Below are 55,665 nucleotides of genomic sequence, written 5' to 3' on the forward strand. Positions count from 1 at the left end.
ACCGCCGCCGTCGCAGTCCTGGCGGCCGGCCTGCTCACCGCGACGGCCGCCTGCGGCGGCGGCTCGCACAAGAAGGCGGACGGCGCGTCCGGCACCCCGGGGAGCAAGGGCAAGGTCCAACTGACCTTCTGGGACTGGGATCCCAACATGGACAAGGTCGTCGCCAAGTGGAACACCGCCCATCCCGACATCCACGTCAAGCTGTCCAACCCGGCCGGCGGTGACCAGCTGGTCGCCAAGATGATCACCGCCCACGAGGCGAAGAACGGCCCGGACATCGCCAAGGTCGAGTACCAGTCGCTGCCGGCCCTGGTCTCCAAGGGCGTCGTCCGGGACATCACCGACTACACCAAGGACACCGTCAAGAAGTACGACGCCACCACCTTGAAGAACACCGTCTTCCAGGACAAGGTCTACGGCGTCCCGCAGGACACCGCGCCGCTGATGCTGTTCTACCGGGCCGACCTGTTCAAGAAGTACGGCCTGTCGGTGCCCACCACCTGGGACGCCTACGAGGCCGACGCCAAGACGCTGCGGGCCAAGGCGCCCAAGGCGCCCAAGGCGTATCTGACCAACTTCGACGCCGCCGACCCCGGCTGGTTCACCGGCCTCGCCCAGCAGGCGGGCGCCGCCTGGTGGTCCACCAGCGGCGACAGCTGGAAGGTGGACATCGCCGGCGACGCGACCCGCAAGGTGGCCGGCTACTGGCAGAAGCTGGTGGACGAGGGTGTGATCGCCAAGAACCCCTCGTTCTCGCCGGAGTGGAACAAGCAGATGAACGACGGCACCCTGCTCACCTGGATCTCCGGTGCCTGGGCGCCGGCCCAGCTCGGCGGGATCGCGCCCGGCACCAAGGGCAAGTGGGCCGTGGCGCCGCTGCCCGCCTGGACACAAGGCGACCCGGCGACCGGCATCTGGGGCGGCTCCGCCACCACCGTCACCAGCGACTCCAAGCACCCGGCCGAGGCGGCTGAGTTCGCGTCCTGGCTGAACACCGACGACGCGGCGGTCACCGAGCAGGTCAAGCAGATCAACGTCTATCCGGCCGCGCTGCCCGGCCGTTCGCTGCCAATTCTCAAGGCGCCGCCGGCCTTCTTCCCCAACCAGCCGGACTTCTACGACCAGGTCAAGAAGGTCGCCCCGGCCGCGCGCAGCTTCCCGATGTGGGGGCCGAACGTCACCGTCACCTTCACCGGCTACACCGACGGCTTCAGCAAGGCGCTCCAGTCCGGCGGCTCCTTCACCGGCGCGCTGACGACGATGCAGAACGACAGCGTCGCGGACATGAAGAAGCTCGGATTCACGGTCGGCTGATGACACGCTCCTCGACCAACGCGCGCCGGACCAGCCGGTTCCCGTACCTGCTGGTCCTGCCCGCCGTCCTGCTCTTCGCCGCCTTCGTGGCCGCCCCGGGCGTCTACGCCGGGGTGCTCAGCCTCCAGCGCCGCAAGGTCAACGGCGGCCTGCTGGGCGGCGGAACCCACACCGTGTGGGCCGGCCTGGCCAACTACCGTGATGTGCTCGGCGACTCGGAGCTGTGGTCGGGCGTGCTGCGGATGCTCGCGCTCGGCGCGATCACCGTGCCCGCCACCGTCCTGCTCGCCCTGCTCTTCGCCGTCCTGCTCGACCTGGAGCGCACCCGGCTCAAGCGGGTCACCCGGCTGACGATCTTCCTGCCGTACGCGGTGCCCGGCGTGATCGCCTCGCTGATGTGGGGCTTCCTCTACCTGCCGGCCACCAGCCCGATCGGCGGCGACCGGGTGGACTTCTTCGGCCAGGCCGCCGTCTTCTTCTCGGTCGCCAACGTCGCCGTGTGGGGAGCGGTCGGCTTCAACATGATCGTCATCTACACCGCGCTGCGCGCGCTGCCCGCCGAACTCCAGGAGTCCGCCCGGCTGGACGGCGCGAGCGAGTGGCAGATCGTGCTGCGGATCAAGGTGCCGCTGGTGCTGCCCGCGGTGGTCATGTGCGCGCTGTTCACGGTGCTCGCCGCCCTCCAGGTGTTCAACGAGCCCAACACCCTCAAACCGCTGTCCAACGCGGTGTCCTCGACCTGGGTCCCGCTGATGAAGATCTACGACGACGCGTTCGGCAACTCCGACATCTACTCCGCCGCCGCCACCTCCGTGGTGCTGGCCGTCGCGGCGCTCACCGTGTCGTTCCTGACGGCGCGGCTCATCCAGTCCCGGGTCAAGCAGGAGGCCAAGTGACCACCCTGACCGACACCCCGGCGCCGCCGCGCGGCCGGGCGGTCCCGGCACCGGGCCGCCGCCGGCGGATCGCGCTGCTGCCCACCGCCGCACTCGTGCTGGGCGCGGTCTACTGCGTGGTGCCGGCGCTGTGGATCCTGATCGCGGCCACCAAGTCCCGTACCAAGCTCTTCTCCACCGACACCTACGTGCCCTCGCTCGACCTGGGCATCGCGCACAACATCAGGGACCTGTCGGACTACCAGGGCGGCATCTTCTGGAGGTGGATGCTCAACAGCTTCTTCTACGCGGCCGTCGGCGGCGTGCTCGCCTCGTTCGTCTCCGCCGCCACCGGCTACGCGCTGGCCAAATACGCCTTCCGGGGCCGCGCCGCGCTGTTCAACACCATCCTGGCCGGGGTGCTGCTGCCGCAGATCGTGCTGGCGGTGCCGCAGTACCTGCTGCTGTCCAAGGTCGGCATGACCGACAGCCTGGTCGGCGTGCTGCTGCCGCAGCTGTTCAACCCGTACGGCATCTACCTGTGCAAGATCTACGCCGAGTCCGCGGTGCCCGACTCGCTGCTGGAGGCAGGCAGGATCGACGGCGCGGGGGAGGGCCGGCTGTTCTTCTCGGTGGGCCTGCGGCTGATGGGGCCCGGCCTGGTGACGGTCTTCCTGCTGCAGTTCATCGCCATCTGGAACAACTTCCTGCTGCCGTACGTGATGCTCACCAGCGACGACAAGTTCCCGCTCACCGTGGGCCTGTACAGCCTGCTGCGGCACGGCGCCGCCGAGGCGTCGCTGTACTCGCTGGTGATCACCGGCACGCTGCTCTCGGTGCTGCCGGTGATCGCGCTGTTCCTGTCGTTGCAGCGGTTCTGGCGGATCGACCTGGTGACGGGAGCGCTCAAGTAGCCCGGCGGACGCGGGACACGGACGGGGCCCCGGCCGCGAAACGGCGGTGAAACGGGCGGGTGGGCGCGCTGCCCGCCGGAGTGATCCGGCACAGTGGACGCCATGCTGACCGAGGTCCCGTCTCCGGACGACCCCCATGTGCGCCACATGCGCCGGATGTTTCTCGCCGTCGTCACCGGGAGCTTCGTGTTCCTGATCCCGTGGATCGGCTACCTCTCGGTGAGTCTGCCGACCCACCGGGAGGTCGACATGTGGCGCTACGCCTGGGTCGGCTTCGACGGAGCGCTGATCGCCGTCATCGGCATCACCGCGCTCTGCGCCTGGCGGCGGCTCCAGCTGTTCATCCCGTGGGCGATCGTGGCGGCCACCCTGCTGTGCTGCGACGCCTGGTTCGACATCGTCCTGGACTGGAACAGCGACGAGCTGACCGGAGCGGTGCTGACCGCCGCGCTGGCCGAACTGCCGCTGGCCGCGCTGCTGCTGTACGTGGCCAGGAAGATGATCCGGCTGACGGTGATCGTCTCCTGGCGCCGCTCCGGCCGGGAGGGGCCGGTGCCCTCCCTCTCCCGGATGTCGCTGATCACCCTGACCGCGGACGAGGCGCGCGAGCAGGACCGCGAGCGGGACCGCGAGCGGGACGAGGAGCGGCAGCAGCACCAGCGGGACGGCCGGCGCCCGTAGGCCCGGCGGGCGGCCCGCGGCCGACACGGCGTCATGCGGCCGTAAGAGGCTGGTGCCGGGCCGCCGAACTCCGTAAGATCTTGCCGCAAGTTGCAGCGCGCGTTGCCGTGCCCGGATCGTGACGGAGAGCACCGATGACCCTCGCCCGAACCGCCCCCGACGACGACCGGTCCGTGGCGGCGGGAGCAGCGCCGTACGACGTCCTGGTGGTCGGCGGCACCGGCATCGACACCATCGTGCTGGTGGACGAGCTCCAGGTGCCGGAGGGCGACGCCGTCCTGGTCCCGCCGATCCGCGACTACGTGGCCCACACCGGGAACGGGGTCGCGCTCGGCTTCCACGCGCTGGGCCTGGCCACCAAGTTCATCGACTTCCTCGGCGACGACCAGCAGGGCCGGCTCATCCTGGACCGCTACGCCGCCACCGGGCTCGACTTCAGCCACCTGCCGGCGCCGGCCGGCACCCCGCGCAGCGTCAACCTGGTGGACCGGCACGGCCGCCGCTTCTCCTTCTACGACGGCCGGCACCCGCTGGACCTCCGGCTGCCCCGGGACTTCTACCTGCCCTTCGTCGACCGCGCCCGGCATGTGCACATCTCCAGGTCGGGGCACGCACAGGGGGTGTTCGAGGACGCCGTACGGGCCGGCCGCAGCGTCTCCACCGACCTGCACAACTGGGACGGCGCCGACCCGTCGGCGCACCCGTGGGCCTACGGCGCCGACCTGGTCTTCCTCAGCGCCGCCGACACGGGGGAGCGGATCGCCGAGGTGATGCGGGACATCATCGCGAACGGCCGGGCTTCGCTGGTGGTGGCCACCGACGGCGCCGCCGGCTGCCACGTCCTGGAGCGAGGCGAGGACCGGGTACGGCACTTCCCCGCGGTCGTCCCCGAACGGCCGGTGGTGGACAGCAACGGCGCGGGCGACGCCTTCCTGACCGCCTTCCTGCACGCCCGGTTCGCCGGCCGTGACCTGGAGGCGTGTGTCCTGGCCGGCTCGGTCTCCGGCGCCTTCGCCTGCGGCAGCCCGGGTACGCACGAGGAGCTGATCAGCGCGCCCGAGCTGGCCGCGGCCGTGGCCCGCGCCCGTCACGCGGGCGCGGACCAGGACGGCGACGGCGCCCCCGCCGTCGCCACCATGGCGTAGCGAACGCTGTCGCTACGACGCCTCGATCCGGCGGACCGCGGTGTCCAGGGCGGCGTCCTGCGAGGTGTAGACCTCGCAGACCGGGTCGCCGGTCGGGGTGCGGGTGTGGTCGATCTCCCACAGGCTCAGCTCGGTGCCGTCGAGCAGCAGGAACGCGTGCTCGTACAGCGACCAGGAGACCTGCCGGCCGGCCACGACCGCGCTGCGCCGGGTGATGATGGTGATGTCGTGGGCTATCGCCGCGCGCAGCCTGATCCGCACCGGCCAGCCGGGCGCCCCGGCGTTCGCGGCCCGGCGCAGCAGCCGTCTGGCGTGCTCGGCGGAGTCGCCCTCGGTGTACGCGCGGCGGAAGGCGGCGGGGGCCGGGACAAGCGGCGCGTCCTCGCCCCGCGGGCCGCCCTGGCCGAACGGCGGCAGGAAGTCCGCGGCCGGCAGCTCGGCGCCGACCGGGCCGCCGAACGCCGTGTCCACCGCCCACTCGGCCGCCGCCAGGTCCTCCCGGCTGCTGAACACCGAGCGGCGGGTCGCCCCGCCGGGTTCGGTGTCGTGCTCCAGCTCCCACAGCATCCGCACGCTGCCGTCCGGCAGCAGGAAGCTGTGCCGGAACGTCCGCCGGTTCATCGGCCGCGGCGGCCCCTTGGTGTGCCGGCACGACTGCAGGCCGCAGTAGTGCATCAACGCCGAGCGCAGCTCGGCGAGTTCGGCCGCCGCCAGGTCGCCGTTGCCGACCCGGTCGAGCAGTCTGCTCAGCTGTTCCGCCGGCCGGCCTCCCGACCGCCCCGGTTCCGCAGTGCCCACGGGTTCCACGTCCATCCGGACCTCCCGGCTCCGCCTGACCTACCCCGCGGCGACTCAGGGTAGTAGCGCGGTAGCCGTTCGCGCCCATGAACGACGAGAATTGCCGGCGTACGACTTTTCCGCGCGCCCCCGCTCAGGACGGACCGGCGGCCGGCCAGTGCGCCCGGCCGAGGCTGATCACCCGCATCCGCAACGTGGCCGCGTACACGATCCGCCGGTGCGCGGCCGGATCGCCGGCCGGCGCTTCGAGGAACGCCGCCGCGGTCATCACCATGTGGTCGACGTACAGCTCGGCGAGTACCCGCAGGTCCTCGCGGCTCCAGCCGGCCGAGGCCGGCTGGGCCGCCAGCCCGGCCGCCACCTCGTCGGCGAAGCGCCGCAGTTCGGCCGCGATGGCCTCGCGGACCGCGCGCACCCCGCCGTGCCGCTCGCGGGCGATGAAGCGCACGTCGGGACGGTGCTCGTCGACGTACCGCGCGATGATCGCCACCGTGCGGTCGATGAGCTCGTCGGAGTCCGAGCCGTCGGCGAGTACGGCGGTGACGACGGCGTGCAGGCTGCCCAGCGCCTCGCCGACCAGGGCGACGCCGAGGCCGGCCATGTCGGGGAAGTGCCGGTAGAAGGCGGCCGGCGACACCCCCACCTCGCGGGTCAGTTCCCGCAGCCCCAGGCTGCTGAGGTTCTGCTGTTCGAGCAGCCGCAGGCCCGCGTCCAGCAGCGCCTGGCGGGTCTGCTGCTTCTGCGCCTGGCGGATCCCGGGGGTGTGACTCATGTCATTCAGTAAACAACCGTTCTCCGGACTTGGCCATCGCTGCCGCGTTGTAGACTCGTCAGTCAGTGAACAAGTGTTATCCGAAATTCGATCCGGAGGTGCATCGGACATGAGCCTCGTCGTACTCCTGCTGGGCATGGGCGTGCTGATGGGCGCCGCCGCCCACACCTCGCTCGCCGTGTTCACCGCGGCCGCCGTCGCCATCGTGCTCTGGCTGGCCGGATTCGCGGTCCGCGAGCGCGTCGCCCGGCACCGCGGCTGACCCGCCGGCGCCCGGTCACCACCACAGCCCACGGAGGGAATCCCGTGAACACCGCAACCCACCCGGTCGTGCGCAGCCGTACCCCTGCGGGGACCCGGGACGCCGACGGTATGGCCGTCGCGTCCTTCCTGCTCGGGCTGCCCGGCCTGCTCGTGCTCAACCTGGTGCTCGGCCCGGCCGCCATCGTGCTCGCGCTGGTGGCGCTGTCCCGCGGCACCCGCCGCAGGACCCGCGCGCTGATCGGACTCGCCCTGGGGATCGCCGACCTGGTGGTCCTGGTGGCGCTGACCGTGGCCGACCACGGAGTGATCTGGTCCTTCTCCTGACCGCCTTGCCCCCGGCGGCCGTGCAAGCGGCGGCGGCCCGGCCGTGACCTACCGGCCGGGCCGCCGCCGCGCTTGGCAACCGCCGCTCAGCTCAGGTCGATCGCCGGGTAGAGCGGGAAGCCCGCCAGCAGATCGGCCGAGCGCTTGGCGACCTGCTCGGCCACCGCCGCGTCCAGCAGGTGGTGCGCCTTGGACAGGCCGCCGCTGGGCGCGGTCGCCGCGGTGGTGGCGCCGAGCACCGTGTCGATCAGCCCGGCGATCTCGTCCATCTCGGCGGCGCCGAGGCCGCGGGTGGTCAGCGCGGGGGTGCCGATCCTGATCCCCGAGGTGTACCAGGCGCCGTTCGGGTCCTGCGGGACGGAGTTGCGGTTGGTGACGATGCCCGCGTCCAGCAGCGCCGACTCCGCCTGCCGGCCGGTCAGCCCGTAACCGGAGACGTCGATCAGCACCAGGTGGTTGTCGGTGCCGCCGGTCACCAGCTTCGCGCCCCGGCGCAGCAACCCCTCGGCCAGCGAGCGGGAGTTGTCCACGATGGCCTGCGCGTACGTGGCGAACCCCGGCTGCGACGCCTCGGCCAGCGCCACCGCCTTCGCCGCCATCACGTGCGGCAGCGGGCCGCCGAGCACCATCGGGCAGCCGCGGTCGACGTGCTCGGCCAGCGAGTCGTCGCACAGCACCATGCCGCCGCGCGGCCCGCGCAGCGACTTGTGCGTGGTGGTGGTGACGATGTTCGCGTGCGGCACCGGGTCGAAGTCGCCGGTCAGTACCTTGCCCGCGACGAGGCCGGCGAAATGCGCCATGTCCACCATCAAGGTGGCGCCCACCTCGTCGGCGATCTCGCGCATCAGCCGGAAGTTCACCAGCCGCGGGTAGGCCGAGTAGCCGGCCACGATGATCAGCGGCCGGAACTCGCGGGCGGTGGCGCGCAGCGCGTCGTAGTCGAGCAGCCCGGTGGCCGGGTCGGTGCCGTAGCTGCGCTGCTCGAACATCTTGCCGGAGATGTTCGGACGGAAGCCGTGCGTGAGGTGGCCGCCCGCGTCCAGCGACATGCCCAGCATCCGCTGGTTGCCGAACGCCTGCCGCAGCCGCGCCCAGTCCTGCTCCGACAGGTCGTTGACCTGCCGCACGCCCGCCTCGGCCAGCGCCGGGCTCTCCACCCGCTGCGAGAGCACCGCCCAGAAGGCGACCAGGTTCGCGTCGATGCCGGAGTGCGGCTGTACGTAGGCGTGGGCGGCGCCGAAGACGTTGCGGGCGTGCTTGGCGGCCAGCGACTCGACGGTGTCCACGTTGCGGCAGCCGGCGTAGAAGCGGCGGCCGATGGTCCCCTCGGCGTACTTGTCGCTGAACCAGTTGCCCATGGCCAGCAGTACGGCGGGGGAGGCGTAGTTCTCGCTGGCGATCAGTTTCAGCATCTCGCGCTGATCGGCCAGCTCGCCCGCGATGGCGTCGGCGACCTGCGGTTCGACGGCCCTGATCACATCGAGGGCGCTGCGGAATGCGACGGATTCAGTGCTGTACGGCTCGCCCATGGCGGTCCTCCGGTCGGAAGAAGGGGACGGCCCAGGCGCACGGCTCTCACTCGACACGAGCCGCTCCCCGATGGTGAACCCCATCCCAGCGCGCCAGTCACGACTCCCGGCGACCCTATCAACCCCCGGCATCACCAGGTTTTTAGGGGCGCGGGGAACTGCGCGACCAGCCACCACCGGTGGCGCGCCTTACCACCGGCTCGAAGGGGCTGGTCCTGTTGTTTCCCGGCCACCGGCCGGTGAGTGGTTGCTCGCGCAGTTCCCCGCGCCCCTGCGGGGCGCATCCTGGCCGGGGGCCGCGCCCGGTGCGCCGGGTGTTTGGATGGGGGGCCGGGGCCCGGACGGACCCCCGCCGGCGAGAGGAGCCTCATGCGTGACGGCACGCCACCCGTAAGAACCCACGTCGCCGACGGGACCGGCGTGATCGAGCTGGACCGCCCGGCCGCCCTCAACGCCCTGGACCTCCCCATGGTCCAGCTGATCACCAAGGCCCTCGCCGCCTGGCGAGCCGACCCCGCCGTCCGCTCCGTGATCATCCGCAGCACCTCCCCGAAAGCGTTCTGCTCGGGCGGCGACATCCTCGCCATGCGCTCCGCCGGCCTCGACGGCGACGACACCGCCGTCCACACCTACTTCTCCTCCGAGTACGCCCTCAACGCGCTGATCGCCCGCTACCCCAAGCCCTACACCGCCCTCATCGACGGCTACGCGATGGGCGGCGGCCTCGGCATCTCGGTGCACGGCTCGGCCCGGGTGGTCACCGAGCGCGCCTCGCTCGCCATGCCGGAGACGGCCATCGGCTTCTTCCCCGACATCGGCGCGAGCTGGTTCCTGCCCCGGCTGCCGGGCGCGGTCGGCTGGTACCTGGGGCTGACCGGCGCGCGGATCTCGGGCGCCGCGGCCGTCGAGTGCGGGCTCGCCACCCACTACGTGCCGGCCGCCGACCTGCCCGCGCTGGAGGCGGCCCTGCTCGACCCGGCCGCCGGCACCGAACCGGCCGCCGTCCTGGCGGAGTTCGCCGCCGACGCCCCGGTGTCCGAGCTGGCGGCCCACCGCGCCGCCATCGCGCGCTGCTTCTCGGCCCCCGACCTGGCCGCCGTACGGGACCGGCTGGCCGCGGAGATCCGTGACGCGGCCACCGACGGCGCCCGCGACTGGGCGGCCGAGACCCTCGCTGTCATCGACCGCGCCTCCCCGCACAGCCTGGCGATCACCTTCGACCTGCTCGCGTCCGGCGCGACCAAGGGGCTTGAGGAGTGCCTGGCCGCCGAACTCAGCCTCGCCCGCCGTACCGCCCGCACCCCCGACTTCGCCGAGGGCGTCCGCGCCGCTCTGGTGGACAAGGACCGCCGGCCGGTCTGGGCGCCGGTCGGCTAGATCGTCTCATCACTATGTGAGACGCGGGTGTCACGATATGGACGGCCGCCGTAACGTGATCACCCGACCCGCCCGGTGGCGGCGGGCGCCGACGACGGAACGGAGCGCGGCCATGCCTCGGGAATGGGACGCCAGGACGTACGACTCGCTGCCACTGCCGCACCTCGGCTGGGGCCGGCGCACGCTGGAGCGGCTGCCGCTGCGCGGCGACGAGCGGGTGCTCGACGCGGGCTGCGGCACCGGCCGGGACACCGAGGGCCTGCTCGCGCTGCTGCCCGCCGGGCAGGTGGTGGCCCTGGACGGCTCCGTCCGCATGCTGGACCAGCTGCGCGAACGGCTGGCCGGCCGGCTGGACCGGGTCGAGGTCGTGCACGCCGACCTGACCGAGCCGCTGCCGTTCGACGGCGAGGTGGACGCCGTCTTCAGCGTGGCCGCCTTCCACTGGATCGAGGACCACACCGCGCTGTTCGGCTCGCTGGCCGGCCGGATGCGGCCCGGCGCCCGGCTGGTCACCGAGTGCGGCGGCGCCGGCAACATCGCGGCCGTCAACACGGCGGTGGCCGAGGTGCTCGGCCGCACCGACGATGCCTGGGAGTTCGCCGGCGTCGAGGACACCAGGAGCCGGCTGGCCGGGGCCGGGTTCACCGGCATCGAGGTGCGGCTGCGCCCCGACCCGGCCCGCTTCGAGCCCGGCGAGCAGATCGAGGCGTTCCTCGCCACCGTCGTACTCGGCGCGTACCTGGACGAGATGGCGGACCAGGACCGCGAGCCGTTCGTCCGGGCGGTGGCCGGGCGGCTGGCCGAGCCGGTGGTGGACTACGTGCGCCTGGAGATCTCGGCGACCCGCTGATCCACGGCGGTGGCAGGTGGCCGGCGGCCGGCGGGAGCCCTTCCCGCCGGCCGCCGGCCCCGTCATCGGTCTGGACCAATACGCCGCAGGTCATCGGCCCAACGGCCGCCACCGCAACCGTGTTTCACGGTGTTTCAGCTCCACGGTCCCTGTCGGATGCCTTGACGCCCCTCGTACCCGCTAGTTAAATCACGACGCGAACTAAGTCGTGAAACAAGGTGTGAAACAACCGTGCGGACCCCTCGCCGCACATCGACCGTGTCAGGGCCATGCCATCGTAGAAAGGCAACCGGACCCATGAGCACTACAACCCGTCCCCACGCGGGCAGACTCAGCGTGAGACGCGCCGCCATCGGGGTGCTCGCCGCCGCAGCCGCGGCCCTCACCCCCGTGCTGGCCCTTCCCACCACCGCGCACGCCGCAGGCGAGAGCGTGCAGGTCTACCTGACCACCACCAACGACTCCGGCGGACGCAACGTCACGCAGGGCCTCCAGGCGCAGACCCCGGTCACCTTCGGTTCCGGAACCGGCGGTTCCGGCCAGCAGATCACCGTGGACGAGAACACCAAGTACCAGCAGTTCACCGGCGGCGGCGCCTCGTTCACCGACACCGCGGCCTGGCTGCTGAACTCCAGCGGCGCGCTGTCGGCGGCCACCCGCAACTCCGTCATGCAGAAGCTGTTCGACCCGGTCAACGGCATCGGGCTCGACTTCCTGCGCAACCCGATGGGCGCCTCCGACCTGGCCCGCGGCAACTACACGTACGACGACATGCCGGCCGGCCAGACCGACCCGACGCTCGCGCACTTCTCCATCGCCCACGACCAGGCGGACGTGCTGCCGCTGACCAAGCAGGCCAAGCAGCTCAACCCCGACGTCACGGTGATGGCGACCCCGTGGACGCCGCCGCCGTGGATGAAGGACAACGGCAGCTACGTACAGGGCTGGCTCCAGTCGCAGTACTACGCGGCCTACGCCCAGTACTTCGTGAAGTACATCCAGGCGTACCAGGCGGCCGGCGTGCCGATCAACTACATCTCGGTGCAGAACGAGCCGACCGTCGGCGGCGACTACCCGGGCGCCAACTGGAACGGCTCCGGTCTGGCGTACTTCACCAAGACCAACCTGCTGCCCGCGCTGCACGCGGCCGGCCTGTCCACCAAGGTCCTCGCGCTGGACTGGAACTGGGACAGCTACGGCAGCTTCGCCGCCCCGACGGTGGACGACGCGTCGATCCGCAACGACCCGAACTTCGGCGGCGTGGCCTGGCACGGCTACGAGGGCGACGTGGGCGAGCAGACCACGATCCACAACCAGTACCCGAGCCTGCCGGCCTTCGACACCGAGCACTCCGGCGGCACCTGGATCGGCAACCAGCAGAAGGAGGACATGGAGAACCTGATCAACTACACCCGCAACTACGGGCAGAGCTGGGTCAAGTGGAGCCTGGCCGTCGACCAGAACATGGGCCCGCACAACGGCGGTTGCGGCACCTGCACCGGACTGGTCACCGTGCACAACGGTGACGGCCGCAGCGGACAGGTCGACTACACCATCGAGTACTACACGATGGGCCACCTGACGAAGTTCGTGAAGCCGGGCGCCACCCGGATCGCCTCCACCGACAACTCCACGGTGCGCAACGTCGCCTGGCGCAACCCCGACGGCTCCAAGGCGCTGATCGCCTACAACGAGTCCGGCTCCGCGCAGACCGTGCGGGTCAACTGGGGCAACGAGAACTTCTCGTACAGCCTGCCCGGCGGCGCGTCGGCCACCTTCACCTGGGCCGGCACCCAGGGCACCGGCAGCAACCCCGGCGGCGGCGGCCACACCGGCCAGATCACCGGCTTCGGCGGCAAGTGCGCCGACGTGGCCGGCGCCAACAGCGCCAACGGCACCGCGGTCGACCTCTACGACTGCAACGGCACCGGCGCCCAGCAGTGGACCGCCTCGGGCAGCACCTTCCAGGCCCTGGGCAAGTGCCTCGACGTGGCCGCGGCCGGCACCGCCAACGGCAGCCAGGTGCAGCTGTACGACTGCAACGGCACCGGCTCGCAGGTGTGGACGCACGGCAGCAACAACACCCTGGTCAACCCGCAGTCGGGCAAGTGCCTCGACGCGACCGGCAACAGCTCGGCCAACGGCACCCGATTGCAGATCTGGACCTGCGCGGGCGGCCCCAACCAGCAGTGGACCACGCCGGCGGCCTGACCCGCCGGCCCCCCGATCGACCGGACGCCGGACCTCTCACCGCCGCCCGGTCACGCTGAAGGAAGAGAGCCGCCGGCCCGCACACACCCTGTGTGCGGGCCGGCGGCTCGCCATGTGTTCGCCCGGAGTTCGGCAGGCCGACGGCCCGGCCCTGTTACGCCGCCCGCCGCTCCGTCCTACGGTGATTACCGCGCGCGTTGACCCGGACGGCCCTGCGCCCGGTGGTCCGCCGGGCCTGCCGCCGCCTACGCTGGACAAACCGTTCCGAGCCCGTCGTTTCCGCCACGCTGAGTCCCCCTCTGGTGTCCCCCTCCGGCGGCCCGCCCGCCGTATGCACGTGACGAGGAGTCCCCGTGTCCATCGCCCGCAACGAGGGTGCCGGCTGGCAGCGCAATTCGGTGCGTTCGATGGCCGTCCTGCTGCCCGTGCTCGGGCTGGCCGCCCTGGCCGCGAGCAAGTGGCCGATGATCGACTCCAGTGCCGGGCGGCTCGGTTCGGCCGACGGCCGGTGGATGGCGGTGGCCGGCTTCGCCGCGGTCATGACCTGGGTGTCCTCCTCCATCGCGCAGCAGGGCGCGGTGCTCGAGTCGCTGCCCCCGTGCCGGCTGCTCGCGACCCAGTTCGCGGCCTCCGCGGCCAACCACCTGCTGCCCGCGGGAGTCGGCGGCAACGCGGTCAACCTGCGCTTCCTGATCCGCCGCGGCCTGCCGCCGGCCCGGGCGGTGACCGCCCTCGCGGTACGGGCCACGGCCGCGGTGATCGGCCGGCTGGTGCTGCTGGCCGCCGTGCTGCTGCTCTTCCCCGGCGCCCTGCACCTGAGCCGGCTGATGCCGCACCGGCTGGCGCTGCCGGCCCATCCGGTGCTGCTGGCCGCCCTGGCGGTCACCGCCTTCGCCGGCGCGGTGCTGCTGTCGTCCAAGTACGCGGGCCGGGCCCGGGACCGGGCGCGCTCGTTCCTGGCCTCGATGGCGCACGACGTGCGGGCGCTGCACCGCGACCGGGCGCGGGTCGCCGCGCTGTGGGGCGGCTCGCTGGCGTTCCCGGCCGCGCACGCCGCGGTGGTGGTCGCGGTCGCCCGCGCGGTGCACGCCTCGGTGCCGGTCAGCGGGGTGCTGGTGGCGTACCTGTTCGCGAGCACCGCGGCCGGCTGGCTGCCGACCCCGGCCGGGATCGGCTCGCTGGACGCGGCGCTGGCGCTGACCCTGGTCACCGCGGGTGCCTCCGGGGTCGCCGCCACCTCCGCGGTGCTCGGCTACCGGCTGGTCACGGTCTGGCTGCCGCTCGTTCCCGGGGTCATGGTGTTGGCGGTGCTGGTGAGGCGGCGCCAACTTTAAGGTACAGACCTTTGCCGGAACTCTTGACGGCCGTCATCGCCGCCATTTAAATCACGTCCTGAACTAAGACATGAGCTAAGACGTGATCGAAGGCCCGGCCCAAGTCCGCCGGATCCGGTGCGCCTCCCCGCGTCCACCGGATTCCCGGTGCTCCGCTGTGCCTTCGCTCCTGTCAGGAGCATGACTACTCCATGACTACTACCTGACGCCCCGACCGAGGAGTCCGGCATGTCGGCATCACCCCCCACACCCAGGATCCGACGCGTACGCCCCCTGGCCCTGCTCGCCGCCGCCGCCATGCTGCTGTTCGGCTGGCTCCAGCAGAGCGCCTTCGCCCACCCGGTGAGCACCCCCGCCGCCGCCCCGGCGGCGGCCACCGCCACCTTCACCGACGACTTCAACGGCCCCGCGGGCAGCGCCGTGGACAGCTCCAAATGGGGCTACGAGACCGGCGACAACGTCAACAACCACGAGCGCGAGTACTACACCAGCGGCACCCACAACGCCGCGCTCGACGGCCAGGGCGACCTGGTGATCACCGCCCGCAAGGAGAACCCGGCCAACTACCAGTGCTGGTACGGCACCTGCCAGTACACCTCGGCCAGGCTCTCCACGCCGGGCAAGTTCAGCCAGGCGTACGGCCACTTCGAGACGCGGATGAAGCTGCCGCGCGGCCAGGGCATGTGGCCCGCGTTCTGGATGCTCGGCGGCGGCAACTGGCCGACCGACGGCGAGATCGACATCATGGAGAACGTCGGCTTCGAACCCGGCAGCGTGCACGGCACCATCCACGGCCCCGGCTACTCCGGCGCCAACGGCATCGGCGCCGGCTACAACCTCCCGAACGGGCAGAGCTTCTCCGACGCCTTCCACACCTTCGCCGTGGACTGGGCGCCCAACTCCATCAAGTGGTCCGTCGACGGCAACGTCTACGAGACCCGCACCCCGGCCGACCTGAACGGCAACCGCTGGGTGTACGACCACCCGTTCTACCTGATCATGAACCTCGCGGTGGGCGGCTACTGGCCCGGCGACCCGGACGGCAGCACCAGCTTCCCGCAGCAGCTCGTCGTGGACTACGTGCACGTCACCACCAGCGACACCTCGGGCGGCACCACGGGCGGCAGCGGCGGCGGCCCCGGCCACGCCATCACCGGCCTGGCCGGCAAGTGCATAGACGTGGCGGGCGCGAGCAGCGCCAACGGCGCCCCCGTCCAGCTCTACGACTGCAACGGCACCACCGCCCAGTCCTGGACGGTCGGCACCGACGGCACGATCCGCGCGCTCGGCAAGTGCCTGGACGTGACCGCGGCCGGCACCGCCGATGGCAGCAAGGTGCAGCTCTACGACTGCAACGGCACCAACGCGCAGAAATGGAGCGTCAGTTCGGCACACGACATCGTCAACACCGGTGCGAACAAGTGCCTCGACGCCACCGGCAACAGCTCCGCCAACGGCACCAGGCTGCAGATCTGGACCTGCTCCGGGGGCGCCAACCAGAAGTGGACGGTGACCGGCTGATGAGAAGAGCAGCGACCCTCCTCGCCACCGCGGCCCTGGCCGGCGGCGCGTTCGGCACCTTCGCCGCCACCCAGGCGTCCGGCGCCGACGCGTCCGGCGCGATCACCGGCTTCGGAGGCAAGTGCGTCGACGTGGCCGCCGCGAGCAGCGCCAACGGCACCGCGGTCCAGCTCTACGACTGCAACGGCACCGGCGCCCAGTCCTGGACCGTGAGCTCCGACGGCTCGCTGCGCGCCCTGGGCAAGTGCCTGGACGTGGCCGCGGCCGGCACCGCCGACGGCAGCAAGGTGCAGCTCTACGACTGCAACGGCACCAACGCGCAGAAGTGGAGCAGCTCGGGCGGCGCGCTGGTCAACGCCGGTTCGGGCAAGTGCCTGGACGCGACCGGCAACAGCTCCGCGAACGGCACCCGCCTGCAGATCTGGGCCTGCGCCGGATCCGCCAACCAGAAGTGGACGCTGCCCGGCGGCGGCACCACCACTCCGCCGCCCGCCGGCGGCGTGCAGGCCGTGGCCCCGTACCTCTACAACGGCTGGGGCAACCCGCCCGACCCGACCACGATCATGAACGCCACCGGCGTGAAGTGGTTCACCCTGGCCTTCGTCCTCAGCAACGGCACCTGCAACCCGCAGTGGGACGGCGGCCGGGCGCTCACCGGCGGCGTGGACCAGAGCACCATCAACAAGGTCAGGGCGGCCGGCGGCGACGTCGTCCCGTCCTTCGGCGGCTACAGCGGCAACAAGCTGGAGGAGTCCTGCACCAGCGCGAGCGCGCTGGCCGGCGCCTACCAGAAGGTGATCAGCGCCTACGGGCTCAAGGCCATCGACATCGACATCGAGGCCAGCGCCTACAGCAACGGCACCGTCCAGCAGCGCACCGTCGACGCGCTCAAGACCGTCAAGGCCAACAACCCCGGCATCGCCGTCTACGTCACCATCGGCACCGGCCAGAGCGGCCCCGACACCGGCCTGATCAACAAGGCGGCGGCCTCAGGGCTGACCGTCGACGCGTGGACGATCATGCCGTTCGACTTCGGCGGCGCGGGCCAGAACATGGGCAACCTCACCGTGCAGGCCGCCGAGGGGCTCAAGAACGGCCTGAAGAACGCCTACGGCTACAGCGACGACCAGGCGTACCGGCACAGCGGCATCTCGTCGATGAACGGCATCACCGACAACAACGAGACCGTCACCGTCGCCGACTTCCGCACCATCCTGGCCTACGCGCAGGCACACCACCTGGCCCGGCTGACCTTCTGGTCGGCCAACCGGGACCGGCCGTGCCCGGGCGGCTACCCCAACGACGACACCTGCTCGGGCGTCTCACAGCAGGCCTGGGACTTCACCCGCACCTTCGCGCAGTACGGCGGGTAGGACCCCGGCGTTGGCTCTCCGCTCCCCGGCCGTGTAGGCATGGTCTCCGCGATGCACCATGCGACGGCCGGGGAGCGGAGGCATGTTCCGATGACGGTTCCGACGACGGAGACCACGCAGGCGGCGGGCGGCGGGCGGATCCTGGTGGTGGACGACGACGCCGCGATCCGCCGGTCGCTCGGCCGCGCCCTGCGGCTGCGCGGCTTCGCCGTCACCGAGGCGGACGGCGGCGCCGCCGCGCTCGACCTGCTCGGCCGCACCCCGCCCGACGCCCTGGTACTGGACATATCGATGCCCGACATCGACGGCATCGAGGTCTGCCGCACCCTGCGCGAGGGCGGCAGCGACCTGCCGGTGCTGGTGCTCTCCGCGCTCGACGAGGTCGCCGACCGGGTCGCGGGACTCCAGGCCGGCGCCGACGACTACCTGGTCAAACCGTTCGCCCTGGAAGAGCTGGTGCTGCGGCTGCACGCCCTGCTGCGCCGCCGCCCGCCGCGCCCCGACGGCCGGCTGCGCGCCTGCGGCCTGGTCCTCGACCCGGCCGCCCGCACCGCCACCAGGGACGGCGAGCGCCTGGACCTCACCCGGCGCGAGTTCGAACTCCTGGAGACCCTGGCCCGCAACGCGGGCCTGGTGCTGAGCCGCGACCAATTGCTCGACCGGGTCTGGGGCTACGACTTCGAGGTGCGCACCGACGCCGTGGACACCTTCGTCAGCTACCTGCGGCGCAAGCTGGAGGCCGGCGGGCGGCCCCGGATCCTGCACACGGTGCGCGGGGTCGGCTTCGTCCTGCGGGCGGACGAGAGGGGCCCGGAATGAGGCTGTCCACCCGGATCGCGCTGGCCGTCGGGGTGCTGGTGCCGCTGCTCGTGCTCGGCTCCGGCTGGATCATGGTCCGGCTGGTCGGCCACGACGTGCACTCCCAGGCGGACGCCCACCTGCGGGAACGGGCCGCCGCCGTACTGCCCGACGCCCGCAACCTGCTGCGGGCGATGGCCAACGAACGGCCGCCGAGCGTGGAGCAGGCCAGGCAGCGCAAGGTGTTCAGCACCGCCCTCGACGTGGGCATCCGGGTCACGGGCCCCGAGGGCACCGTCGCCGGCGGCCCGCAGCCCGACCAGGCGCAGCCGCTGCCCGCGCCCGGCGACGCGGCGAGCCCGGTCACCATCCGGGCGTCGGGCACCAGCTGGCGGGTGCTCGCCGTGCCGTTCACGGTGGCGCGGCCCACCGCGAAGGGCACCCTGTGGCTGTTCTCCACCGACGCGGCCGGCCAGGCGCAGATCAGCCAGGTGCGCCGCCGGGTGCTGACCGTGGCGCTGCTCACCGCGCCGGTCGCCGCCGCGGCCGGCTGGCTGGCCGCCACCCGACTGGCCCGGCCGCTGCTGCTGCTGCAGCGCAGGGCCGGCGGCATCGATCCGCGGACCAGCGCGGCCAGGCTCGACCACGTGCCCACCCGGGTCACCGAGGTGGACGAGCTGGCCGGCACCCTGCAGACCGTGCTGGCCCGCTACGACGAGCAGGCCGCCAGGACCGGCGAGGCGCTGGCCACCGCCCGCTCCTTCTCCGCCGCCGCCTCCCACGAACTGCGCACCCCGCTGATGAGCATGCGGATCAACCTCGACGTGCTGGACGGCACCCCGGCGCCCGACCCGGCAGAACGCGCCGAGATCGTCGCCGACCTGCGGGCCGAGCACACCCGGCTGCTGGACCTGCTGGTGATGCTGCGGGCGCTGGCCCAGGGCGACCTGGTGGAGGCCGACGCCTTCGGCCCGGTCGACCTGGCCGACGTGCTGGACGCCGCCGCGGCCGACCTGCGCCGGGCCCGCCCGTCCGCGGCGGTCACCGTGGACGCCGAACCCGGCACGCCGGTGCACGGCTGGCTGCCCGGGCTGCGCTCGGCGGTGGACAACCTGCTGGTCAACGCGGCCGTGCACGGCGCCGGGCCGGACGGCGCCGCGCTGATCGAGGTACGGCTGCTGCCCGGCGGCGAACCCGGTGCTCCGGTGCTCGTGCTGACCGTCGACGACCACGGGCGGGGGATCGCACCGGAGGACCGGCAGGAGGTCTTCCAGCGGTTCCGGCGGCGGCCCGACAGCCCCGGCTCCGGGCTGGGCCTGGCGCTGGTCGGTCAGCAGATCGCGCTGCACGGCGGGCGGATCAGCGCGGGGGCGCGGCCGGACGGGCCGGGCGCGCGGTTCACCGTCGTCCTCCCGGCCGGGACCGGGCCGCACGCCATGCCCCGGCAGCGCGGCTGGCTGGCGACCGCCTCGGCGGAGCCGGCCGGTGGCGCTTTCGGCGGGGCTCGGGGCGGTGTTTCGGGGGGTGCCCCGGGTGGTGCTCTCGGTGGGGCGGCGGATCACGCCCGCGGGCCACAAGGTTTCCACAAAGACGGTTCCTAACCTCCGGCTTGAACGGCCCGGCCGCGCCTTCCGTGCGCGGCCGGCAGCCAGAAGACGCCGAGGAGGACTCCCCATGCGCACCACCCGTACGGCGATCGCGGCCGGCGCCGCGCTCGCCGCGCTGCTCACCGCGGCCGGCACCGCCGTGGCCGACACCGGCACCGGCAGCACGCCCTCCGGCACGCCGTCCGCGGCCCCGTCGGCCGGCGCCAAGGCCAAGAAGGCCCCCACCGGGGACGGCGCACGCGCGCTGTGCAAGCGCGTGCCCAAGATCGACACCCGGATCAACCGGGAGCTGAAGCGCCTGAACGGCCCGGCGACCGAGCGCGGTTCGGTCGCCCGGCTGGAGAAGCGGGTCGCCAACTCCAAGACCGCGGGCGACACCGCGATCACCACCTACCTCAACAACCGGCTGACCTTCCGCAAGTCGCTGCTGCCCACCCTCAACCAGCGCGCCGGCGACCTGGCCGGCGTCCGCACCTGGTGCGCGGCCAACGACAACGGCAAGCAGAGCGGCGGGAAGGCGAAGTGACCCGCCGGATCCGCGCGGCGGCGCTGCTGCCGGCGGCCCTGCTGGCCGCCGCGCTGACCGCGGGCTGCGCCCACTCCGGCGGTTCGGCCGCCCCGGCCGCCCCCAGCTCGGCCACCACCGGCGCCGCGCCCGCCCCGGATCCGTCCGAACTGGCGCACATGCAGAAGCTCGTGGACGGCGCGGAATCCGCGGTGGCCACGGCGGAGTCGGACGCGGCGCACGACAAGTAGCCGCCTCCGGGGCCGCTGGGCGCGGGGCTACTTCGCGTCCACGTAGCACTCCACCACGTGGGTCTCCAGCGGGAACGGCACCGCGGTACCGCCGAACACCAGCCGGCGGGCCTCGTCCCCGGCCGCGGTGACCGCCGCCTCCACGGCGGCGGCCAGCTCGGCCGGGGTGTGCACGATCACCTCGTCGTGCTGGAAGAACACCAGCCGCGGCTGCGGGCCGATCACCGTCAGCCGGCGGCGCAGCGCGGCGAGCATCGCCAGCGCCCAGTCGGCGGCGCTGGCCTGGATCACGAAGTTGCGGGTGAACCGGCCCCAGGAGCGGGCCGCCCTGCGGTCGGGCGAGCCGCCGTCGGCCAGGTCGGCGGTCTCGTCGAGGAAGCTCTGCCCGGACGGCGTGGGCGAGGTGCGGCCGAGCCGGGAGCGTACGACACCGCCCGCCTCGCCGGTGCGGGCCGCGGACTCCACCAGGGCCAGCGCGGTCGGGAACCGGCGGCGCATCACCGCGAGCAACTGCCCCGCCTCGCCGCTGGTCTGCCCGTACATCGCCGCCAGCAGCGCGATCTTGGCCCGCGGCCGGTCGCCGCCGAAGGCGTCGCGGGCCAGCGCCGCGTAGAGGTCGCCGCCGGCCGCCGCCCTGGCGAGGCCGGCATCCTCCGACATCGCGGCCAGCACCCGCGGTTCGAGCTGCCCGGCGTCGGCGACCACCAGCCGGTGGCCGGGGTCGGCGACCACCGCGGCACGCAGCAGCCGGGGGATCTGCAGCGCCCCGCCGCCCCGGGTGGCCCAGCGCCCCGACACCACCCCGCCGACCACGTACTCCGGCCGGAACCTGCCCTCGCGCACCCACGCCTCCCGCCACGCCCAGCCGTGCGCCGCGTGGATCCGGGACAGCTCCTTGTAGCGCAGCAGCAGCGCCGCCGCCGGGTGCTCGACCTCCCGCAGCTCGTGCGAGCGGGTCGAGCTGAGCTGGACGCCCACCCGGGCGAAGGCGGGCAGCACCTGGGCGGGGGAGTCGGGGTTGAAGCGGCGGCCCAGCGCCTCCTGGATGGCGCCGGCCAGCTCGCTCAGCAGCGCGGGCCGGGCGCCGCCGGCCGGCCGCGGGCCGAGCAGCCCGGTCAGCAGCTCGTCGTGCACCTTCGCGCTCCACGGCAGCCCGTCCCGGCCCATCTCCACCGCCGCCAGCGCCCCGGCCGACTCCGCGGCGAACATCAGCCGCAGCCGGTCGGGGTGTTCGGCGGCGGCGATCCGCCGCTGCTGCTCGGCGTGCACCGCGATCAGCGCGGTGAGCGGATCGACGTCCTGCGGCAGGTGGTGCCGGTCGGCGGCGAAGAGCACCGGCTGGTCGTCGGCCCCCGGCTGCGGCGAGTCGGCCGGCTCCGGCAGGTCGTGCAGCCGCGCCCAGGCGCCGCCGAGCGAGCGCGGCCTGCCGTGCCTGCCCTCCATGCCGAGCAGCAGCGACTCGGTGAGCCGCACGTCATGGCAGCGGGCCGGCCGCACCGCGCCGCGGTCGAGCAGCGGCGGATACACCTCGTCGGTGGCCGCCCACACCCAGCGCGGCGGCGGGCCGGCCGGCGCTCCCGTGCCCGCCGCGGTCTCGCGGCGGGTCAGCTCGGCGGCCAGGTCGGGCACGGCCGTCACCGGGCCGGCCGGGGCGCCGTCCTCGGCGAGCGGACACAGCCGGCCGCCCGATCCCACCGGATCGGGGACGACGGCGACGCGCACGGCGCTGACGGTTGTATCCACCATGCGAGCCTAGGTCCGACCACTGACAGCGGGCCGTGACGGCGCCGGTCCGGCGCTCGCCGCACGGCAAACGGCCCGGACGCGCCGCTGACGTGCGGTGCGTCCGGGCCGGACGTGATGAGGGGGGTGGGGGAAGCCGGCTGAGGGTCAGGAACCCTGCTGGGCCTCCTCGACGGACTTGCGCACCTCGTTCATGTCGAGGGCGCGCGCCTGGGCGATGACGTCCTCGAGCGCCGTCTCCGGCAGGGCGCCGGGCTGCGCGAACACGGCCACCTTGTCGCGCACGATCATCAGTGTCGGGATCGACTGGATCTGGAACGCGGCGGCCAGCTCCGGCTGCGCCTCGGTGTCCACCTTCGCGAACACCAGATCCTCGTGCTTCCCCGACGACTTGTCGTAGACCGGTGCGAACATCTTGCACGGCCCGCACCAGTCGGCCCAGAAGTCGATGAGGACGAAGTCGTTCGTAGACACGACCTCGTCGAAGTTCTCCTTGGTCAGCTCCACAGTGCTCATGCCCCCCACAACGGGTGGCACCGCGCGGAAATTCCTGCCCCGGACAGTCCGCCGTTCACTCATACGAGTGGTGCCCGCGCCGGGTGCAGTGGCGTCACGCACCCCGGCCTCGTTGGTCGGCACATGGCAGCGATGCAGTGGAACCCGCAAGAGGGCGGCGACGCCGGCGACGGCGCCGCCGAAGAGAGCCGGCCCTGGCGCCCCGTTCGGGGCGGAACGGTTCTGCAGACCCCCGACGCGCCGGTCTACGCGGCCCTGGCCGACCAGTGGCGGTCGGCCGGCCGGATGGTCCCCGGGCAGGCCGACTCCGAGTGGTCGGAACTGGTCGGGCGGATCCCGCGCCTCACCTCGGTCTGACGGCGGGCGGCCCGCCGCGGGCCGGCCGCCGCCGAGGCCAGGGCGGCAGCCGGGGCGGTCACGGCCGGGCTCAGGGCAGCGGCCGGGGCGGTCACGGCCGGGCTCAGGGCAGCGGCCGGGGCGGTCGCGGCCGGGCTCAGGGCAGCGGCCGGGGCGGTCGCGGGCCGTCGTAGCTGCCGCTGGGGCGCATCCGCATCGCCGGCTCGGCGTACTCCTCCAGGGCGTGCGCGATCCAGCCCGCCGTCCTGGCCACCGAGAAGACCGTCTCACCGGCCTCCGCCGGCATTCCCGAGGACACCGACAGCACGGCGAGTGCCAGGTCCACGTTGGCATGGAGCGGGCGGTGCCCGGCCGCGGTGTCCGCCACGTCGCGGGCGGCGGCCAGCGCGTCCGCCGCGGCGGGCACCTCGGCAAGCCGTGCGAACAGCAGCCGGGCCCGGGGGTCCTCGCCGCGGTACAGCAGGTGGCCGAGGCCCGGGAGGTGGCGCCCCGCGCGGAGGTACTCCGCGACCACCGGTCCGGCGCCGCCGCGTTCGAGTACCTCGGTGAGCAGCCGGTGCGCCAGCGCGCTGGCCTGCCCGTGCAGCGGCCCCTCCAGCGCGCCGAGCCCGGCCGACACCACGGCGTAGGGGTGCGCGCGGGCCGAGGCGGCCACCCGTACGGCCATCGTGGAGGCGGCCAGGTCGTGGTCGATGAGCAGCGCGAGGGCCGTGTCGAGCGCCCGCAGCGACGGCTCGTCCGGCCGCCGACCGGTCAGCCCCGACCACAGCCGCCGGCTGAGCCGGGCGGAGTCCGGCTGCGGCGGGCCGATCCGCGGCAGCGCGTCGACCAGGACGGGGATCAGGTTGCGGGCGGTGCCGAGCACCGCGTCCCTCGACAGGTCGAAGCGCAGCGGGTCGGCCACGGCCGCCGCGATCAGCGCCACCCTGATCCGGTCCATCGGCCCGCTGCCGGCCGGCAGCGATCCGGCCGCCCTGCGGGCCGCGGCGAGCGGCTGCTCCGGCGCCGTGAGCCGGAAGCCGCGGCGCAGTTCCCCGGTCCACAGCCACTCGGCGACCTCCTCGTAGGAGTAAGTGGCCGCCAGCGCGGTCGCGTCCACGCCGCGGAAGTAGTAGCGGTCGCCTTCGATCAACGTGATGCCGGTCCGGATCCGGCTCCAGCCGCCCCCGGCGGTGTCCGAGCCGTCCCCGGTGGCCGGGCCCGCGGGCGTGCCGGGCGCTGCGGGCGCGGGACGACCGCGGCGGGCCAGCGCCGCGACCTCGCCGGGGTCGAAGGTGCTGCCGCGCCCGCCCGCCGCCCGGCGGCTGCCGAGCAGGCCGCGGCTGACGTACGCGTACACCGTCTCCGGCTTGACGCCGAGCCGCCGGGCCGCCTCGCGGGTGCTGATCCGGCCGCCGTCCGCAGAGGCCGCCGCCGCTGGTTGAGCTGTCATGACCTCACCGTATCTGGATCTGCTCGCTCTATATGTTGATTGAATCAATGTTGACAGCGATGGAATCAATCATAGACAGTCAAGTCAATACCCAGGGAGGAAAACCGATGCCCACCACCGAGCAGAACGCCCCGATCGAGGTACCCCGCGGTCTCAAGGGCGTGGTCGTCACCGACACATCCATCGGCGATGTCCGCGGGCTGGAAGGCTTCTACCACTACCGCGAGTACAGCGCGGTGGAGCTGGCCGAACGCCGCACATTCGAGGACGTCTGGCACCTGATGTTCCACGGCGCGCTGCCGGGTCCGGCCGAGCGCGCCGAGTTCACCGCCCGCACCGCGGCGCTGCGGCGGCTGCCCGCCGACGTCATCGACGCGCTGCCCGCCATCGCCCGCTCCACCGCGCTGTCGGGACCGCTGTCCGGGCTGCGTACGGCGCTGTCGCTGGCCGGCGCCTCGGCCGGCTTCCGGCCGCTGTACGACATCGACGGGCCGGCCCGCGCCGCCGACGCGCTGGCCGCCTGCGCCGCGGTGCCCACGCTGGTCACCGCGCTGCACCGGCTCGGCCGCGGCCTGGAGCCGGTTTCGCCGCGGGACGACCTGCCGCACGCGGCCAACTACCTGTACATGCTCACCGGCGAGGAGCCCGACCCGGCGAGCGCCCGCGCGGTCGAGCAGTACCTGATCTCCACGGTGGACCACGGCTTCAACGCGTCCACCTTCACCGCGCGGGTGATCGCCTCCACCGGCGCCGACCTCGCGGCCTGCCTGGTCGGCGCGATCGGCGCGCTGTCCGGACCGCTGCACGGCGGGGCGCCGAGCCGCGCGCTCGACACCCTGGACGCGATCGGCAGCCCCGACCGCATTGACGACTGGCTGCGCGAACGCATCCTGGCCGGCGACCGGATCATGGGCTTCGGCCACCCGGTCTACCGCACGGAGGACCCGCGCTCGCGGCTGCTCAAGGGCATCGCCCGCGGTTTCGGCGGCGACCTGGTGGACTTCGCGGTGCAGGTCGAGGCGCGCGCCGAGGCGATACTCGCCGAGCTCAAGCCGGGCCGCGAACTGCACATCAACGTGGAGTTCTTCGCCGGTGTGGTGATGGAGCTGTGCGGGCTGCCCCGGGAGATGTTCACCCCCACCTTCGCCGTGGCCCGGGTGGTCGGCTGGAGCGCCAACATCCTGGAGCAGGCGGAGGACAGCAAGATCATCCGTCCGCTGGCCCGCTATGCCGGCCCGCCGCCGCCCCGGCCGGTGCCCGAGGGCTGAGGTTCCGGCCCGCGGCAGGAGAACCCGGGCAGGAGCCGCGAGGCATACCTACCAGTCGGTAGTATCCGGGGAGCGGGCCGGCGGACGCCGGCCGGCCCCCAGCCCGCGGAGGAGCCGAAACAGTGCGCGCGATCCAGATCACCGAGTTCGGCGGCCCCGAGGTGCTGCGCGAGACCCAGCTGCCCGACCCGGTGCCCGGCCCCGGGCAGCTGCTGCTCGACGTGGACTCCGCGGGCGTCAACTACGCCGACACGCACACCGTCGAGGACTCCTACCTGTCCGCCTCGACGCTGCCGATGGTCCCCGGCGCCGAGGTCGTCGGCCGCACCGCCGACGGCCGCCGGGTCGTCGCGCTGACCGACGGCGGCGGCTACGCCGAGCGCGCCCTCGCCCAGGAGTACCTGGCGCACGACGTGCCCGACGGCGTCACCGACACCCAGGCGCTCTCGCTGATCGTCCAGGGGCTGACCGCCTGGCACCTGCTGCGCACCTCGGCGCGGCTCGCGCCCGGCGAGAGCGTGGTGGTGCACGCGGCGGCGGGCGGCACCGGATCGCTGGCCGTCCAGCTCGCCAAGGCGTTCGGCGCCGGACGGGTGATCGCCACCGCCTCGACCAAGGAGAAGCGCGACCTGGCGCTCGGACTCGGCGCCGACGCGGCGGTGGACGCCGCCCCCGAAGACCTCAAGGAGCGGCTGGTCGAGGCCAACGGCGGCCGGAAGGTGGACGTCGTCCTGGAGATGGCCGGCGGCCCGGTCTTCGACGCCTCGCTCGCCGCGGTCGCGCCCTTCGGCCGGCTCGTCACCTACGGCATGGCCTCCCGCACCCCCGCCACACCGGTGGAGCCGGCCCGGCTGATGGGCCGCTCGCAGGCCGTCATCGGATTCTGGCTGATGCACTGCCTCGGCCGGCCGGGGATGTACCGCGAGCCGATGGCGGAGCTGCTGGCGATGACCGCGCACGGCCGGCTGCGACCGCTGGCCGGCGGCGTCTACCCGCTGTCCGAGGCGGCCCGGGCGCACCAGGATCTGCGCTCCCGGCAAACCTTCGGCAAATTGGTGCTCGATGTGAGGGTCTGAGCGGAACCGGCGGGCTCGTCGTACTCGTTGCACTGGGTGCACACTCGACATGAGGTACGACGGGTCGTCGCCTGCGGCCCGCGCCCCGCACAACTCGGGAGGGGCCATGCAACGCAACCGCTTCGCGCCCGATCGGGGACTGACGAGCCGAATGGTCGTCACGATGTTCCTGATCGGACTGCTCTACGTCGTGTTCGTCGGCGCGCTGCTCGCGCTGCTGCGTGGATCATGGCCGATCATCCTGGTGATCGCCGGAGTCCTGTTCGTCGCCCAGTTCTGGTTCAGCGACCGGATCGCCGCGTTCAGCATGGGTGCCCGCGAGGTCACCGCCGAGGAGGCCCCCGAGCTGCACGGGGTGGTGGACCGGATCTGCGCCCTGGCCGACATGCCCAAGCCCAAGGTCGCCATCGCCGACTCCGACGTGCCCAACGCGTTCGCCACCGGCCGCAACCAGAAGAACACCGTGGTGTGCGCCACCACCGGCCTGCTGCGCCGGCTGGAGCCCGAGGAGCTCGAAGGCGTCATCGCGCACGAGCTGTCGCACGTCGCGCACAAGGACGTCGCCGTGATGACGATCGCGTCCTTCCTCGGCATCCTGGCCGGCGTGATCACCCGGATCGGCCTGTGGGGCGGCTTCCGCCGGGCCCGCGACCCGGGCAGCGCCGCACTGGTCATCCTGGTCCCGGTGGTCAGCGCCGTGGTCTACGCGATCAGCTTCCTGCTGACCCGGATGCTGTCCCGCTACCGCGAGCTGTCCGCCGACCGCAGCGCCGCGCTGCTCACCGGCCGCCCCTCCGCGCTGGCCTCCGCGCTCACCAAGGTCAGCGGCCAGCTCGCCGCGATCCCCACCAAGGACCTGCGCAAGGCGGAGCCGTTCAACGCCTTCTACTTCGCCCCGGCCCTCACCAGCGCCCCGTCCGGAGTGTCCAAGCTGCTGTCCACCCACCCCACCCTGGAGCAGCGGCTGGAGCAGCTCGGCCGGATCACCCGTGAACTGGACCGCCGCTGACATGGGCCTGTTCGACGTCCTGCTCGGCCGCACCAAACCGGTGAAACCCGACCTCGACCAGCTCTTCGGCCTCACCTCGGCCGCCATCACCCTGGAAGCCGCCAGCGAGCTGCGGCCCACCGGCCTCGGCTCGGTGTGCTTCGCCGCCGTCGAGGGCGGCGCCTTCGCCGAGATCCAGCAGGACCTGCACAGCCTGCTGGGCACCGAGTCGAGCCAGGACGACTACGGCTACACCTGGCTGCTGTCCCGGCACCAGCCGGCCGAGGTCAACGACCTGGTCACCGATCTGCACGCGATCAACTCCGCGCTGGAGGAGCACGGCTTCGGCCCGCAGCTGCTCTGCTCCCTGGTGGGTTTCAAGGACCAGGCCGGCCACTCGCTCGCGCTGGTCTACCTGTACAAGCGGGGCAGCTTCTACCCGTTCGCCCCGCTGCCCGGCGAGAAGCGGGACAACCCGCTGGAGCTCCAGACGAAGGCGCTGGTCGGCAACGACCTGCGGCTGGAGAACGACCTCTCCCGCTGGTTCCCGGTCTGGGGCGCGCCGGGACTGTGACGCGGCAGCGCGGGCAGTCGTGCCTAAGGTGAGCGTGTCCGATGTGGGCAGCGCCGACCGAAATCCCCAGGAGGATCAGGCATGACCGAATACGACCCCGCCGCCGTCCAGTTGAGCCCCGAGAGCTGGGTGTCGGAGCAGGCCACCCGCTACGAGGAGTCGAACGGCACCGAGGCGACCGACATGAACGGTTCGCCCTGCCTGCTGCTCGACTACCAGGGCCGCAAGAGCGGGGTCTGGCGGCGCACGGTCCTGATCTACGGGCGCGACGGCGACGACTACCTGATCGTGGCGTCCAAGGGCGGCGCCCCCGAGCACCCGAAGTGGTACCTCAGCCTCCAGGACAACCCCGAGGTCCACCTGCGGGTACTCGGCGAGCGCTTCACCGCCCGCGCGGAGACCCTCTCGGCCGCCGACAAGGCCCGGGTCTGGCCGCATCTGCTCGACGTCTACGCGCCGTACGCGGACTACCAGAAGAAGACCGACCGGGACATCCCGGTGGTCCGGCTGCACCGGGTCTGACCAGGCCCGTCACGCCGTCCCGCCGGCCGCCGCCGACCGCCGCGCCAGCCGTTCCAGGTTCCGGCGCCCCTCGGTCCGGACGCCCAGCGGGACGAGCGCGGCCCGGCCCGGCAGCCGCAGGCCCCCGGTGAAGGCCACGGTGGTACTGCCCGGGGCCGGCCCGGCGACGGCGGCCACCCCGATCAGCAGGAAGCGGCTCTGCAACCAGCACCAGCCGGGACGCAGCACCCCCTCGAACCGGGCCCGCGGCCCGTACCTGCTGCGGGCCAGCGCCTGCACCCGCTCGCCGTCGCGGCGCAGCACCTTCACCCGGGCCATGTCGGTGACGATCCGGCCGAACTCGCCCTCCAGATCGGCCACCAGCGGCCAGACGACGTCGAACGGCGCGTCGATCACCCGTACCGAGACATGCGCGTTGCGCACCCCGGCGGCCAGCGCGTGCAGCCGGCGTACGGGGTCGGGGTCGGCCGTGGGCCAGCTGACGGTCATGCGGACCACGCCTTCCTGAAGGTGTCGCGGGCCCGGTGCAGCCGGGACTTGACGGTGCCGACGCGCAGGCCGAGGCGGTCGGCGGCGGTGCGCTCGTCCAGCCCCTCCAGGTCACGCAGCACCAGGACGGCCCGGTGCTCGGGGGAGAGCCGGGTGAGGACGTCATGGATGTCGGCGGCGAGCTGCGGATCGCCGGGCGCGGGCAGTTCGGCCAGCTCGGCCGGCACGCTGCGCGCGGTGCGCCGGGCCACCCTGACCGCCTCGCGGGCGGCGATGGTGCGCACCCACCCGTACAGCGCAGCCGGTTCCTTCAGCCCGCGCAGATTCCGGAACACCGCGACCAGCGCCTCCTGCGCGGCATCGGGACCGTCGTCGAGCGCGATGGGCGCGCAGATCCGGCCGACGAACGGGGCGAGCTCGTCGAGCAGGTCGTTCATCGCCAGGGTGTCGCCGCGCTGCGCGGCCCGCACCAGGCGGGCCGTCGCGGCGGGCGAGTCCGCCGGCTCGGGGGTCTGTTCAGACACGGATCGGATCTTCTCCGCGCAGGACGGTGCCGGCGGCCACCGCGAGGCCCGCGCACAGCGGAGTGTAGACGGCGATGTTGAGCAGGTGGAACGTGCTGCCGGGGTGCGCGTCCAGACCGATGCCGCTGCCGCAGGCCCACACCACGCCGGCCGCCGCCCGCGCGGAGACCCCGCAGGTGACCGCCAGCGTCGCCAGCTGCGTGAGCCGGCCGAACCGGTGGCCGCGGCCCAGCCGGGCCCGCGCCACCACCGCGCCCGCCCCGCAGAACAGCACGGTGGCCAGCGGGATCAGGTTCGGCGCGGTGAACGGCACGTCCATGCCGAGGACCGCGAGCGACAGCCCGCGGTCGTCGTGCGCCGGCCAGGTGCCGCCGGTGGCCCAGAACAGGTGCAGCAGCCCGTCGGCGGTCAGCACCGAGGCCACCACCGCGGCGGCCACCCGGGTCCTGCGGGCGGTGCCGGTCCCGCGGTCGGTGCCGGTCCCGCGGTCGGGCATGAGTCCGGCGTTCGCGCTCGGCCGGCCGGTGCGTTGCAGCGTGTCCCACACGGTGAACTCCCCTGGAGGGTGTCGTGAATACGTCACCCTCCAGAGGAGGCGGCCCCGCGATTCGTTCCCCCCGGGTTCCGGAAGATCTCAGCGGATCCCGTCGGTAGGTCTCAGCGGGACTTGGCGGTCGCGGCCGACAGCGCGGCGAGCGCCAGTTCGAGCGCGAGCAGGAAGCCGAGACCGAGGCCGAAGGCGTGCGGGTACCGGTCGGGCGAGCCGTCACCGACCGCCCGGTAGAAGACGATCCCGATCAGCGCGATCCCCAGCGCCCCGCTGATCTGCTGGATGGTGGCCACCACCCCGGAGGCCGAGCCGACCAGCCGCGGCGGCACCGCCGCCAGCGCGTCGTGGGTGAGCGGGGCGATCACCATGCCCATCCCCACACCGTCCAGGAACAGCCCCGGCACCAGCTCCCACAGGCTGCCGCCGGTGCCCGACCGGTGCACCGCCACCCACAGCAGCCCGAGACCCGCGGCCATCAGCAGCGCCCCGGCCGGCACCGTACGGCTGCCCAGCCTGACCGCCAGCCGGTGCGCGGTGGTGGAGGTCAGCAGGTAGCCGCCGCCGATCGACAGGAACACCACACCCGAGCCGAGCGCGTCCAGCCCGCGGCCCGCCTGCAGGTACAGCGCCAGGATCAGGAAGAACGAGCCCTGGCCGGTCCAGAAGACCAGCTGGCACAGTGCGCTGAGGGAGAAGCCGCGCTGCCGGAACAGCTCGGTGTCGAGCACCGGGTCGCCGCCGGCCGCGCCGCGCCGGCTCTGGTGCGCCACGAAGACCGCGGACAGCACCGCGGAACCGGCCAGGCACAGCCAGGTCCACAGCGGCCAGCCCAGCGCCCGGCCCTGGATCAGCGGCAGCACCAGCGCGACGACGGCGGCCGACGACAGCGCCACCCCGGTGTTGTCCAGCCGGGGGCGCCGCGGCGCCCTGGACTCGCGCAGCGCCCTGGGCACCAGGACCAGCGCCAGCAGGCCCACCGGCAGGTTGATCAGGAAGCAGGCCCGCCAGCCGAGGCCGAGCACGTCGGCCTTGATCAGCAGACCGCCGATCAGCTGGCCGAACACCGCGCCGACCCCCATCGTCAGGCCGTACATCCCGAACGCCCTGGCCTGCGCCTTGCCGGTGTACCCGGTCTGCAGGATGGACAGCACCTGCGGCCCCATCAGGGCGGCTGACAGGCCTTGGAGCACCCGGGCGGCCACCAGCGTGCCGGCGGTCGGCGCGAAGCCGCAGGCCGCCGAGGTCACGGTGAACAGGGCGAGGCCGATGGTGAACATCCGCCGGCGGCCGAAGATGTCGCCCAGCCGGCCCGCGGTGATCAGCCCGGTTGCCACGGCGAGGCCGAAGCCGGCCACCACCCACTGGACGGCGGCGGTGCCGGCGTGCAGGTCGCCCTGCACCGCCGGTATCGCCACGTTGACGATGAAGATGTCGAGTGCGGTCATGAAGGTGGCGAGGAGCAGGACGAGCAGCCCGAGACCGGGCCGGTCGGCGGCCGGAGTGCCGCTCCGGCCGGTGGGAGCGGAGAGGGTGGCGGAGGCCGAAGTCATGGCGGTACTCCTGTCGTTGGAGGCGGGACCGGACCGGTCGGGCGGCGGAGGGCCGGCGGTCAGCCGGCGGCCGGGACCTTGTCGAGGAAGCCGTGGACGGCGCTGACCAGGCCGTCGTCGCCGATCACCGCCACGTCGAAGCCGACCACCAGCGACTCGCCGCCGGCCGGGCCCAGCTCCCAGGTGAAGCGGGCGAGGTCGTGGTGGGCGTCCACCGGGCCGAGGGTGAAGACCAGGCCGGCGAACTGCCCCTGCACGGCGCCGATCACCGCGTCGAGGGCGTCCCGGCCCCGGACGTCGGCCAGCGGGTCGGTGTAGCGGGCGTCGGCGGCGAAGACCTCGTCGATCTGCCGGCGCCTGGCGGCCGGGTCGGTCTCGTTCCAGACGGCGATGTAGCGCTGGACCAGGTACTGGACGTCGCTCATGACTGATGTCTCCCTGCGTCACCGGCGCCCTGGTGGCGCCGTGTTCTTGCAGGTCAAGACGTTACGTAGCCGCGCGGCCGGGCGAATCAGTCATCGTTGGGTACTTTCCGGCGCCGGCATGGGTCACGCCGCCGTCAGGGGTGCGCGGGGCCGGTCAGGAGCGGGCGTCGAGCCGCACCTTGAGCGCGTCCAGCGCGTCGGCGATCCGCGGCGAACCGCAGTGCCTGGACAGCGCGGCCGCCTGCCGGCCCAGCGCCCTGGCGCCGTCCAGATCGCCGCCGAGCGCCCGGGCCGCGGCGGCCCGGGCCGCGTACAGGCAGCGGTCCCTGATCAGGGCGGTGTCCTGGGCGGCCAGTGCCCGTTCGAGCAGCGGCCCCGCCTCCTGCGGACGGTCGAGGTCGAACAGCGAGAAGCCGCTCTGCGCGTCGAGTTCGGCGCTGTTGAGCCAGTACAGCCAGGCCGGGCCCGGCTCGTCCGCCGCCGCGGCCAGCTGCCGCCGCGCCTCCGCCATGGCCCGGCGGAAGGCGCCCTCGGCGCCCAGCGCCGCCTGCGCCCGGCCGAGCCGGCTCGCGGCCAGCGCACGCACCAGGCACGGCCCGCTGCCCGCCGCCCTGACCGCGGCCTCCGCGGCGGCCACCGCGTCACGCGGCCGGTCCGCCATCACCGACTGCATCGCGAGACCGCCCCAGACGGCCACCGGCAGCGAGCGGTCGCCGGCGCTGTGCGCGAGCCGCAGCCCGGTCAGATAGTGCCGCTGGGCCGCCCCGTGCCGGCCGGCGTCGGTGGCCGCCCACCCGCCGAGCTGCGCGAGCTCCGCGGCGATCCGCAGCAGCTCCGTCCGCACCGCCCGGCCGGCGCCGCCGTGCCGGGTGCGCTGCAACAGCCCCTGCACCAGCCGCAGATCGGCCGCGACCCGGTGCCGGACCGCCGCGCCGCCGAACCGGTCGTCCAGCCGGCGCAGCCCCGCGACGCCGGTCCGCAGCCAGGCGAGCAGCGCCTCGTCCACGATCTCCGGATCGGCGGTGATGTCGTCGGGCGGGCCGCCCCGCACCGGAGCGCGCGGCGCCCCGACACGCGGCGCGGGAACGGCAGCCGCGTCGGCGGAGGCCTCCGCCGCGCCCTCCGCGCCGGCCGCGTCCCAGTCGGCGATCGCGTCGAGCAGCGCCTGCTCGTCGGCTATCGGGAAGCCGCGCGGATCGCCGCCCTCGTCATCGGTCAGCGACTTGAGCGCGAGCATGCTGCCCTCGGTGGTCCACGGCAGGCCGTCCGGCATCCCGCCGTGCGCGGGCAGCCAACGCGGCCACGGCCGGGACTCGAGCTCCCTGGCCGGCACCCCGAGCGCGCGGGCCAGCGCCCGTTGGCTGTCGGCCTCCGGCACCACACCCCAGTGCTCCCAGCGCCACACCTTCTCCCGGCGGGCCGCCATCGGCACCCCCAGCGCCCTCGCGTGGTCGGCGATCACCCTGGCCAGGTCCTGGTAACTCCAGCCGTGCCGACGCCTGATGTACGCCAGGGGGTGCGTGGCGGCGGCGGTACCCTCTCGCGCCACGTTCCTGCCGTCCATTCACCTGGTCCCAACTGCGCTGCGAGACAACCGCGGTCAGATATTCGAATATCAGGAATCCGGTCATCGGCGCAGCCGATCGGCCCGAACTCCCGGTTCGGTGTGTCAAACCCCGGTAACGATACGGGACTACAGCGAGACAACAGGTCCAGTCTTGTCGCGGGTGGCGAGTGACGGTTGGCTGTGCGTGATCACATGACGTATCGCGCGCCGTGGAGGGCTGCCCGCGGATGACCCCACCTCCGCCACCCTTCCGCTTCACGCGTGGCAAGGACGAAGTGGCTTTTGATCCGGCACTCGGAGACGAGGAGCTGGTCGCGGCCCGTGCCGCCCTGACTCAGGGCCGCTGGGCTGATGTCCGCGCGCTGCTCGCCCGTACCGGCGACGACTGGGACAGACGCGGCCACCGCCTCGTCGTACTCGGCGAGGGCAAGTCCACCCTCGCCTGGGCCCAGGAGTGGCTGCTGGCCGAGCCGGAGAGCGCGGACGCGGCGGCACTGCACGCCCTCGCGGCGGTCTTCCGCGCCTCGGCGGGCAAGCAGAGCCCCGAATCGGCCCGGGAGGCGTGCCTGCGCGCCGCCCGGACCACCCCGCACGACCCCACACCGTGGCTCGGGCTGCTGATCCTGGCCCGCAGCACCGGTTCCGACGACGAGCAGGTCCGCGCCTTCGACCAGGTGCGCGGCCGGCACCGGGGCCACCACCACGCCCACTACCTGATGACCAAATGCCTGGCGGAGCGTCAGAAGACCGACGGGGACGACCCGTTCCACGAGGTCTACGAGTTCGCCGAGTGGGCGGCCGGCGAGGCCGGCGGCGGATCGCCGCTGTCCATGCTGCCGCTGGTCGCACTGATCGAGAGGTACCGGACGCTGGCCGCGGCCCGGGCCCTTCCCACCGATCCGAGCCGGCTGCCGTACTGGACGAGTCCGCGGGCCAGGAGCAGCATCAGGACCGGTTTCGACTGGTGGCTCGACTGGGACGGCCGCAGCCATCCGCGGCTCGCCCTGGACCTGAACTACCTGGCGTTCGCGAAGCTGCACTCGGGCGACACGGTGGCGGCGGCCGCACTGTTCAACCGGATCGGGCCGCATGTGACCCGTACCCCCTGGTCGTACCACGACCGCGATCCGAAGAAGTCGTTCCGCGCCGCGCGCAACTACGCGCTCGGTTTCGGTACCTCGTAAGACCCGCTACCAGTACGCCATTCCACGGAAGGACCGCAGCCATGCTGACGGGCAGTAATACCGAGATCAGCACGTTCAAGGGAGAGCAACGGGCGCTGAGGACCAACCGGATCGGCACTCCGGGCCTGCTGCTCGCCGTGCTCGCCGCCACCGCCCCGCTGCTCGTGGTGGCCGGCGTGATGCCCACCACCTTCGCCGCGATGGGCATCGTCGGTGTGCCGCTGCTGTTCGTCATCGTCGGCGTGGTGCTGGTCCTGTTCAGCTTCGGCTACGCCGAGATGAGCCGGCACGTGCACAACGCCGGCGCGCTGTACGCCTACATATCCCGCGGCCTCGGCGGCACGATAGGCGCCGGCGCCTCCTACATCGCGCTCTTCTCCTACAGCCTCATGCAGTGCGGCGCCTACGGGCTCTTCTCCTTCGAGGTCTCCAGCCAGATCCAGTACTACTGGCACCACAACGTCGCCTGGTGGATCCCGGCGCTGGTCGCCGTGGCGATCACCGCGGTCTTCGGCGCGCTGAAGATCGACCTCAACGTCAAGACGCTGGGCGTTCTGCTGCTGGTCGAGACCGTGCTCACCCTGGTCTTCGCCGTCAGCTTCCTGTCCGACCCCGGCCCGCAGGGCGTCTCGCTGCACGCCTTCAACCCCAGCACCCTGAGCGGCGCGGGCCTTGGCACCGCGCTGTGCTTCACCATCGCCGGGTTCGTCGGCTTCGAGCAGGCCCCGGTCTACGCCGAGGAGACCAGCGACCCCGGGCGCGCGGTGTCCAAGGTGATGTTCATGGCGATCGGCTTCGCCACCGTGTTCTTCGCCTTCAGCGCCTGGGCGATCACCGTGGCCACCGGCCCCGGGCACGTGGTGGGCCAGTCGCGCGAGCAGTCCGCGAACCTGATCTTCGCCCTCAACCAGGACCGGCTGGGCACCGGGTTCACCGACGTGCTGAACATCTTCTTCATCACCGGCATCTTCGCCTCGCTGCTGAGCTTCCACAACGTCGTCGCCCGCTACGCCTTCGCCATGGGCCGCGACGGCCTGCTGCCCGCCCCGCTCGGCCGCACGTCCAAGTCCAGCGGCGCTCCGGCCATCGGATCGCTGGCCCAGTCGCTGGTCGCGCTCATCGTCGTCATCCTCTTCGCCGTCACCGACAACAAGGCCAAGGGCGACCCGACCACGCCCGTGCTGCGGCTGTTCACCTGGGCGGGCAACGTCGGCGCGCTCGGCATCGTGCTGCTGATGGCCACCGCGGCGATCGCCGTGATCACCTTCTTCATCAAGCGCGGCGCGGCCCGGATCCAGGGCTGGCGGCTGGTCACCTCGGCCCTCGCCGCCGTCGGGCTGCTGGTGATCTTCGTCTACTCGGTGAAGGACTTCGAGGTGCTGCTCGGCGCCGACCCGGGCCACGGCCTGCGCTGGATCCTGCCCGGCATCATCGCGCTGGCCGCCGTCATCGGCCTGACCCGCGGCCTGCTGCTGAAGGCCACCAAGCCGGAGGTGCACGCCGGGATCGGCCAGAGCAACGAGGCGTTCCAGCTGGAGAAGGCCGCCTCGGAGGCATCTGCCTGACCCTTCGGCGCGGACGCCTCGACCGTCTTCCCGCGCGACGGCCCGCCCCGCCCGGCACCAGGGCGCGGCGGGCCGTTCCCGTTCTCCCGAACTCCCGTCGTCAGGAGGCCACATGACCCGCTCCGCGCACCCGCTCGACCCGCTGACCGCCGCCGAGATCAGCGCCGCCCGCGCCGTGCTCGCGGCCGAGGGGAAGGTCGGCGAGTCCACCCGCTTCCCGCTCGTCCTGCCCGAGGAGCCCGACCGCCGTGCCGCGCTCGCCCACCGGGACGGGCACGCCTTCTCCCGCCAGGTCCGGGTCACCCTGCTCGACACCGCGACCGGCCGGGCCGCCGAGGCGGTCGTGGACGTCACCGCCGGGCTGCTGCTGGCCTACCGCGACCTGGACGCCGTCATCGACGGCCAGCCGCCGCTGCTGTTCGAGGAGTACGACACCTGCGACGAGATCGTCAAGGCCGACCCGGGCTGGCGCAAGGCGATGGCGGACCGCGGGGTCACCGACACCTCCCTGGTGGTCGCCGCGCCGCTGGCGGCCGGCAACTTCGGCATCGAGTCGGAGACCGGCCGCCGGATGCTGCGCTCGCTGACCTTCCTGCGCTGCGACGCGGGCGACAACCCGTTCGCGCACCCCGTCGGCGGCCTCGTCGCCGAGGTGGACCTGGTGGAACGCCGGGTGATCCGGCTGATCGACACCGGCATCGTGCCCACCCCGCTCGAATGCGCGCGCTACGAGGCCGAGTTCAACGGTCCGGCCCGCACCGACCTGCGCCCGCTGGAGATCAGCCAGCCCGAGGGCCCGTCCTTCACGATCGACGGCCCGGTGCTCCAGTGGCAGAACTGGCGGCTGCGGCTGGACTTCAACGCCCGCGAGGGCCTGGTGCTGCACCAGCTCACCCACCGCGACGGCGAGCGCGACCGCCCGGTGCTGCACCGCGCCTCGATCGCCGAGATGGCCGTCCCCTACGCCGAGCCCGACCCGGCCCGCAACTGGGTCTGCTACCTGGACGCCGGCGAGTACCTGCTGGGCCGCAACGCCAACGCGCTGCGGCTCGGCTGCGACTGCCTCGGCGAGATCGCCTACCTGGACGCCGTGCTCGCCGACGACCACGGCAACCCGCAGACGCTGCCCAACGCCGTCTGCGTGCACGAGGAGGACACCGGCCTGCTCTGGAAGCACACCAACATCTTCGACGGCCTCGCCGCGGACAGCCGGCGCTCCCGCCGGCTGGTGATCTCCTACATCGCCACGCTCGGCAACTACGACTACGGCTTCTACTGGTACCTCTGGCAGGACGGCACGATCTCCTTCGAGGCCAAGGCCACCGGGCTGCTCCAGACCGACGCCGCCGAGCCCGGCGCCGGCTCGCCGCACGCCACCGAGATCGCGCCCGGACTGCTCGCGCCGTTCCACCAGCACCTGTTCTGCGCCCGGCTGGACGTGGCCGTGGACGGTCCCGGCAACACCGTGGAGGAGGTGGACGTGGTGCGGCTGCCGACCGGCCCGGACAACCCGAACGGCAACGCCTTCACCACCCGCGCCACCGCCGTCGCCGACAGCCGGGACGCGGGCCGGCTCGCCGACCCGGCGGCCGGCCGGCGCTGGCGGATCAGCAACCCCGGCTCGCTGAACCGGATGGGCCAGCCGGTCGCCTACACCCTGGTGCCCGCCGGCGGCCCGGTGCTGCTCGCGCAGCCCGGCTCGTCGGTCGCCGAGCGGGTCGGCTACGCCACCAAGCACCTGTGGGTGACCCGGTACCGGCCCGAGCGGCACTACCCGGACGGCGACTACCCCAACCAGCACCCGGGCGGCGCCGGTGTCGCGCAGTGGTCGCGGCCGGGGGAGTCGCTGGAGAACACCGACCTGACCCTCTGGCACTCGTTCGGGCCGACGCACCTGCCGCGGCTGGAGGACTGGCCGGTGATGCCGGTCGAGCCGGTCGGGTTCACCCTGCGGCCCACCGGCTTCTTCGACCGCAACCCGGCGCTGGACCTGCCGAAGGAGGCCGGACCCGGCTCGGAGGACCACTGCCACACCTGAGCGGCGGGCCGCGGCGCCCGGACCGGGCGCCTGACCAGCCGCTGGGCCGGCTGAGCGAGCGCTCAGTCAGCCCTTGCCAAAACTGGAACACGTTCCTAGCATCACTGATGTGACATCAGAAGTGCCGAACCCGGCGAGCCCGTCCGCCCCGACCGGCCCGCTGGCCGGCCTGCGGGTGCTGGAGCTGGCCGGGATCGGCCCGGGACCGTTCGCCGCCATGCTGCTCGCGGACCTGGGCGCCGACGTCGTCCGGGTCGACCGGCCGGGCGGCGCCGGGCTCGGCATCGAGCCCCGCCACGACATCACCAACCGCAACAAGCGCTCGGTGCTGGTGGACCTCAAGGCGGCCGGCGGCCCGGCCACCGTGCTCGACCTGGCCGAGCGCGCCGACCTGCTGATCGAGGGCTACCGCCCGGGCGTCGCCGAGCGGCTCGGCGTCGGCCCCGACGCGTGCCTGGCCCGCAACCCCCGGCTGGTCTACGGCCGGATGACCGGCTGGGGCCAGACCGGACCGCTGGCCGGCGCCGCCGGGCACGACATCGGGTACATCGCGGTGACCGGCGCGCTGGGCATGACAGGACCCGCCGACGGCTCCCCGGTCGCCCCGGCCAACCTGCTCGGCGACTACGCCGGCGGCTCCCTCTACCTGGTCACCGGCCTGCTCGCCGCCCTGCACCACGCCCGCGAGCACGGCACCGGCCAGGTGGTGGACGCGGCGATCGTGGACGGCACCGCGCACCTCACCTCGATGATCCACGGCATGCGCGCGGCCGGCGCCTGGCACGACCGGCGCGGCGGCAACCTGCTCGACGGCAGCGCCCCGTTCTACGGCGTCTACCAGACCTCCGACGGCGGCCACATGGCCGTCGGCGCCCTGGAACAGCGCTTCTACGACGACTTCTGCCGGCTGCTCGGCCTGCCCGCCGAGCAGGCGGCCTGGCGCGCCGACCCGGCCCGCTGGGAGGAGCTGCGGGCCGCCGTCGCCGAACGGTTCCGCGGCCGCACCCGCGAGGAGTGGACCGGCGTGTTCGACGGTTCCGACGCGTGCGCCGCGCCCGTACTCTCACCGGGTGAGGCCCCGGCGCATCCGCACCTGGCGGCCCGCGGCACCTTCACCGAGGCCGCGGGCCTGCTGCAGCCGGCGCCCGCGCCGCGCTTCTCGGCCACACCGACAGCCGTGCGCCGCCCGCCGGCCCGACCCGGCGCGCACACCGCGGAGGTGGCCCGCGACTGGGACGCGCCGGCGCTGGCGGCACACGACCCCGCCGCGTCCGGACCGCGCGAACCGTCCGAACTCCCTCAGCTCCCGAAGAAGCCCGGCCCACCGCACGCCGACTGACCCGCCCCCTTCACGAAAGGCACGACGTTGAGCACCGACGCCTACGTCTACGACGCCGTACGCACCCCGCGCGGGCGCGGCAAGGCGAACGGATCCCTGCACGGCACCAAGCCGATCGACCTCGTCGTCGGCCTCATCCACGAACTGCGCCGCCGCTTCCCCGGCCTCGACCCGGCCGCCATCGACGACATCGTGCTCGGCGTCGTCAGCCCGATCGGCGACCAGGGCTCGGACATCGCCCGGATCGCGGCGATCGCGGCCGGCCTGCCCGACACCGTGGCCGGGGTGCAGGAGAACCGCTTCTGCGCCTCCGGCCTGGAAGCCGTCAACCTGGCCGCGGCCAAGGTCCGTTCCGGCTGGGAGGACCTGATCCTGGCCGGCGGCGTCGAGTCGATGTCCCGGGTCGCGATGGGCTCCGACGGCGGTGCCTGGGCGATGGACCCGATGACGTCCTACGCCACCGGCTTCGTACCGCAGGGCATCGGCGCCGACCTGATCGCCACCCTCGGCGGCTGGACCAGGCACGACGTCGACAGCTACGCCTCGCTGTCCCAGGAGCGCGCGGCCGAGGCATGGAAGGAGGGCCGGTTCGCCCGCTCGGTGGTGCCGGTCACCGACCGCAACGGGCTGACCGTCCTCGACCACGACGAGCACATGCGGCCCGGCACCACCCCCGAGTCGCTGGCCGCCCTCAAGCCGTCCTTCGCGATGATCGGCGACGCCGGCGGCTTCGACGCCGTCGCGCTGCAGAAGTACCACTGGGTGGAGGCCATCGACCACGTCCACCACGCCGGCAACTCCTCCGGCATCGTGGACGGCGCCGCCCTGGTCGCCGTCGGCAGCCGGGAGATCGGCGAGCGCTACGGCCTTGAGCCCCGGGCCCGGATCGTCGGCGCCGCCGTCTCCGGCTCCGAGCCGACCATCATGCTGACCGGCCCCGCGCCCGCCGCCCGCAAGGCGCTCGCCAAGGCCGGCCTCGGCATCGACGACATCGACCTGATCGAGATGAACGAGGCGTTCGCCGCGGTCGTCCTGCGCTTCGCCTCCGACATGGGCGTCAGCCTCGACAAGGTCAACGTCAACGGCGGGGCCATCGCGCTCGGCCACCCGCTGGGCGCCACCGGCGCGATGCTGCTCGGCACCCTCATCGACGAGCTGGAGCGGCGCGAGCAGCGGTACGGACTCGCCACCCTCTGCGTCGGCGGCGGCATGGGTGTCGCCACCGTCGTCGAACGCCTCTGACGTCCCCCACCCCTTTACGGAGCCCGTAGACCATGAGCGAGTCCACCACCATCCGCTGGGAGCAGGACGCCGAGGGCATCGTCACCCTCGTCCTCGACGACCCGGGCCAGTCGGCCAACACCATGAACGCGGCCTTCGCCGAGTCCCTGGACGCCACCCTCGACCGCCTTGAGGCCCAACTCGACGGGGTGCGCGGCATCATCGTCACCTCGGCCAAGAAGACCTTCTTCGCGGGCGGCGACCTGCGCGACCTGATCCGCGCCACCCCCGACACCGCCGCCGACGTCTTCGCCGGCTCGATGCGGATCAAGCGCCGGCTGCGCCGCCTGGAGACCCTCGGCAAGCCGGTGGTCGCCGCCATCAACGGCGCGGCACTCGGCGGCGGTTTCGAGATCGCGCTCGCCTGCCACCACCGGATCGCGCTGGACGCGCCCGGCACCAAGGTCGGCTGCCCCGAGGTCACCCTCGGCCTGCTGCCCGGCGGCGGCGGGGTGGTGCGCACCGTGCGGCTGCTCGGCATCGCCGACGCGCTGCTCAAGGTGCTGCTCCAGGGCCGGCAGTACGCGCCGCAGCGCGCCCTGGAGGCCGGCCTCATCCATGAGGTCGCCGCCGACCGGGAGGCCATGCTGGCGAGCGCCCGCGCGTTCATCCTGGCCAACCCGGAGGCCAGGCAGCCGTGGGACGAGCCCGGTTACAAGATCCCCGGCGGCACCCCGAAGAGCCCCGCCTTCGCCGCCAACCTGCCGGCCTTCCCCGCCAACCTGCGCAAGCGGCTGGCCGGCGCGCCCTACCCGGCGCCGCGCAACATCCTGGCCGCCGCGGTCGAGGGCGCGCAGGTGGACATCGACAACGCCACCGTCATCGAGGCCCGCTACTTCACCGAACTGGCCTGCGGACCGGTCTCGAAGAACATGATCCAGGCGTTCTTCTTCGACATGCAGGCCGTCAACTCCGGCGCCGGCCGCCCCGACGGCGTCCCGCCGCGGCCGGTCACCAGGGTCGCGGTGCTCGGCGCGGGCATGATGGGCGCCGGGATCGCCTACTCCTGCGCCAGGGCCGGCCTGGACGTCGTACTCAAGGACGTCTCCGCCGAGGCCGCCGAGCGCGGCAAGGCGTACTCGGCCGGGCTGCTCGACAAGGCGCTGGCCAAGGGCCGCACCACCCCGCAGAAGCGGGACGCGCTGCTGGCCCGGATCACCCCCACCGCCGACCCGGCGGACCTGGCCGGCTGCGACGCGGTGATCGAGGCGGTGTTCGAGGACGCGGCCCTGAAGCACAAGGTGTTCCAGGAGATCGAGCACATCGTCGCGCCGGACGCCCTGCTGTGCTCCAACACCTCCACGCTGCCCATCTCGGTGCTGGCCGAAGGGGTGCGGCGGCAGCCGGACTTCATCGGGCTGCACTTCTTCTCGCCGGTGGACCGGATGCCGCTGGTGGAGATCATCAAGGGCGAGCGCACCGGTGACGAGGCGCTGGCCCGGGCCTTCGACCTGGTCAGGCAGATCCGCAAGACGCCGATCGTGGTCAACGACTCGCGCGGCTTCTTCACCTCCCGGGTGATCGGCCAGTTCATCAACGAGGGCGTGGCGATGGTCGGCGAGGGCATCGCCGCCGCGTCCGTCGAGCAGGCCGCCGCGCAGGCCGGCTACCCGGCGAAGGTGCTGTCGCTGCTCGACGAGCTGACCCTGACGCTGCCCCGCAAGATCCGGCAGGAGACCCGCGAGGCCGTCGAGGCGGCCGGCGGGGTCTGGCAGGAGCACCCCGCCGAGCGGGTCATCGACCGCATGGTGGACGAGTTCGGCCGCACCGGCCGCAGCGGCGGCGCCGGCTTCTACGACTACGAGGGAGGCCGCCGCACCCGGCTGTGGCCGGGCCTCGCCGAGCACTTCGGCGGGACCGGCAGCGGGCAGACCGGCTTCGGCGTCCCGCTGCGGGACATGCAGGAGCGGATGCTGTTCGCCGAGTCGCTCGACACCGTACGGCTGCTGGAGGAGGGCGTCCTGACCTCGGTCGCGGACGCCAACATCGGCTCGGTGCTGGGCATCGGCTTCCCGGCCTGGACCGGCGGGGTGCTCCAGTACATCAACGGGTACGAGGGCGGCCCGGCCGGCTTCACCGCCCGCGCTCGGGAACTGGCCGCCGCCTACGGCGAGCGCTTCACGCCGCCGGCGCTGCTGGTGGCGAAGGCCGAGCGGGGGGAGCGGTTCAGCGACTGACCCGGTGGGGCGCGTTCCCCGTGCGTTCATCGGTGGACGCGCCCCAGGCCGCCGTGAGGCCGGCCGCCAGGCGCCGGGCACCCGGACGGCATCGCCGTGCCACCAGCGCGGTGAGAGCCCCGCCGTCTCGTACGCTGGCCCGCGTGCGCACCCTGCCGCCGCCTCGTGCGGCCCTGTCCCTGCTGCTGGCCGGCCTGCTGTGCGCCGCGTGCTCCGGTGGCCGGTCCGGTCCGGCCGACGGGGCGCCCGGGGTCGGCGACCGGCTGTTCCCGGCCGCGGGCAACGGCGGCTACGACGTCTCGCACTACGGGCTCGACCTCGGCTACGACCCGGCGACCGGCCGGCTGGCCGGCACCGCCGTGATCACCGCCACCGCGACGCAGGACCTGCGCCGCTTCAACCTGGACCTCGCGGGGCTGACCGTCACCCGCGTCACCGTCGCGGGCCGCGCCGCGAAGACCGGCCGCTCCGGCACCGAGCTGACCGTACGGCCCGCCACCGCGCTGCGCCGCGGCGACCGCTTCGAGGCCACCGTGGCCTACCAGGGGGTGCCGCGCACGCTCACCGACCCCGACGGCTCGCACGAGGGCTGGTTCCGTACCGACGACGGCGCCGTGGCGCTGGGCGAACCGGTCGGCTCGATGGCCTGGTTCCCCGGTGACGACCACCCGTCGGACAAGGCGGCCTACGACATCACCGTCACCGTTCCCGACGGCCTCCAGGTCGTCTCCAACGGCGAACTGGCCGGCCGCACCAGCAGTAGCGGCCGTACCGCCTACCACTGGCGCAGCACCGCGCCGATGGCGAGCTACCTGGCCACCGTCGGCATCGGGCACTACGACATCAGCACCGGACGTACGGGTGGCGGGGTGCCGGTCTACTCCGCCGTCGATCCGCGCTCCGCCGATGCGGCCACCTCGGCGGCGCTGCGCAGGCTCCCGGAGATCGTGGACTGGGAGAGCGGGCTGTTCGGCCGCTACCCCTTCGGCTCGGTGGGCGCGATCGTGGACCACCTGCCGGCCGGGTCGGTCGGCTACGCGCTGGAGACCCAGAACCGGCCGTTCTTCCCCGGTGACGGCACCGGGCCCGCACTCGATGTCAGCACCCTGGTGCATGAGCTGTCCCACCAGTGGTTCGGCGATCTGGTCACCCCGAGCTCCTGGCAGGACATCTGGCTCAACGAGGGCTTCGCCACGTACACGCAGTGGCTGTGGCAGCAGCACGAGGGAGGCGCCACCGTGGCGCAGAGTGCGGCGCAGGCGTTCGCCGACCCCGCGAACTGGGCCTTCCCGCCGGCCACTCCGCCCTCCGCCGCGCAGGTCACCGCGGCCCCGGTCTACGGCCGCGGCGCGCTGGTGCTCTACGAGCTGCGCCGCGCCCTGGGGGACACCGCCTTCTCCGCCCTGCTGCGGGCCTGGCCCGCGGCGCACCGGCAGGGCAACGCCTCGACGGCCGACTTCACCGCCTTCTGCCGGCGCTACACCAAGCGCGACCTGACCGCGCTGTTCGACACCTGGCTGTACGGCCGCGCGAAACCCTCGCAGCTGTGAGGGTTTGACGGGCCGTCAGGCGATGGCCCGTCAATTGTGGTGACCGTCAGACCGCGTCCGTCAGATCGCGTCCGTCAGACCGCGTCCGTCAGACCGCGACGCCGGTGCGCAGCGGGGCGCCCACGTCGTGCATGTGGCGCAGTGCCTGCACATAGGAGTCGACCAGGCCGGTCTCGGTGTACTTCACACCCAGCCGGTTGCAGTGGGCGCGCACCAGCGGCTGGACCAGACGCAGGTGCGGCCGGGGCAGGCTGGGGAAGAGGTGGTGCTCGATCTGGTAGTTCAGGCCGCCGAGGAAGTAGTCGGTGACCGGGTTGCCGCGCACATTGCGCGAGGTGAGCACCTGGCGGCGCAGGTGGCCCCAGCGCGAGCCCTCCTCGGGCATCTCCATGCCCTTGTGGTTCGGCGCGAACGCGCAGCCCAGGTGCACGCCGAACAGTGCGTGGTGCAGCACCGCGAAGGCGATCGCCTGCGGGACCGGCATCACGGTCAGCAGCAGCGCCGCGTAGCCGAGCAGGTGGACGACCAGCAGGACGCCCTCCACCAGCCGCTCGCGCGGCGGGCGCTTGCGCAGGTCCTGGAAGCTGGCCACCTTCAGCGCGAGCCCTTCGAGCAGCAGCATCGGGAAGAACAGCCGCGCCTGGTGCTTGGTCAGGAAGCGCGCGAAGCCCTCCCGCTCGACCGCCTGGGCCCGCGTCCACACCAGGGCGCCGACCTCGACATCCGGATCCTTGCCCACATGGTTGGGGTTCGCGTGGTGCCGGTTGTGCTTGTCGGTCCACCAGCCCGCGCCCATGCCGAGCAGCAGGTTGCCGTGGAAGAGGGCTATCGCCCGGTTGACCCGGCGGCTGGACGCGATCTGCTGGTGCCCGGCGTCATGCCCGACGAACCCGCTGCGCGCCGAGAGCACCGCCGCCGGCAGGGCGAGCGCGAGCACCCACCACGTACCGGTGCCGCCGACCAGCACCACCGCCGTCCACACCGCGGCGAAGGCCAGCAGGTTCACGGTGAGTGACAAGGTGTAGTGGCCGGTCCTGCGCTTGAGCAGCCCGGCGTCCCTCACCTGCCTGAGCAGCGGGGCGAACTGGCTGCCGGTCTCCGCGGCTCCCGGCTCCGCTGTCGCCTCCCGCTCGGGGGCCTCGGTGAGTGTGGGCACAGCAGGGGTCATGGACGCTCCTCGGACTAGGACGGTGCTCGGTGCACGGCCCGGCCGGGCCGTACTGCGACGTTACGAACCACCGCCCGCCCCGGACCATGGCACCATCACCCGGATGTGCGGGGTGCCGTTCCCCCCGTCGAACAGGGGGGTTATCCCTACCTGATACGGCCAGGGAGTGTCCTTGGGGACCTACGAACGATCTCTGCTCGGCCGAATGTCCCGGCCAGTCGTACCTGTCAGAACGCCCGGTGGCGAGCGGCGGTTCCCCTAACATGCAGGGGAAACCAGCCCAGCGTCTGAGGAGCATGATCATCAGCGGCAACGGATCGGTCGAGGCCAGGATCGCCGGCGAGCTAGGCGTACGCGAAGGACAGGTGAGAGCGGCCGTCGACCTGCTGGACGGTGGGGCCACTGTGCCGTTCATCGCGCGCTACCGCAAGGAGGCGACCGGCACCCTCGACGACGAGCAGCTGCGCAACCTGGAGGAGCGGCTGCGCTACCTGCGGGAGCTGGACGAGCGGCGCGCGGCCGTCCTGGAGTCCATCGAGGCGCAGGGCAAACTGGACGACGCGCTCAAGGCGCAGATCATGGCGGCCGACTCCAAGGCGCGCCTCGAGGACATCTACCTGCCGTTCAAGCCCAAGCGGCGCACCAAGGCGCAGATCGCCCGCGAGGCCGGCCTCGAACCGCTCGCCGACCGGCTGCTGGCCGACCCCTCCCTCGACCCGCAGGCCGAGGCGGCCGGCTACGTCAGCGCCGACAAGGGCGTGGAGGACGCCGCCGCGGCGCTGGACGGCGCCCGCTCGATCCTCACCGAGCGGTTCTCCGAGGACGCCGACCTGGTCGGCGAGCTGCGCACCCGGATGTGGACCCGCGGCCGGCTGGTGGCCGCCGTCCGGGACGGCAAGGAGGAGGCCGGCGCCAAGTTCTCCGACTACTTCGACTTCACCGAGCCGTTCGGCAAGCTGCCCTCGCACCGGGTGCTCGCGATGCTGCGCGGCGAGAAGGAGGAGGTGCTCGACCTCACCCTGGAGCCGGAGGAGCCCTCCGAGGGGCCGACCAGCTTCGAGCGCCGTATCGCGCAGCAGTTCGGCATCGCCGACCGCGGCAGGCCCGGGGACAAGTGGCTCGCCGACACCGTCCGCTGGGCCTGGCGGACCCGCTTCCTGGTCAGGCTCGGCATCGACCTGCGGGTGCGGCTGCGCCAGGAGGCCGAGGACGAGGCGGTACGGGTCTTCGCCGCGAACCTGCGCGACCTGCTGCTTGCCGCGCCCGCCGGCACCCGCGCCACCATGGGCCTGGACCCGGGGCTGCGTACCGGGGTGAAGGTCGCCGTGGTGGACGGCACCGGCAAGGTGGTGGCCACCGACACGATCTACCCGCACGTGCCGCGCAACCGCTGGGACGAGTCGCTGGCGAGCCTGGCCCGGCTGGCCAAGGCGCACGATGTCGACCTGATCGCGATCGGCAACGGCACCGCGTCCCGGGAGACCGACAAGCTCGCCGCCGACCTGATCCGGCTGAACCCGGAGCTGAAGCTCACCAAGGCGGTGGTCTCCGAGGCCGGCGCGTCGGTCTACTCCGCGTCCGCCTACGCCTCCGCCGAGCTGCCGGAGCTGGACGTGTCGCTGCGCGGCGCCGTCTCGATCGCCCGCCGGTTGCAGGACCCGCTGGCCGAGCTGGTCAAGATCGACCCGCGGTCGATCGGCGTCGGCCAGTACCAGCACGACCTGTCGGAGCTGAAGCTGTCCCGTTCACTCGACGCGGTGGTCGAGGACTGCGTGAACGGCGTCGGCGTGGACGTCAACACCGCGTCCGTGCCGCTGCTGCGCCGGGTCTCCGGCATCACCGAGGGCCTGGCCGCCAACATCGTGGCGCACCGCGACACCAACGGCCGGTTCCGCACCCGCAAGGACCTCAAGGAGGTCGCCAGGCTCGGCCCCAAGGCGTACGAGCAGTGCGCCGGCTTCCTGCGGATCCCCGGCGGCGACGACCCGCTGGACGCGTCCAGCGTGCACCCGGAGGCGTATCCGGTGGTGCGCCGGATCAGCGCCAAGGCCGGCACCGCCGTGCCCGCGCTGATCGGCAACGGAGGGGTGCTGCGGAACCTGCGCCCGCAGGAGTTCGTGGACGACTCCTTCGGGCTGCCGACCGTCACCGACATCCTCGCCGAGCTGGAGAAGCCGGGCCGCGACCCGAGGCCGGCCTTCAAGACCGCGACCTTCAAGGAGGGCGTGGAGGAGATGAAGGACCTGCGGCCCGGGATGCTACTGGAGGGCGTGGTCACCAATGTGGCGGCCTTCGGCGCCTTCGTGGACGTCGGCGTGCACCAGGACGGGCTTGTGCACGTCTCGGCGCTCTCGAACTCGTACGTGTCCGATCCGCGCGAGGTGGTCAAGCCCGGTGACATCGTGCGGGTCAAGGTGCTCGACGTGGACCTGCCGCGCAAGCGGATCTCGCTGACGCTGCGGCTCGACGACGAGCCGGGCGCCGGGCGGGGGCAGCGCGGCGGCGCGGGCGGCGGCGGTGAGCGGCGGGGCGCGCCGCCGCGGCAGGGCGGCCGGGGCGGTGGGCAGGGCAGCAACCAGGGTGGCGGCCAGGGTGGCGGACGCCGTGGCGGCGGGTCGGGCGGGGGTGCCGGGGCCGGTGCCGGATCGGGTTCGACCGCGGGCGGCGCGATGGCGGACGCGCTGCGGCGGGCGGGGCTGACCGGAGGCAAGTAGGGAACCGGAGCGGGCTGCCGCGCGTTCGAATGGGTAGGAGTGGTGTGTGAGCGGTGTGGGTGGCCGCGGGATGGAGGCGGGGAATGGCAAGTCCAGCGAAGCTCGCGGTCGGCGGCGTGGTGGTGGGTCTGATCCTGCTCATCTGGGTGCCGTGGTGGGTCACCTTCCTGATCATCGTCGGCGTCCCGGTTGCCGCGTACATGACGCTCGACTCCTCGCAGCGGCGCCGGCTGCGGCGCGTGAGCCGGCGGCAAATAGGTCGCTGACCTGGCAAGACCCCCAGTAGGATGCGGTATCGATCACGCATCCGATCGAGGGGGTCCACGCTCCATGAGCACTGCCACGGGTATGCACACCGACGACACGGAGACGCGGACGGGCACGGTCGTCGCGGTCAGCCGCGACGCGGAGCACCGGTTCAGCAAGCCCAACCAGGGAAGCATCCGGCTGCTCGCCGGACTCGGCGTCGAGGGCGACGCGCACCTCGGGGTGACCGTCCAGCACCTCAGCCGGGTCCGGGCCGACCCCACCCGGCCCAACCTGCGCCAGGTCCACCTCATCCAGGCCGAGCTGTTCGAGGAGCTGCACACCGCGGGCTACGAGGTGACCCCCGGCGACCTCGGCGAGAACGTGACTACCCGCGGCCTGGACCTGCTGTCCCTCCCCGCCGGCACCGAGCTGCACCTCGGCTCGGAAGCGGTGGTGCAGGTCACCGGCCTGCGCAACCCCTGCCTTCAGATCGACCACTTCCGCAGCGGTCTGCTCAAGCAGGTCGTCGGCCGTGACGAGGCCGGCGAGATCATCCGCAAGGGCGGAGTCATGAGCATCGTCCTGCACCCCGGCGAGATCCACCCGGGCGACCCCGTCAGGGCCGTCCTCCCCGCCACCCCGCACCACCCGCTGGAAGCGGTCTGATGCCCCCTTCCGGCGCGCTGCCCGCGCCCGATTCGACGGCCGCCTCCGATCCGACGCCCGCCCCCGCTTCGGTGGCCGCGCCCGCCCTCCGCTCCGTCGAGGAGCTGACGGCCCACACCGCCACCGGCGCCCGGGTGAAGTACCTGTACTTCTGGGGCCACCGGCCGCAGCGGGACGGGAGCCCCGGGCCCGGCTGCCTGAGCCAGTGGTGGCCGGCGCCCTTCACCGTTGACGGCGTGCGGTACGCCACCGCGGAGCACTGGATGATGGCGGGCAAGGCGCGGCTGTTCGGCGACGAGGACGCCGAGCGCCGCGCGATCGAGGCCGGGCATCCCAAGCAGGCCAAGGGCGTCGGCCGATCGGTGCGCGGCTTCGACGACGAGGTGTGGCGACGTGAGCGCTTCGCCCTCGTCACCGAGGGCAGCCGCCACAAGTTCGCCCAGCATCCCGACCTGCGCGGCTATCTGCTCGGCACCGGCCGTCGCGTCCTGGTCGAGGCCAGCCCGATGGACCGGATCTGGGGCATCGGCCTGGCCGCCGACGACGAACGCGCCAAGACTCCGGCGACCTGGCGCGGGCTGAACCTGCTGGGTTTCGCGCTGATGGCCGCGCGGGACGGGCTCGCGGCCGAAGGCGGCGGGTCGCCGCCGCCGGCCGGCCGGTAGGCGCTCACACTCTGATCGGCGGCAACCGCCGCAGACCGGCAGGATCTGACCCGATCCGCCCCGAAGGGACCCGCAGCAGATGACGGAACGTCTGGTCGTGATCGGTGGGGACGCCACCGGGATGGCCGCGGCCTCGCAGGCCCGGCGGCGCAGGGCCGCCGGGGAGTTGGAGATCGTCGCGTTCGAGCGGGGGCGGCATGTGTCGTACTCGGCCTGCGGCATCCCGTACTGGATCGCCGGTGACACCGACGGGCCGGATTCGCTGGTCGCCAGGACCGCGGCGGAGCACCGGAAGAACGACATCGATCTGCGGCTCGGCACCGAGGCGGTGGCCATCGATGCCGAGCGCGGGCGGGTGCTCAGCCGGGACACGGACGGCCGGGAGGAGTGGACGGGCTACGACCAACTGGTCATCGCCACCGGCGCGGTGCCGGTACGGCCGCCCATCCCGGGCGTCGAGGCGGCCGGCGTCCACGGGGTGCAGACCCTTGACGACGGTGAGGCCGTACTGAAGGGGCTCGACCGGGAGGGCGTCCGGCGGGCCGTCGTGGTAGGCGGCGGCTATATCGGCGTGGAGATGGCCGAGGCCATGCTGCGGCACGGCCTCGACGTGACCCTTGTCGACGGCGCCGAGCAGCCGATGAGCACCCTCGACCCGGACATGGGCCGGCTGGTGCGCGACGCCCTGGAGGGGCTCGGCGTGCGGGTGGTGTCCGGCAGCCCGGTCACGGCGGTTCTCACCGACGACGGCGGGCGGGCCAGGGCCGTCGCCACCGACGACGAGGAGTTCCCCGCCGACATCGTGGTGCTCGGCCTCGGCGTCCGGCCGAACACCGCGCTCGCCGCCGACGCGGGACTGCCGCTCGGCTCGCACGGCGGGCTGCTCACCGACCGGGCGATGCGGGTCCGCGGCCGGGAGACGGTCTGGGCCGGCGGTGACTGCGTGGAGGTGCTCAACCTCGTCTCCGGCACCCTCCAGCACATCGCGCTCGGCACGCACGCCAACAAGCACGGCCGGATCATCGGCGTCAACATCGGTGGCGGCTACGCCACCTTCCCCGGCGTCGTCGGCACCGCCGTCAGCAAGGTCTGCGACGTGGAGATCGCCCGCACCGGCCTGAAGGAGTCCCAGGCGCGGGCCGCCGGGCTGCAGTACGTGACCGCCGTCATCGAGTCCACCAGCCGGGCCGGCTACTACCCGGAAGCCGCCGTGATGACGGTGAAGATGCTCGCGGAGCGCGGCACCGGCCGGCTGCTCGGTGTGCAGATCGTCGGCCGCGAGGGAGCCGCCAAGCGGGTGGACATCGCCGCGGTGGCCCTCACCGCGGGCATGACGGTGGACCAGATGATCGAACTCGACCTCGGCTACGCACCGCCGTTCTCGCCGGTGTGGGACCCGATCCTGGTGGCCGCCCGCAAGGCGGCGGGCGAGGTGGCCGAGCGGGCCGGCCGGCGCTGACCGCACCCGCGCGGCCCGCTCGCTCACGAACGGGGTTGCGGCCCCGTCAGACCTGAGGCGCGGCCAGCCTGCTGAGCGCTTCGAGCAGCGGCGGAAGCGCCGGACCGCGGCCCACCGGCAGCACCTCGCCGGGCGCCTCGTCCAGCAGCACGAAGGCGATGTCGTCGGCCCTGGCGACCAGGCTCCAGCCGGGGCCGTCCGCCCGCAGCGTCCCGGAGGTGGTGCGCACCCGGCCGGGCGGCGGCGGAGTGCGCAGGTACTCCTCGGCGCTCAGCAGGGCGCGGCGCACGCCGTCGTGCGAGAGGGCGGGCGGGGAGGGTGCCGGTTCGGCGGGCTCCTGGGCGGGGCCGGCGGGCGGTTCGTGGCCGGCCCCGGCGCCCTGATCCGCGGCCGGTTCGCGGTCGGACTCCGCGTCAGGTCCGGGCTCGTTCCGTGGGTCGGGAGCGGCTGGGGGCTGCTCGCCGGCGTCAGGGGTGGCGACGGCAGAGGCCGTATCGTCCGACTTGCCGTCCACCGGGGGCTCGGGCTCCCGCGCCCCTGCCCCGTCGCCCAGCTGGTCGCGCCACTCGTGCCAGCGGACCGCGATCTCGTCGGCGCCCAGCCGCCGTTGCGGCGGACCCCACACCGAGATGTCCGGCGGCGCGAGCGCCGGGCCCGTACCGCCCTCCTGCGGCGGATCGTGCGGCGCCGGAATGTCCGGCACGGCGACCGCGACCGGCAGCGGCCAGCCGGGCAGCGACGCGGCCATGCTGTTCTCGTCGGGCGCGAGGTCGTACTCCAGGCCGCAGTCCCAGGCGGCGAGCGCGCAGGCGACCGTCGCACAGTCGGTGGTGGCCACCGTCCAGCGGGCGCCGCCGCCGTCCTGCCCGAAGACCAGGCCGTACCCCTCGGCGAGCGGTTCGAGGCCGAGCTGCCGGCAGGCCGCCGGGTAGTCGTCGCCGAGGACGCCGGGAAACCGAGCGGGCGTCAGCATCGCCGCGGTCAGCACGAACAGCGCGTCGTCGTCTTCCGGTTGCTCCGCCGCGGCCATCCGTCGCCCTCCCTCTCGTCCGGTCCGCGCACCTTAACCAGCGAGTAACCTCCGCGTCGAGAGGCTGCGCGGACCGGAAATCGGGGCCGGCCGGCGTCCACCGGTGTCCGCGTGACGGCGTCCGCGCGGGCGGTCCTCAGCTCGCGGCGTCCAGCGCGGTCAACGTCTCGCGCAGCCAGCCGAGTTCGGCCCTGCTGGTGGCCCGGGCGATGGTGAGCACGCCCTGCCGGAAGGGATCGTCCAACTCCTCGGCCCGCAGCGGCCGGTCGCCCTGGTAGAAGAAACTGGAGGGCTGCTCCAGGAAGTCCAGCCTGCGGCGCAGCACGATGGCCTGCGCGCCGGGATCGGCGAGATGGCGCAGGAACGCCAGCACCGTGAACCAGCGGTTCTCGTCGCTGATGTCGAGGTCGCCCGGGTCGGCCAGCCGCAGCCGCAGCTCGTGCCGGCCGCCTGCCGTCAGGCTGAGCACCTGGCGGGGAGCAGCCACCGCGCCCGGCTGCATGTCGCGGCGCAGCCACCCGGCCCTCTCCAGCCGCTTGATCGCCGGGTAGAGCGTGCTCTCCGCGATCGGCTTGATGTGGCCGGTCAGCGCGGCAATGCGTTTACGCAGCTCGTAGCCGTGCAGGGGGGTGTCCTCGAGAAAGCCGAGGATCGCGAGTTCCAGCATGCCGGTCATTCTCCCGCAGTCGCCGTCCGACGGTCATGGTCCGCTTTCGATACTACGCTGGCGCTATACATCGAGCACGATGTATTGTTCGCGGTGAGCCCGGCGGACCGCCGGGACGGATCAAGGCAAGGGGAGGTCGCGGCGATGCGCGAGACGGAGTTCGGCCCGGAGGGCGCGTTCATCCGGTGGACGGAGGCGGCGGGCGACGGCCCGGCCCGCGTCCATGTGCACGGGCTCGGGGCGGCCTCCGGCCCGTACGCGGCGCACATCTCCGCGCACCCGGCGCTGGCTGGCCGCCGCACCCTCTTCGTGGACCTGCCGGGCTTCGGCATCAGCGACCGGCCGGCCGACTTCGGCTACTCGCTCGAAGACCACGCCGGCGCGCTGGCCGCCGTCCTGGACGCGGCCGGGGTTCGCGGCGCCGAGATCGTCGGCCACAGCATGGGCGGCGCCGTCGCGATCGTGCTGGCCTACCGCAGGCCGGAACTCGTCTCCCGGCTGGTGCTCGCGGAGGCCAATCTCGATCCGGCGCCGGTCGCCGCCGCGGATTCGGCGGTCTCCAGCCGCTCGATCGCCGCGCTCACCGAGGAGGAGTTCGTGCACGGCGGCGGGTACGCCGACACGCTGGAGCGTGCGGGCAGCACCTGGCGGGCCACCATGCGGCTGTCCGACCCGGTGGCGTTGTACCGCAGCGCGGTCGGCCTGGTGCGGGCCACCACGCCGACGATGCGCGCGATGCTGGAGACCCTGGAGATACCGCGCACCTTCCTGGTGGGGGAGTCCGGTTTCGAACCGCCGGACCGCGCGGGCCTGCTGGCCGCCGGGGTGGAGGTCGTCGACGTGCCGGACTCCGGGCACTGCGTCATGTTCGACAACCCGGAGGCGTATGTCGCGGCGATCCGCGGCAGCGCCGTCAGTCCTGCCTGACGGCCAGCGCGAGATAGCGCTCGTCCGAGTCGTCGAGCAGGGTGAGCAGCCAACCGGTTTCGGCCAGGAGCGAGCCGATCCGGGGCGCCGCCCGGATGTCGTCGGCGCGCAGTTCGTGGCCGCGCCTGCGGGCGAGCGCGGCACGTCCGAGCGGGTGGAACAGCGCAAGCCGCCCGCCGGTCCGGGTCACCCGGGCCAGTTCACGCAATCCGGCCGCGGGCTCGGGCAGATGGTGCACCAGGCCGGCGGCGAGGACGGCGTCGAACACGCTGTCACGCGACGGCAGTCGCGCGCTGTCCGTTTCGATCAGCGCGCCGTCCCGCGAACGGCCGAGGCGCACCGCCTCGTGCAGCATCTCGGGTGTCAGGTCCGCGCCGACCACCAGACCCGAGGCGCCGACCGCGGCCCGCAGCAGCGGCAGCGCCCGGGCCGTCCCGCATCCGGCGTCCAGTGCCCGGCCGCCCGGCCGCAGCCCCAACTCGGCGACCGCCGCCCGGTAGACCGGGGTGTCGTCGGGGAACCGGGTCTCCCAGCCGGCCGCCCGGGCCCCGAAGAACTCCCTGACCTGCTGTCGTCCGCTCTCCATTCCGGCCATGCATCATGGTCGCATGATCACGCTCCGCTCCGTCGCGCTGTTCGTTCTCGCCGCCGTACTCGAGATCGGCGGCGCCTGGCTGATCTGGCAGGGGGTGCGCGAGCACCGCGGGATCGGCTGGATGGGCGCCGGAATCGTGGCACTGGGCCTGTACGGCTTCGTCGCCACCCTCCAGCCCGACGCCGACTTCGGACGCATCCTGGCCGCGTACGGCGGGGTGTTCGTGGCCGGCTCGCTGCTGTGGGGGATGGTTGCCGACGGTTACCGGCCGGACCGCTTCGACATCACCGGCGCGGTGGTCTGCCTGGTGGGCGTCGGGGTAATCATGTACGCGCCACGCGGCGGCTGAATCCGGTCTGTCCGCAAT

The 55,665-nt window shown here is 73.2% G+C and carries 53 protein-coding genes and 1 riboswitch (1 of these 54 only partly in view); of the genes, 37 read left to right on the forward strand and 16 right to left on the reverse strand.

What is annotated here, in order from left to right:
- The 5 genes from ACQPW6_RS35845 to ACQPW6_RS35865 all read left to right on the forward strand — a co-directional run.
- Window positions 1–1,314 carry the 3' portion of an ABC transporter substrate-binding protein gene (locus ACQPW6_RS35845; protein ID WP_433893896.1) on the forward strand. Its footprint begins 27 nt before the window's first position, so 1,314 of the gene's 1,341 nt are visible here — the last part of the coding sequence; its start codon lies off the left edge, out of view; it ends in the stop codon at window positions 1,312–1,314.
- A complete protein-coding gene (locus ACQPW6_RS35850) occupies window positions 1,314–2,210 on the forward strand; it encodes a carbohydrate ABC transporter permease (RefSeq protein ID WP_433893897.1) in 897 nt (298 codons plus the stop codon). The genes ACQPW6_RS35845 and ACQPW6_RS35850 overlap by 1 nt, the downstream gene beginning before the upstream one ends.
- Window positions 2,207–3,103, forward strand: coding sequence for a carbohydrate ABC transporter permease (locus ACQPW6_RS35855; protein ID WP_433893898.1), 897 nt, complete (start codon window positions 2,207–2,209; stop codon window positions 3,101–3,103). The genes ACQPW6_RS35850 and ACQPW6_RS35855 overlap by 4 nt, the downstream gene beginning before the upstream one ends.
- Window positions 3,104–3,205: 102 nt before the next feature.
- Complete coding sequence (locus ACQPW6_RS35860; protein WP_433893899.1) at window positions 3,206–3,784, forward strand: hypothetical protein; 579 nt, start codon at window positions 3,206–3,208, stop codon at window positions 3,782–3,784.
- Window positions 3,785–3,918: 134 nt separating this feature from the next.
- A complete protein-coding gene (locus tag ACQPW6_RS35865; protein WP_433893900.1) occupies window positions 3,919–4,929 on the forward strand; it encodes a carbohydrate kinase family protein in 1,011 nt (336 codons plus the stop codon).
- Window positions 4,930–4,941: 12 nt separating this feature from the next.
- Here ACQPW6_RS35865 and ACQPW6_RS35870 read toward each other — a convergent pair whose 3' ends face one another.
- Both ACQPW6_RS35870 and ACQPW6_RS35875 read right to left on the reverse strand, forming a co-directional pair.
- The gene (locus ACQPW6_RS35870; protein ID WP_433893901.1) at window positions 4,942–5,742 is read right to left on the reverse strand and encodes a DUF6227 family protein; all 801 of its coding nucleotides are present in this window, start codon (window positions 5,740–5,742) and stop codon (window positions 4,942–4,944) included.
- Between the two features lie 118 nt (window positions 5,743–5,860).
- Window positions 5,861–6,499: a TetR family transcriptional regulator gene (locus ACQPW6_RS35875; protein WP_433893902.1), complete on the reverse strand. Its 639-nt coding sequence runs from the start codon at window positions 6,497–6,499 to the stop codon at window positions 5,861–5,863.
- Between the two features lie 109 nt (window positions 6,500–6,608).
- Between ACQPW6_RS35875 and ACQPW6_RS35880 the strand changes: the two genes are divergently transcribed.
- Together ACQPW6_RS35880 and ACQPW6_RS35885 are read left to right on the forward strand one after the other, a co-directional pair.
- Window positions 6,609–6,761 carry a hypothetical protein gene (locus tag ACQPW6_RS35880; protein ID WP_433893903.1) on the forward strand — a complete coding sequence of 51 codons (153 nt, stop codon included), beginning with the start codon at window positions 6,609–6,611 and terminating at the stop codon, window positions 6,759–6,761.
- A 44-nt stretch (window positions 6,762–6,805) separates the two neighbouring features.
- Entirely contained in the window at window positions 6,806–7,087 is a 282-nt protein-coding gene (locus tag ACQPW6_RS35885; RefSeq protein ID WP_433893904.1) for a DUF4190 domain-containing protein, read from the forward strand.
- Window positions 7,088–7,173: 86 nt separating this feature from the next.
- On the opposite strand, the gene ACQPW6_RS35890 is transcribed toward ACQPW6_RS35885, so the two are convergent.
- Window positions 7,174–8,616: a glycine hydroxymethyltransferase gene (locus ACQPW6_RS35890; RefSeq protein WP_433893905.1), complete on the reverse strand. Its 1,443-nt coding sequence runs from the start codon at window positions 8,614–8,616 to the stop codon at window positions 7,174–7,176.
- A gap of 22 nt (window positions 8,617–8,638) precedes the next feature.
- Window positions 8,639–8,727, reverse strand: a riboswitch (ZMP/ZTP riboswitch).
- A gap of 258 nt (window positions 8,728–8,985) precedes the next feature.
- On the opposite strand from ACQPW6_RS35890, the gene ACQPW6_RS35895 reads away from it, so the two are divergent.
- The 10 genes from ACQPW6_RS35895 (at window position 8,986) to ACQPW6_RS35940 (ending at window position 20,443) form a co-directional block, all read left to right on the forward strand.
- The gene (locus tag ACQPW6_RS35895) at window positions 8,986–9,993 is read left to right on the forward strand and encodes an enoyl-CoA hydratase/isomerase family protein (RefSeq protein WP_433893906.1); all 1,008 of its coding nucleotides are present in this window, start codon (window positions 8,986–8,988) and stop codon (window positions 9,991–9,993) included.
- Between the two features lie 112 nt (window positions 9,994–10,105).
- Window positions 10,106–10,843 carry a class I SAM-dependent methyltransferase gene (locus tag ACQPW6_RS35900; protein ID WP_433893907.1) on the forward strand — a complete coding sequence of 246 codons (738 nt, stop codon included), beginning with the start codon at window positions 10,106–10,108 and terminating at the stop codon, window positions 10,841–10,843.
- 297 nt (window positions 10,844–11,140) lie between these two features.
- Window positions 11,141–13,054, forward strand: a complete 1,914-nt coding sequence (locus tag ACQPW6_RS35905) for a ricin-type beta-trefoil lectin domain protein (RefSeq protein ID WP_433893908.1) — start codon at window positions 11,141–11,143, stop codon at window positions 13,052–13,054.
- A 353-nt stretch (window positions 13,055–13,407) separates the two neighbouring features.
- Complete coding sequence (locus tag ACQPW6_RS35910) at window positions 13,408–14,388, forward strand: lysylphosphatidylglycerol synthase transmembrane domain-containing protein (RefSeq protein ID WP_433893909.1); 981 nt, start codon at window positions 13,408–13,410, stop codon at window positions 14,386–14,388.
- Window positions 14,389–14,616: 228 nt separating this feature from the next.
- Window positions 14,617–15,909, forward strand: coding sequence for a ricin-type beta-trefoil lectin domain protein (locus tag ACQPW6_RS35915; protein ID WP_433893910.1), 1,293 nt, complete (start codon window positions 14,617–14,619; stop codon window positions 15,907–15,909).
- On the forward strand, window positions 15,909–17,282 hold the full coding sequence (locus ACQPW6_RS35920; RefSeq protein ID WP_433893911.1) for a lectin: 1,374 nt from the start codon (window positions 15,909–15,911) through the stop codon (window positions 17,280–17,282). Before ACQPW6_RS35915 ends, ACQPW6_RS35920 begins: the two co-directional genes overlap by 1 nt.
- A gap of 90 nt (window positions 17,283–17,372) precedes the next feature.
- Window positions 17,373–18,101 (forward strand): response regulator transcription factor, encoded by a 729-nt coding sequence (locus ACQPW6_RS35925; RefSeq protein ID WP_433893912.1) that lies wholly within the window; start codon window positions 17,373–17,375, stop codon window positions 18,099–18,101.
- The gene (locus tag ACQPW6_RS35930) at window positions 18,098–19,681 is read left to right on the forward strand and encodes a sensor histidine kinase (protein WP_433893913.1); all 1,584 of its coding nucleotides are present in this window, start codon (window positions 18,098–18,100) and stop codon (window positions 19,679–19,681) included. The genes ACQPW6_RS35925 and ACQPW6_RS35930 overlap by 4 nt, the downstream gene beginning before the upstream one ends.
- 73 nt (window positions 19,682–19,754) lie before the next feature.
- Entirely contained in the window at window positions 19,755–20,213 is a 459-nt protein-coding gene (locus tag ACQPW6_RS35935; RefSeq protein WP_433893914.1) for a hypothetical protein, read from the forward strand.
- Window positions 20,210–20,443: a hypothetical protein gene (locus ACQPW6_RS35940; protein WP_433893915.1), complete on the forward strand. Its 234-nt coding sequence runs from the start codon at window positions 20,210–20,212 to the stop codon at window positions 20,441–20,443. Before ACQPW6_RS35935 ends, ACQPW6_RS35940 begins: the two co-directional genes overlap by 4 nt.
- Before the next feature lie 27 nt (window positions 20,444–20,470).
- Here the strand turns inward: ACQPW6_RS35940 and ACQPW6_RS35945 are convergent, their stop codons facing one another.
- Both ACQPW6_RS35945 and trxA read right to left on the reverse strand, forming a co-directional pair.
- Complete coding sequence (locus ACQPW6_RS35945; protein ID WP_433893916.1) at window positions 20,471–22,189, reverse strand: bifunctional 3'-5' exonuclease/DNA polymerase; 1,719 nt, start codon at window positions 22,187–22,189, stop codon at window positions 20,471–20,473.
- A 144-nt stretch (window positions 22,190–22,333) separates the two neighbouring features.
- Window positions 22,334–22,702 (reverse strand): thioredoxin, encoded by a 369-nt coding sequence (gene trxA / locus ACQPW6_RS35950; RefSeq protein ID WP_433893917.1) that lies wholly within the window; start codon window positions 22,700–22,702, stop codon window positions 22,334–22,336.
- Between the two features lie 123 nt (window positions 22,703–22,825).
- On the opposite strand from trxA, the gene ACQPW6_RS35955 reads away from it, so the two are divergent.
- Entirely contained in the window at window positions 22,826–23,059 is a 234-nt protein-coding gene (locus ACQPW6_RS35955) for a hypothetical protein (protein ID WP_433893918.1), read from the forward strand.
- Window positions 23,060–23,195: 136 nt separating this feature from the next.
- Here the strand turns inward: ACQPW6_RS35955 and ACQPW6_RS35960 are convergent, their stop codons facing one another.
- Window positions 23,196–24,491, reverse strand: coding sequence for a citrate/2-methylcitrate synthase (locus tag ACQPW6_RS35960; RefSeq protein ID WP_433893919.1), 1,296 nt, complete (start codon window positions 24,489–24,491; stop codon window positions 23,196–23,198).
- Between the two features lie 107 nt (window positions 24,492–24,598).
- Here ACQPW6_RS35960 and ACQPW6_RS35965 point away from each other — a divergent pair, with 107 nt between their 5' ends.
- The 5 genes from ACQPW6_RS35965 to ACQPW6_RS35985 all read left to right on the forward strand — a co-directional run bounded on the left by ACQPW6_RS35965 (window position 24,599) and on the right by ACQPW6_RS35985 (window position 28,919).
- Window positions 24,599–25,759, forward strand: a complete 1,161-nt coding sequence (locus tag ACQPW6_RS35965) for a citrate synthase (RefSeq protein ID WP_433893920.1) — start codon at window positions 24,599–24,601, stop codon at window positions 25,757–25,759.
- A 122-nt stretch (window positions 25,760–25,881) separates the two neighbouring features.
- Complete coding sequence (locus ACQPW6_RS35970) at window positions 25,882–26,835, forward strand: quinone oxidoreductase family protein (RefSeq protein WP_433893921.1); 954 nt, start codon at window positions 25,882–25,884, stop codon at window positions 26,833–26,835.
- A gap of 106 nt (window positions 26,836–26,941) precedes the next feature.
- Entirely contained in the window at window positions 26,942–27,844 is a 903-nt protein-coding gene (gene htpX / locus ACQPW6_RS35975) for a zinc metalloprotease HtpX (RefSeq protein ID WP_433893922.1), read from the forward strand.
- Between the two features lies 1 nt (window position 27,845).
- Window positions 27,846–28,397, forward strand: a complete 552-nt coding sequence (gene pspAB / locus ACQPW6_RS35980) for a PspA-associated protein PspAB (RefSeq protein WP_433894767.1) — start codon at window positions 27,846–27,848, stop codon at window positions 28,395–28,397.
- A gap of 81 nt (window positions 28,398–28,478) precedes the next feature.
- Window positions 28,479–28,919, forward strand: a complete 441-nt coding sequence (locus ACQPW6_RS35985) for a nitroreductase family deazaflavin-dependent oxidoreductase (RefSeq protein WP_433893923.1) — start codon at window positions 28,479–28,481, stop codon at window positions 28,917–28,919.
- Between the two features lie 9 nt (window positions 28,920–28,928).
- Here the strand turns inward: ACQPW6_RS35985 and ACQPW6_RS35990 are convergent, their stop codons facing one another.
- From ACQPW6_RS35990 to ACQPW6_RS36015, 6 genes are all read right to left on the reverse strand, one after another.
- Entirely contained in the window at window positions 28,929–29,408 is a 480-nt protein-coding gene (locus ACQPW6_RS35990; RefSeq protein WP_433893924.1) for a hypothetical protein, read from the reverse strand.
- Window positions 29,405–29,845 (reverse strand): RNA polymerase sigma factor, encoded by a 441-nt coding sequence (locus tag ACQPW6_RS35995; RefSeq protein WP_433894768.1) that lies wholly within the window; start codon window positions 29,843–29,845, stop codon window positions 29,405–29,407. Before ACQPW6_RS35995 ends, ACQPW6_RS35990 begins: the two co-directional genes overlap by 4 nt.
- Before the next feature lie 79 nt (window positions 29,846–29,924).
- The gene (locus tag ACQPW6_RS36000) at window positions 29,925–30,479 is read right to left on the reverse strand and encodes a DUF3995 domain-containing protein (protein ID WP_433893925.1); all 555 of its coding nucleotides are present in this window, start codon (window positions 30,477–30,479) and stop codon (window positions 29,925–29,927) included.
- A gap of 110 nt (window positions 30,480–30,589) precedes the next feature.
- Entirely contained in the window at window positions 30,590–32,032 is a 1,443-nt protein-coding gene (locus tag ACQPW6_RS36005) for an MFS transporter (RefSeq protein WP_433893926.1), read from the reverse strand.
- Between the two features lie 59 nt (window positions 32,033–32,091).
- Window positions 32,092–32,457 carry a nuclear transport factor 2 family protein gene (locus ACQPW6_RS36010; protein ID WP_433893927.1) on the reverse strand — a complete coding sequence of 122 codons (366 nt, stop codon included), beginning with the start codon at window positions 32,455–32,457 and terminating at the stop codon, window positions 32,092–32,094.
- A gap of 154 nt (window positions 32,458–32,611) precedes the next feature.
- Window positions 32,612–34,006: a hypothetical protein gene (locus tag ACQPW6_RS36015; RefSeq protein ID WP_433893928.1), complete on the reverse strand. Its 1,395-nt coding sequence runs from the start codon at window positions 34,004–34,006 to the stop codon at window positions 32,612–32,614.
- A gap of 293 nt (window positions 34,007–34,299) precedes the next feature.
- Between ACQPW6_RS36015 and ACQPW6_RS36020 the strand changes: the two genes are divergently transcribed.
- From ACQPW6_RS36020 to ACQPW6_RS36050, 7 genes are all read left to right on the forward strand, one after another.
- A complete protein-coding gene (locus ACQPW6_RS36020) occupies window positions 34,300–35,208 on the forward strand; it encodes a hypothetical protein (protein WP_433893929.1) in 909 nt (302 codons plus the stop codon).
- Window positions 35,209–35,249: 41 nt separating this feature from the next.
- The gene (locus ACQPW6_RS36025; RefSeq protein ID WP_433893930.1) at window positions 35,250–36,773 is read left to right on the forward strand and encodes an APC family permease; all 1,524 of its coding nucleotides are present in this window, start codon (window positions 35,250–35,252) and stop codon (window positions 36,771–36,773) included.
- A 112-nt stretch (window positions 36,774–36,885) separates the two neighbouring features.
- Window positions 36,886–38,811 (forward strand): primary-amine oxidase, encoded by a 1,926-nt coding sequence (locus tag ACQPW6_RS36030; protein ID WP_433893931.1) that lies wholly within the window; start codon window positions 36,886–36,888, stop codon window positions 38,809–38,811.
- Window positions 38,812–38,920: 109 nt separating this feature from the next.
- A complete protein-coding gene (locus ACQPW6_RS36035) occupies window positions 38,921–40,150 on the forward strand; it encodes a CaiB/BaiF CoA transferase family protein (protein WP_433893932.1) in 1,230 nt (409 codons plus the stop codon).
- Window positions 40,151–40,177: 27 nt separating this feature from the next.
- Entirely contained in the window at window positions 40,178–41,392 is a 1,215-nt protein-coding gene (locus ACQPW6_RS36040; RefSeq protein ID WP_433893933.1) for an acetyl-CoA C-acetyltransferase, read from the forward strand.
- A gap of 32 nt (window positions 41,393–41,424) precedes the next feature.
- The gene (locus ACQPW6_RS36045; protein ID WP_433893934.1) at window positions 41,425–43,608 is read left to right on the forward strand and encodes a 3-hydroxyacyl-CoA dehydrogenase NAD-binding domain-containing protein; all 2,184 of its coding nucleotides are present in this window, start codon (window positions 41,425–41,427) and stop codon (window positions 43,606–43,608) included.
- 143 nt (window positions 43,609–43,751) lie between these two features.
- Window positions 43,752–45,158: a M1 family metallopeptidase gene (locus ACQPW6_RS36050; RefSeq protein WP_433893935.1), complete on the forward strand. Its 1,407-nt coding sequence runs from the start codon at window positions 43,752–43,754 to the stop codon at window positions 45,156–45,158.
- 88 nt (window positions 45,159–45,246) lie between these two features.
- Here the strand turns inward: ACQPW6_RS36050 and ACQPW6_RS36055 are convergent, their stop codons facing one another.
- On the reverse strand, window positions 45,247–46,326 hold the full coding sequence (locus tag ACQPW6_RS36055) for a fatty acid desaturase family protein (RefSeq protein ID WP_433893936.1): 1,080 nt from the start codon (window positions 46,324–46,326) through the stop codon (window positions 45,247–45,249).
- Window positions 46,327–46,622: 296 nt separating this feature from the next.
- Between ACQPW6_RS36055 and ACQPW6_RS36060 the strand changes: the two genes are divergently transcribed.
- The 5 genes from ACQPW6_RS36060 (at window position 46,623) to ACQPW6_RS36080 (ending at window position 52,079) form a co-directional block, all read left to right on the forward strand.
- Window positions 46,623–49,040 carry a Tex family protein gene (locus ACQPW6_RS36060; RefSeq protein WP_433893937.1) on the forward strand — a complete coding sequence of 806 codons (2,418 nt, stop codon included), beginning with the start codon at window positions 46,623–46,625 and terminating at the stop codon, window positions 49,038–49,040.
- An 83-nt stretch (window positions 49,041–49,123) separates the two neighbouring features.
- Entirely contained in the window at window positions 49,124–49,306 is a 183-nt protein-coding gene (locus ACQPW6_RS36065; RefSeq protein ID WP_433893938.1) for a hypothetical protein, read from the forward strand.
- A 64-nt stretch (window positions 49,307–49,370) separates the two neighbouring features.
- On the forward strand, window positions 49,371–49,955 hold the full coding sequence (locus ACQPW6_RS36070; protein ID WP_433893939.1) for an MOSC domain-containing protein: 585 nt from the start codon (window positions 49,371–49,373) through the stop codon (window positions 49,953–49,955).
- A complete protein-coding gene (locus ACQPW6_RS36075; RefSeq protein WP_433893940.1) occupies window positions 49,955–50,620 on the forward strand; it encodes an NADAR family protein in 666 nt (221 codons plus the stop codon). The genes ACQPW6_RS36070 and ACQPW6_RS36075 overlap by 1 nt, the downstream gene beginning before the upstream one ends.
- Window positions 50,621–50,699: 79 nt before the next feature.
- Entirely contained in the window at window positions 50,700–52,079 is a 1,380-nt protein-coding gene (locus ACQPW6_RS36080; protein WP_433893941.1) for an FAD-dependent oxidoreductase, read from the forward strand.
- Between the two features lie 46 nt (window positions 52,080–52,125).
- Here ACQPW6_RS36080 and ACQPW6_RS36085 read toward each other — a convergent pair whose 3' ends face one another.
- Both ACQPW6_RS36085 and ACQPW6_RS36090 read right to left on the reverse strand, forming a co-directional pair.
- The gene (locus tag ACQPW6_RS36085; protein WP_433893942.1) at window positions 52,126–53,109 is read right to left on the reverse strand and encodes a hypothetical protein; all 984 of its coding nucleotides are present in this window, start codon (window positions 53,107–53,109) and stop codon (window positions 52,126–52,128) included.
- Window positions 53,110–53,245: 136 nt separating this feature from the next.
- Window positions 53,246–53,776, reverse strand: a complete 531-nt coding sequence (locus tag ACQPW6_RS36090) for a PadR family transcriptional regulator (protein WP_433893943.1) — start codon at window positions 53,774–53,776, stop codon at window positions 53,246–53,248.
- A 144-nt stretch (window positions 53,777–53,920) separates the two neighbouring features.
- Between ACQPW6_RS36090 and ACQPW6_RS36095 the strand changes: the two genes are divergently transcribed.
- Complete coding sequence (locus ACQPW6_RS36095; protein WP_433893944.1) at window positions 53,921–54,703, forward strand: alpha/beta fold hydrolase; 783 nt, start codon at window positions 53,921–53,923, stop codon at window positions 54,701–54,703.
- On the opposite strand, the gene ACQPW6_RS36100 is transcribed toward ACQPW6_RS36095, so the two are convergent.
- Window positions 54,690–55,289 carry a class I SAM-dependent methyltransferase gene (locus ACQPW6_RS36100; protein WP_433894769.1) on the reverse strand — a complete coding sequence of 200 codons (600 nt, stop codon included), beginning with the start codon at window positions 55,287–55,289 and terminating at the stop codon, window positions 54,690–54,692. The genes ACQPW6_RS36095 and ACQPW6_RS36100 overlap by 14 nt on opposite strands.
- Before the next feature lie 22 nt (window positions 55,290–55,311).
- On the opposite strand from ACQPW6_RS36100, the gene ACQPW6_RS36105 reads away from it, so the two are divergent.
- Window positions 55,312–55,647: a YnfA family protein gene (locus tag ACQPW6_RS36105; RefSeq protein WP_433893945.1), complete on the forward strand. Its 336-nt coding sequence runs from the start codon at window positions 55,312–55,314 to the stop codon at window positions 55,645–55,647.
- Window positions 55,648–55,665: the final 18 nt, after the last annotated feature.

The organism is Streptomyces sp. CA-111067 (assembly GCF_050956065.1).
In the GTDB taxonomy this organism is placed as follows: domain Bacteria; phylum Actinomycetota; class Actinomycetes; order Streptomycetales; family Streptomycetaceae; genus Actinacidiphila.

Coding starts and splice junctions, on each gene's coding strand:
- ACQPW6_RS35865 (WP_433893900.1), top strand. CDS start 3,919: ATGACCCTCGCCCGAACCGCCCCCGACGACGACCGGTCCGTGGCGGCG.
- ACQPW6_RS36100 (WP_433894769.1), bottom strand. CDS start 55,289: ATGGAGAGCGGACGACAGCAGGTCAGGGAGTTCTTCGGGGCCCGGGCG.
- ACQPW6_RS35960 (WP_433893919.1), bottom strand. CDS start 24,491: ATGACAGCTCAACCAGCGGCGGCGGCCTCTGCGGACGGCGGCCGGATC.
- trxA (WP_433893917.1), bottom strand. CDS start 22,702: ATGAGCACTGTGGAGCTGACCAAGGAGAACTTCGACGAGGTCGTGTCT.
- ACQPW6_RS35925 (WP_433893912.1), top strand. CDS start 17,373: ATGACGGTTCCGACGACGGAGACCACGCAGGCGGCGGGCGGCGGGCGG.
- ACQPW6_RS36105 (WP_433893945.1), top strand. CDS start 55,312: ATGATCACGCTCCGCTCCGTCGCGCTGTTCGTTCTCGCCGCCGTACTC.
- ACQPW6_RS36025 (WP_433893930.1), top strand. CDS start 35,250: ATGCTGACGGGCAGTAATACCGAGATCAGCACGTTCAAGGGAGAGCAA.
- ACQPW6_RS35900 (WP_433893907.1), top strand. CDS start 10,106: ATGCCTCGGGAATGGGACGCCAGGACGTACGACTCGCTGCCACTGCCG.
- ACQPW6_RS35945 (WP_433893916.1), bottom strand. CDS start 22,189: ATGGTGGATACAACCGTCAGCGCCGTGCGCGTCGCCGTCGTCCCCGAT.
- ACQPW6_RS35890 (WP_433893905.1), bottom strand. CDS start 8,616: ATGGGCGAGCCGTACAGCACTGAATCCGTCGCATTCCGCAGCGCCCTC.
- ACQPW6_RS36090 (WP_433893943.1), bottom strand. CDS start 53,776: ATGCTGGAACTCGCGATCCTCGGCTTTCTCGAGGACACCCCCCTGCAC.
- ACQPW6_RS35955 (WP_433893918.1), top strand. CDS start 22,826: ATGGCAGCGATGCAGTGGAACCCGCAAGAGGGCGGCGACGCCGGCGAC.
- ACQPW6_RS35895 (WP_433893906.1), top strand. CDS start 8,986: ATGCGTGACGGCACGCCACCCGTAAGAACCCACGTCGCCGACGGGACC.
- ACQPW6_RS35985 (WP_433893923.1), top strand. CDS start 28,479: ATGACCGAATACGACCCCGCCGCCGTCCAGTTGAGCCCCGAGAGCTGG.
- ACQPW6_RS36065 (WP_433893938.1), top strand. CDS start 49,124: ATGGCAAGTCCAGCGAAGCTCGCGGTCGGCGGCGTGGTGGTGGGTCTG.
- ACQPW6_RS35930 (WP_433893913.1), top strand. CDS start 18,098: ATGAGGCTGTCCACCCGGATCGCGCTGGCCGTCGGGGTGCTGGTGCCG.
- ACQPW6_RS36075 (WP_433893940.1), top strand. CDS start 49,955: ATGCCCCCTTCCGGCGCGCTGCCCGCGCCCGATTCGACGGCCGCCTCC.
- ACQPW6_RS36055 (WP_433893936.1), bottom strand. CDS start 46,326: ATGACCCCTGCTGTGCCCACACTCACCGAGGCCCCCGAGCGGGAGGCG.
- ACQPW6_RS35965 (WP_433893920.1), top strand. CDS start 24,599: ATGCCCACCACCGAGCAGAACGCCCCGATCGAGGTACCCCGCGGTCTC.
- ACQPW6_RS35875 (WP_433893902.1), bottom strand. CDS start 6,499: ATGAGTCACACCCCCGGGATCCGCCAGGCGCAGAAGCAGCAGACCCGC.
- ACQPW6_RS36005 (WP_433893926.1), bottom strand. CDS start 32,032: ATGACTTCGGCCTCCGCCACCCTCTCCGCTCCCACCGGCCGGAGCGGC.
- ACQPW6_RS35935 (WP_433893914.1), top strand. CDS start 19,755: ATGCGCACCACCCGTACGGCGATCGCGGCCGGCGCCGCGCTCGCCGCG.
- ACQPW6_RS35920 (WP_433893911.1), top strand. CDS start 15,909: ATGAGAAGAGCAGCGACCCTCCTCGCCACCGCGGCCCTGGCCGGCGGC.
- ACQPW6_RS35850 (WP_433893897.1), top strand. CDS start 1,314: ATGACACGCTCCTCGACCAACGCGCGCCGGACCAGCCGGTTCCCGTAC.
- ACQPW6_RS36045 (WP_433893934.1), top strand. CDS start 41,425: ATGAGCGAGTCCACCACCATCCGCTGGGAGCAGGACGCCGAGGGCATC.
- htpX (WP_433893922.1), top strand. CDS start 26,942: ATGCAACGCAACCGCTTCGCGCCCGATCGGGGACTGACGAGCCGAATG.
- ACQPW6_RS35915 (WP_433893910.1), top strand. CDS start 14,617: ATGTCGGCATCACCCCCCACACCCAGGATCCGACGCGTACGCCCCCTG.
- ACQPW6_RS36010 (WP_433893927.1), bottom strand. CDS start 32,457: ATGAGCGACGTCCAGTACCTGGTCCAGCGCTACATCGCCGTCTGGAAC.
- ACQPW6_RS35870 (WP_433893901.1), bottom strand. CDS start 5,742: ATGGACGTGGAACCCGTGGGCACTGCGGAACCGGGGCGGTCGGGAGGC.
- ACQPW6_RS35860 (WP_433893899.1), top strand. CDS start 3,206: ATGCTGACCGAGGTCCCGTCTCCGGACGACCCCCATGTGCGCCACATG.
- ACQPW6_RS35905 (WP_433893908.1), top strand. CDS start 11,141: ATGAGCACTACAACCCGTCCCCACGCGGGCAGACTCAGCGTGAGACGC.
- ACQPW6_RS36030 (WP_433893931.1), top strand. CDS start 36,886: ATGACCCGCTCCGCGCACCCGCTCGACCCGCTGACCGCCGCCGAGATC.
- ACQPW6_RS36070 (WP_433893939.1), top strand. CDS start 49,371: ATGAGCACTGCCACGGGTATGCACACCGACGACACGGAGACGCGGACG.
- ACQPW6_RS36060 (WP_433893937.1), top strand. CDS start 46,623: ATGATCATCAGCGGCAACGGATCGGTCGAGGCCAGGATCGCCGGCGAG.
- ACQPW6_RS36080 (WP_433893941.1), top strand. CDS start 50,700: ATGACGGAACGTCTGGTCGTGATCGGTGGGGACGCCACCGGGATGGCC.
- ACQPW6_RS36085 (WP_433893942.1), bottom strand. CDS start 53,109: ATGGCCGCGGCGGAGCAACCGGAAGACGACGACGCGCTGTTCGTGCTG.
- ACQPW6_RS36095 (WP_433893944.1), top strand. CDS start 53,921: ATGCGCGAGACGGAGTTCGGCCCGGAGGGCGCGTTCATCCGGTGGACG.
- pspAB (WP_433894767.1), top strand. CDS start 27,846: ATGGGCCTGTTCGACGTCCTGCTCGGCCGCACCAAACCGGTGAAACCC.
- ACQPW6_RS35880 (WP_433893903.1), top strand. CDS start 6,609: ATGAGCCTCGTCGTACTCCTGCTGGGCATGGGCGTGCTGATGGGCGCC.
- ACQPW6_RS35995 (WP_433894768.1), bottom strand. CDS start 29,845: ATGAACGACCTGCTCGACGAGCTCGCCCCGTTCGTCGGCCGGATCTGC.
- ACQPW6_RS35990 (WP_433893924.1), bottom strand. CDS start 29,408: ATGACCGTCAGCTGGCCCACGGCCGACCCCGACCCCGTACGCCGGCTG.